The organism is Agrobacterium sp. CFBP2214 (assembly GCF_030209895.1).
Classification (GTDB): domain Bacteria; phylum Pseudomonadota; class Alphaproteobacteria; order Rhizobiales; family Rhizobiaceae; genus Agrobacterium; species Agrobacterium radiobacter.
This window is the reverse complement of sequence record NZ_JARVRC010000029.1, coordinates 1-51588: the sequence shown is the minus strand read 5'-3', so window position 1 is coordinate 51588 and position 51588 is coordinate 1. Positions and strand designations below refer to the sequence as shown.

41 protein-coding genes and 7 pseudogenes are annotated in these 51588 nt (G+C 57.5%); 24 read left to right on the top strand and 24 right to left on the bottom strand.

Features of this window, described 5'->3' with window-relative positions; translation table 11 throughout:
* Positions 1-268 precede the first annotated feature (268 nt).
* Positions 269-1168, bottom strand: a complete 900-nt coding sequence (locus QRN60_RS26365; RefSeq protein WP_111785190.1) for a LysR substrate-binding domain-containing protein — start codon at positions 1166-1168, stop codon at positions 269-271.
* 204 nt (positions 1169-1372) lie between these two features.
* Between QRN60_RS26365 and QRN60_RS26360 the strand changes: the two genes are divergently transcribed.
* The 6 genes from QRN60_RS26360 (at position 1373) to QRN60_RS26335 (ending at position 7857) form a co-directional block, all read left to right on the top strand.
* Complete coding sequence (locus tag QRN60_RS26360) at positions 1373-2218, top strand: transporter substrate-binding domain-containing protein (protein WP_111785191.1); 846 nt, start codon at positions 1373-1375, stop codon at positions 2216-2218.
* A gap of 100 nt (positions 2219-2318) precedes the next feature.
* Complete coding sequence (locus QRN60_RS26355) at positions 2319-3005, top strand: aspartate/glutamate racemase family protein (RefSeq protein ID WP_111785192.1); 687 nt, start codon at positions 2319-2321, stop codon at positions 3003-3005.
* A gap of 68 nt (positions 3006-3073) precedes the next feature.
* Positions 3074-3733: an amino acid ABC transporter permease gene (locus QRN60_RS26350; protein ID WP_111785193.1), complete on the top strand. Its 660-nt coding sequence runs from the start codon at positions 3074-3076 to the stop codon at positions 3731-3733.
* Positions 3734-3752: 19 nt separating this feature from the next.
* On the top strand, positions 3753-4529 hold the full coding sequence (locus tag QRN60_RS26345; protein ID WP_111793151.1) for an amino acid ABC transporter ATP-binding protein: 777 nt from the start codon (positions 3753-3755) through the stop codon (positions 4527-4529).
* A gap of 191 nt (positions 4530-4720) precedes the next feature.
* Positions 4721-5974, top strand: coding sequence for an NAD(P)/FAD-dependent oxidoreductase (locus tag QRN60_RS26340; RefSeq protein ID WP_111785194.1), 1254 nt, complete (start codon positions 4721-4723; stop codon positions 5972-5974).
* Between the two features lie 128 nt (positions 5975-6102).
* Entirely contained in the window at positions 6103-7857 is a 1755-nt protein-coding gene (locus tag QRN60_RS26335) for a thiamine pyrophosphate-binding protein (RefSeq protein WP_111785195.1), read from the top strand.
* 154 nt (positions 7858-8011) lie between these two features.
* Here the strand turns inward: QRN60_RS26335 and ydiJ are convergent, their stop codons facing one another.
* The 14 genes from ydiJ to QRN60_RS26265 form a co-directional block, all read right to left on the bottom strand.
* Positions 8012-11059, bottom strand: a complete 3048-nt coding sequence (gene ydiJ, locus QRN60_RS26330) for a D-2-hydroxyglutarate dehydrogenase YdiJ (protein WP_111791480.1) — start codon at positions 11057-11059, stop codon at positions 8012-8014.
* A 22-nt stretch (positions 11060-11081) separates the two neighbouring features.
* Complete coding sequence (locus tag QRN60_RS26325) at positions 11082-12317, bottom strand: pyridoxal phosphate-dependent aminotransferase (RefSeq protein WP_111785197.1); 1236 nt, start codon at positions 12315-12317, stop codon at positions 11082-11084.
* 9 nt (positions 12318-12326) lie between these two features.
* Entirely contained in the window at positions 12327-13859 is a 1533-nt protein-coding gene (gene amaB / locus QRN60_RS26320) for an L-piperidine-6-carboxylate dehydrogenase (RefSeq protein ID WP_111785198.1), read from the bottom strand.
* Positions 13860-13906: 47 nt separating this feature from the next.
* Positions 13907-15301, bottom strand: coding sequence for a 2-oxoadipate dioxygenase/decarboxylase HglS (gene hglS / locus QRN60_RS26315; RefSeq protein WP_111791479.1), 1395 nt, complete (start codon positions 15299-15301; stop codon positions 13907-13909).
* Between the two features lie 328 nt (positions 15302-15629).
* Positions 15630-16382 (bottom strand): IS6 family transposase, encoded by a 753-nt coding sequence (locus tag QRN60_RS26310; RefSeq protein ID WP_111785221.1) that lies wholly within the window; start codon positions 16380-16382, stop codon positions 15630-15632.
* 117 nt (positions 16383-16499) lie between these two features.
* Positions 16500-17303: an amino acid ABC transporter ATP-binding protein gene (locus tag QRN60_RS26305; protein ID WP_014857732.1), complete on the bottom strand. Its 804-nt coding sequence runs from the start codon at positions 17301-17303 to the stop codon at positions 16500-16502.
* Between the two features lie 10 nt (positions 17304-17313).
* On the bottom strand, positions 17314-17961 hold the full coding sequence (locus QRN60_RS26300; protein WP_111785200.1) for an amino acid ABC transporter permease: 648 nt from the start codon (positions 17959-17961) through the stop codon (positions 17314-17316).
* The gene (locus QRN60_RS26295; RefSeq protein WP_111785201.1) at positions 17961-18620 is read right to left on the bottom strand and encodes an amino acid ABC transporter permease; all 660 of its coding nucleotides are present in this window, start codon (positions 18618-18620) and stop codon (positions 17961-17963) included. The genes QRN60_RS26300 and QRN60_RS26295 overlap by 1 nt, the downstream gene beginning before the upstream one ends.
* A 36-nt stretch (positions 18621-18656) precedes the next feature.
* On the bottom strand, positions 18657-19505 hold the full coding sequence (locus tag QRN60_RS26290; protein WP_236760352.1) for a transporter substrate-binding domain-containing protein: 849 nt from the start codon (positions 19503-19505) through the stop codon (positions 18657-18659).
* Positions 19506-19541: 36 nt separating this feature from the next.
* Positions 19542-20552 (bottom strand): glutamate cyclase domain-containing protein, encoded by a 1011-nt coding sequence (locus QRN60_RS26285; protein WP_129567477.1) that lies wholly within the window; start codon positions 20550-20552, stop codon positions 19542-19544.
* A complete protein-coding gene (locus QRN60_RS26280; protein WP_111785204.1) occupies positions 20549-21850 on the bottom strand; it encodes a PLP-dependent aminotransferase family protein in 1302 nt (433 codons plus the stop codon). Before QRN60_RS26280 ends, QRN60_RS26285 begins: the two co-directional genes overlap by 4 nt.
* Complete coding sequence (locus QRN60_RS26275) at positions 21847-22980, bottom strand: glutamate cyclase domain-containing protein (RefSeq protein WP_111791807.1); 1134 nt, start codon at positions 22978-22980, stop codon at positions 21847-21849. Before QRN60_RS26275 ends, QRN60_RS26280 begins: the two co-directional genes overlap by 4 nt.
* 23 nt (positions 22981-23003) lie before the next feature.
* Entirely contained in the window at positions 23004-24509 is a 1506-nt protein-coding gene (locus QRN60_RS26270) for an aldehyde dehydrogenase family protein (protein WP_111785206.1), read from the bottom strand.
* Between the two features lie 28 nt (positions 24510-24537).
* A complete protein-coding gene (locus QRN60_RS26265; protein ID WP_111785207.1) occupies positions 24538-25431 on the bottom strand; it encodes an NAD(P)-dependent oxidoreductase in 894 nt (297 codons plus the stop codon).
* 200 nt (positions 25432-25631) lie between these two features.
* On the opposite strand from QRN60_RS26265, the gene QRN60_RS26260 reads away from it, so the two are divergent.
* A complete protein-coding gene (locus QRN60_RS26260) occupies positions 25632-26552 on the top strand; it encodes a LysR family transcriptional regulator (RefSeq protein ID WP_111785222.1) in 921 nt (306 codons plus the stop codon).
* 60 nt (positions 26553-26612) lie between these two features.
* Here the strand turns inward: QRN60_RS26260 and QRN60_RS26255 are convergent.
* Positions 26613-27161: pseudogene (locus QRN60_RS26255) on the bottom strand (IS3 family transposase); the annotation flags it as partial.
* 35 nt (positions 27162-27196) lie between these two features.
* On the opposite strand from QRN60_RS26255, the pseudogene QRN60_RS26250 reads away from it, so the two are divergent.
* A pseudogene (locus tag QRN60_RS26250) lies at positions 27197-27473 on the top strand (FCD domain-containing protein); the annotation flags it as partial.
* 36 nt (positions 27474-27509) lie between these two features.
* Here QRN60_RS26250 and QRN60_RS26245 read toward each other — a convergent pair.
* Positions 27510-28385, bottom strand: a complete 876-nt coding sequence (locus tag QRN60_RS26245; RefSeq protein ID WP_111785208.1) for a LysR substrate-binding domain-containing protein — start codon at positions 28383-28385, stop codon at positions 27510-27512.
* A 146-nt stretch (positions 28386-28531) separates the two neighbouring features.
* Here QRN60_RS26245 and QRN60_RS26240 point away from each other — a divergent pair, with 146 nt between their 5' ends.
* The 11 genes from QRN60_RS26240 to QRN60_RS26190 all read left to right on the top strand — a co-directional run bounded on the left by QRN60_RS26240 (position 28532) and on the right by QRN60_RS26190 (position 40034).
* The gene (locus QRN60_RS26240; RefSeq protein ID WP_111785209.1) at positions 28532-29293 is read left to right on the top strand and encodes an SDR family NAD(P)-dependent oxidoreductase; all 762 of its coding nucleotides are present in this window, start codon (positions 28532-28534) and stop codon (positions 29291-29293) included.
* 30 nt (positions 29294-29323) lie between these two features.
* A complete protein-coding gene (locus QRN60_RS26235; RefSeq protein ID WP_111785210.1) occupies positions 29324-30163 on the top strand; it encodes a transketolase in 840 nt (279 codons plus the stop codon).
* Complete coding sequence (locus tag QRN60_RS26230; protein ID WP_111785211.1) at positions 30160-31197, top strand: transketolase family protein; 1038 nt, start codon at positions 30160-30162, stop codon at positions 31195-31197. The genes QRN60_RS26235 and QRN60_RS26230 overlap by 4 nt, the downstream gene beginning before the upstream one ends.
* 71 nt (positions 31198-31268) lie before the next feature.
* Positions 31269-32273 (top strand): TRAP transporter substrate-binding protein, encoded by a 1005-nt coding sequence (locus tag QRN60_RS26225; RefSeq protein ID WP_111785212.1) that lies wholly within the window; start codon positions 31269-31271, stop codon positions 32271-32273.
* A 27-nt stretch (positions 32274-32300) separates the two neighbouring features.
* Positions 32301-32831 (top strand): TRAP transporter small permease, encoded by a 531-nt coding sequence (locus tag QRN60_RS26220; protein WP_111785213.1) that lies wholly within the window; start codon positions 32301-32303, stop codon positions 32829-32831.
* Entirely contained in the window at positions 32828-34087 is a 1260-nt protein-coding gene (locus QRN60_RS26215) for a TRAP transporter large permease subunit (protein ID WP_111785214.1), read from the top strand. Before QRN60_RS26220 ends, QRN60_RS26215 begins: the two co-directional genes overlap by 4 nt.
* Before the next feature lie 9 nt (positions 34088-34096).
* The gene (locus tag QRN60_RS26210) at positions 34097-35587 is read left to right on the top strand and encodes a sugar ABC transporter ATP-binding protein (protein ID WP_111785215.1); all 1491 of its coding nucleotides are present in this window, start codon (positions 34097-34099) and stop codon (positions 35585-35587) included.
* Positions 35584-36597 carry an ABC transporter permease gene (locus QRN60_RS26205; RefSeq protein ID WP_111791809.1) on the top strand — a complete coding sequence of 338 codons (1014 nt, stop codon included), beginning with the start codon at positions 35584-35586 and terminating at the stop codon, positions 36595-36597. The genes QRN60_RS26210 and QRN60_RS26205 overlap by 4 nt, the downstream gene beginning before the upstream one ends.
* A gap of 41 nt (positions 36598-36638) precedes the next feature.
* Entirely contained in the window at positions 36639-37616 is a 978-nt protein-coding gene (locus QRN60_RS26200; RefSeq protein WP_111785223.1) for a substrate-binding domain-containing protein, read from the top strand.
* Between the two features lie 72 nt (positions 37617-37688).
* Entirely contained in the window at positions 37689-38582 is an 894-nt protein-coding gene (locus tag QRN60_RS26195) for an amidohydrolase family protein (protein ID WP_111785217.1), read from the top strand.
* A gap of 420 nt (positions 38583-39002) precedes the next feature.
* A complete protein-coding gene (locus QRN60_RS26190; RefSeq protein ID WP_111785218.1) occupies positions 39003-40034 on the top strand; it encodes an IS110 family RNA-guided transposase in 1032 nt (343 codons plus the stop codon).
* Positions 40035-40300: 266 nt separating this feature from the next.
* Here the strand turns inward: QRN60_RS26190 and QRN60_RS26185 are convergent.
* A pseudogene (locus tag QRN60_RS26185) lies at positions 40301-40450 on the bottom strand (IS110 family transposase); the annotation flags it as partial.
* A gap of 203 nt (positions 40451-40653) precedes the next feature.
* Here QRN60_RS26185 and QRN60_RS26175 point away from each other — a divergent pair.
* Both QRN60_RS26175 and QRN60_RS26170 read left to right on the top strand, forming a co-directional pair.
* The gene (locus QRN60_RS26175; RefSeq protein ID WP_111785219.1) at positions 40654-41358 is read left to right on the top strand and encodes an IS6 family transposase; all 705 of its coding nucleotides are present in this window, start codon (positions 40654-40656) and stop codon (positions 41356-41358) included.
* Between the two features lie 52 nt (positions 41359-41410).
* Positions 41411-41638: pseudogene (locus tag QRN60_RS26170) on the top strand (DDE-type integrase/transposase/recombinase); the annotation flags it as partial.
* 352 nt (positions 41639-41990) lie between these two features.
* Here QRN60_RS26170 and QRN60_RS26165 read toward each other — a convergent pair.
* The 4 genes and pseudogenes from QRN60_RS26165 to QRN60_RS26150 all read right to left on the bottom strand — a co-directional run bounded on the left by QRN60_RS26165 (position 41991) and on the right by QRN60_RS26150 (position 46326).
* Positions 41991-42560 (bottom strand): invasion associated locus B family protein, encoded by a 570-nt coding sequence (locus tag QRN60_RS26165; protein ID WP_284767281.1) that lies wholly within the window; start codon positions 42558-42560, stop codon positions 41991-41993.
* 8 nt (positions 42561-42568) lie between these two features.
* The gene (locus QRN60_RS26160; RefSeq protein WP_236760350.1) at positions 42569-44341 is read right to left on the bottom strand and encodes a YadA-like family protein; all 1773 of its coding nucleotides are present in this window, start codon (positions 44339-44341) and stop codon (positions 42569-42571) included.
* A 502-nt stretch (positions 44342-44843) separates the two neighbouring features.
* Positions 44844-45098 (bottom strand): annotated as a pseudogene (locus tag QRN60_RS26155) (transposase); the annotation flags it as partial.
* Positions 45099-45159: 61 nt separating this feature from the next.
* Positions 45160-46326: pseudogene (locus tag QRN60_RS26150) on the bottom strand (IS3 family transposase).
* 137 nt (positions 46327-46463) lie between these two features.
* Here QRN60_RS26150 and QRN60_RS26145 point away from each other — a divergent pair.
* The 3 genes and pseudogenes from QRN60_RS26145 (at position 46464) to QRN60_RS26130 (ending at position 48824) form a co-directional block, all read left to right on the top strand.
* The gene (locus QRN60_RS26145) at positions 46464-46775 is read left to right on the top strand and encodes a toxin-antitoxin system TumE family protein (protein WP_306966859.1); all 312 of its coding nucleotides are present in this window, start codon (positions 46464-46466) and stop codon (positions 46773-46775) included.
* Complete coding sequence (locus QRN60_RS26140) at positions 46772-47143, top strand: HVO_A0114 family putative DNA-binding protein (RefSeq protein WP_111785469.1); 372 nt, start codon at positions 46772-46774, stop codon at positions 47141-47143. Before QRN60_RS26145 ends, QRN60_RS26140 begins: the two co-directional genes overlap by 4 nt.
* Positions 47144-48100: 957 nt before the next feature.
* Positions 48101-48824 (top strand): annotated as a pseudogene (locus tag QRN60_RS26130) (IS6 family transposase).
* A 348-nt stretch (positions 48825-49172) separates the two neighbouring features.
* On the opposite strand, the gene QRN60_RS26125 reads toward QRN60_RS26130, so the two are convergent.
* Together QRN60_RS26125 and QRN60_RS26120 are read right to left on the bottom strand one after the other, a co-directional pair.
* Positions 49173-50492, bottom strand: coding sequence for an aminotransferase-like domain-containing protein (locus tag QRN60_RS26125; protein ID WP_111785473.1), 1320 nt, complete (start codon positions 50490-50492; stop codon positions 49173-49175).
* 25 nt (positions 50493-50517) lie between these two features.
* The gene (locus QRN60_RS26120) at positions 50518-51420 is read right to left on the bottom strand and encodes a PhzF family phenazine biosynthesis protein (protein ID WP_111785474.1); all 903 of its coding nucleotides are present in this window, start codon (positions 51418-51420) and stop codon (positions 50518-50520) included.
* Positions 51421-51588 lie beyond the last annotated feature (168 nt).

The following is a 51588-nucleotide window of genomic DNA, read 5'->3' as shown; positions in this document are numbered from 1 at the left end:
TTCTTCCCACCAGGGATCATAAGTGGAAAATTCCAGTTCTAAATGGCCTAATTTAATGGGGGCACGTCAACTTTTACTGACAATTCCGCGCCTTCATCAACACAGCAACGATCCGCCGGACAACATCGCGACCGGCACCGCCGATCCGCTCTAGCGTACAATCCGATTTTGACCTGTTGATACAAACCGGTTGCATCTCCATACAAATCGCTCTGGCATTGAGATAATCTCAGTGTGGGGATATCATGATTTGTCTTGTGAAATCGTTCTATTGTTCCCCGTATCTACGAGATTGCCTGATCAACCAATCCCTGAACAACACAACATTCGGATTGTTCGCTTTTCTTTCAGGGTAAACGACATAATAGGAATCGTCGGAATGTGTAGCTTCTCCGAACGGCATATGTAGTTGCCCGTTTGCAATTTCATGTTCGATGTAAAACGTCGGCACGACTGCTATACCAAGCCCGCTGACTGCGGCATTTATGATCGTCTCATAGTGACTAAATCGTATTCCCTGAATACGACCGCTATAAGATAATCCGGCAAAACGCAGCCAGTTCAGCCAGAGGCTCGGCCTGCCGGCATTTTGTATCATAGGGAAATTCGCAAAATCGAGTGGATCGAGTTTCTCGCCCAATGGAATGAGGCTGGGTGCTGCAACGACAGCAAGTTTTTCAGGGAAAAGTTCAATCGCGCGGGCATGAAGCCACGTGCCAGCCCCCCTCAATACCGTTATGTCCAGACGTGTCGTTTCAAAATCTGTCGCAGGGGTCGCGAGTGTGAATTCGAGAGGTATGTCGGGAAATGCCGAGATGAACGTGGACAGCCTTTGCGGCAACCAGCGGGCCGCAAAAGTTGGATGCGTTCCCACCATCAGGGAGGAATCCACACTACGGCCCCGAACCGCATCGATCGAGATTTCCTCAAGCCGGTCCAGCGTGAACGCAAGGTCGCGATAATAGTTGGCCCCCACTTCCGTCAGCACCAAACGTGGGCCTGAACGGTGAAAAAGGGTAGTCCCCAGAAAATCCTCCAGATTACGGATCTGCCGACTGATACCGCTCTGCGTGAGACCGAGATCATCAGCGGCGCGCGTGAAGTTCATATATCGGGCAGCAGCTTCGAAGGCATGCAGCGCCGAAAGTGATGGAAGATACCGCCTCAATGCCCAACCCCTTCATCATGACTAAAGCTCATGCAAGGTGGAGTATTCGATGTTTTGTTTTAAATGCAAGATCGTCAAGACTGACTCATCCGGCGAACGTGCCTGTAACCCGAAGGGAAAAGGTAGCTGCCGAGACTGCCACGCGGATAACTGGGAACCCGCCGAAGCAGGAGTACCATCAAATAATGTAAAAAAGGGGATGACATGAACAGACGTGATTTTGGAAGCCTCCTTGGACTTGCCGGTGCGGGCGCGGTTGCAACCGCGCTTGCTGCACCTGCACTCGCACAGGCGCCCGCTGCTGGCTCAACATTTGAACGCATACGCAGCAGTAAGAAGCTGCGTGTCGCCGGGATCGTTGGAACCGAACCATATTATCATAAGGATATCGCGACTGGTGAGTGGTCTGGCTTTTGTATGAGCATGGCCCGCGATCTGGCAAAGTCGCTCGAGGCTGAAGTCGAAATCAGCGAGACCACCTGGGGCAACGCAGTTCTCGATCTTCAAGCCAACAAGATCGACATCATGTTCGGCCTTAGCCCCACACCGTCACGTGCACTGGTGGTCGAATTCACCCGTCCGATCATGCAGAATACCTTCACCATTATCGCCAAGCCTGGCCTTGAACCGAAGACCTGGGAAGAGCTGAACAAGCCGGAAATCCGCATTGCGGTCGATATCGGATCGACACATGATCTTTTTGCCCGTCGCGTTCTGCCAAAGGCGACACTCGTCGCGCTGAAGACCCCTGACGAGGCGACGCTCTCGGTTCAAACCGGTCGCGCTGACGCTGTCATCCAGGTCGCAATGCTGTCACTGGTAACTGTCAAGAAGAACGCGAATGTCGGCAAAATCGTTGTTCCCGGACCAATCGTGCGTCAGCCGACCTGTGCTGGCGTTCGTGCAGAGGACAGCTCACGATTCCGGACTTTTGTAGACAACTGGCTTGAATTCAATCGCTCTTCCGGCGTGGTGACGAGTTGGATTACCTCAAGTCTCGATCTGGTCGGCGTCCAGAAAGAGGATATTCCGGCCGATATTCAGTTCTGATGATCGGGTGTGGACAGGGTCACCCGTGATCCTGTCCCTGTTTCCAACAGGAGCTACCGTTGCGTCATGCACGGCGGCCATTGTATTTTCCGGTGAAATCATGGCCAACTCGCTTGGTATCATGATGCTCGACACAACGTTCGAGCGTCCTTTGGGTGATGTGGGCAACGCGGGAAGCTGGCCATTCCCTGTCGTCTACAAAACTGTCAAAGGCGCAAGCGCCAGAAAGATCGTCAATGGTGAAGACGATGCGGCGTTGCTCGATGCCTTTGTGGCCGCCGGTGAAGAGCTGGCGAGAGAAGGCGCCTGTGCATTGACGACATCATGCGGTTTCCTGGTGCTGCGACAAAGCGCGCTCGCAAGCCGCCTGACGCTTCCTGTCGCAACGTCCAGTCTGCTGCAAATTCCGCAAATCACCGCCTTTCTTCCCGCTGGAAAGAAGGTCGGAGTGATTACATATGATTTCAACTCTCTAACGGATCGTCATTTCCGGGAAGCAGGCGTCAAGGATATTCCTCCGGTTGCCGGACTGCCCAAAGGCGGCGCGTTTCACCAGTTGATCGAGGGCGGCAAGCCCTATGACCGCGAGGCCCTCAGCAACGAGTTATTGCAGACGGTTCAGGATCTCGTCGACAAGCAGCCTTCCATCGGCGCGCTCGTATTTGAATGTACAAACTTGCCGCCTTTTTCAGCGGAGATATCGAAGCGTTTTGGTCTTCCGGTGTTCGATATCCTCACACTTGGCCGGTGGCTTCATGCAGGAGCTTCGATACGTGAAGCGCGCTAGAGCATTTCCAGGAAAAGTGGACGCCGGTTTTCCGTCCGGAAATGCGTAAAACAAAAAGTGGGAACGATATGCAATATCAATGGGATTTCAATTTTCTCATACAGTACCAGAGCCTGATCTGGACGGGTGTCCTTTATACAATCGGGTTTACGATTGGCACTGCGGTTTCAGGCTTGATTGTCGGTTGTCTGGTTGCCCTGGCTCGCCTTGGGAACGTAAAAATCTTCGGCGCGCTTATCACGGGCTTCATCGAGATATTCCGTTGCACGCCGGTCCTGGTCCAGCTTGTGTGGTGCTATTATGCGCTGCCGATCCTGACCGGAATAGAGTTGTCTCCGGGTTCGGCAGCCTTCATCACGTTGACACTTTATGGCGCATCCTTCTTCGGCGAAATCATCCGTGGCGGTATCATTTCAGTCGATCTCGGCCAGTGGGATGCGGGACGCGCGCTTGGCATGCGGCGACATCAGCTCATGGCTCGGATCGTCCTGCCCCAGGCATTTCGCAGAATGATCCCGCCCTTGATGAACCAGACCGTTCTACAGTTGAAGAACACGTCGCTTCTGTCGGTTCTGGCCGTTCCTGATCTGCTTTATCAGGGCCAGTTGATCACATCGGCGAGCTATCGGCCGCTGGAAACCTACACGATGATCGCTGTCATCTATTTCATCCTCCTTTTCCCGCTGACACGCTTCGCCCACCGGCTTGAAGCGCGCGCAGGCCGCTGATCACGAAAGGCTTATCATTATGTCAGAACACACTATGATCGAGCTTGTCGGCGTGAAAAAGTCCTTCGGCGACTTCGAGGTACTGAAAGACATTACGCTGAACGTGAAGAAAGGAAGCGTTGTCGCCCTCATCGGCCCCAGCGGCTCAGGAAAGTCGACATTACTGCGAAGTGTCAATTTGCTGACGGTTCCGGAGCAGGGCTTCATTCGCGTGGGGGATCAAGCAATCGACTTCTCCAGCACGCGAAAGCTGCCCGGCGACAAAGCGCTTGCCGCCTTCCGTGCAAAGACAGGAATGGTTTTCCAGAGCTTCAATCTTTTCCCGCACATGAGCGTCGAGCAAAACGTGATGGAAGGTCCCATCACGGTTCTGCGAAAATCCAAGGCCGAAGCAAGGGAAATCGCCCGCGGGCTGCTCGAAAAAGTCGGGCTCGCCGACAAGTCCATGGCTCATCCGGACAGTTTGTCCGGTGGACAGAAGCAGCGAGTTGCGATTGCACGGGCATTGGCGATGAAGCCCGAAGTCATGTTGTTCGACGAGGCGACGTCGGCGCTCGATCCCGAACTCGTGGGAGAGGTGTTGTCCGTGATCCGCTCCCTTGCCGCCGAAGGTATGACGATGCTGCTGGTCACGCATGAAATGGCATTTGCCCGCGATGTGGCGGACCGTGTGGTTTTCATGCGTGACGGATGTGTCATCGAGGAAGGCGAAGCGCGCCAGGTTATCGACAATCCGGCTCAACCGGCGACGCGATCCTTCCTGAGCCATTTCCATAATGGTCTTGGTCCGAACTGATTTGCCGATTGGCCCACTCGCTGGTCCTGGTTGGCACGCAAACTGAAAAACAGGTCATCCCGGTTCTGCCCCGGGGTCCATTAAAGTGATCGAAAAGCGTTGAACCCAACTTCCGCTCACAGCAGGAGACAGATTTTTGCGCCCATCGATCAGCGATCGTCTAACCGCTGTAATGCTCGGGAATGATAGACATGCACGTAATCGTAATTGGCGCAGGCATAGTGGGTGCAAGTGCGGCGCTGGAATTAATCCGGGACGGCCATCAGGTTACAATTCTTGAAGCCGGTGAGCCGGGTGGGCGCCAGAGCGCCAGCTATGGACACGGCTGCTGGATCAGCCCTGCATCGGTCGTACCCATGTCGATGCCGGGTCTCTGGAAGCAGATTCCGAGTTATCTGTTCAATCCAAAAGGTCCGCTCGTCATCAGTTGGCGGCATATTCTCAAGCTCCTGCCTTGGCTGGTGAGGTTTCTCATTGCCGGCTCGACGGTCGCCCGGGTCGAGAAAACCGCGCGTGCGCTGTCAACCCTTCTTGGAGACAGCCCGCAACGCCACCTCAAACTGGCTGAAGAATTGGGCCTCGGCCATCTCATTCGACAGGAAGGCCTGCTCTACGCTTATCCCGGCAAACAGAATTTCGAAGCGGAAAAATTGTCATGGCATCTACGATCGATGACAGGTTTGCGCTGGAGGGAATTGAATGCCGAACAATTGCATGAGCGGGAGCCACACCTTTCCAGCCATTACACCTTCGGAGTTCTGGCGGAAGATGGCGCCCATTGCGTCGATCCCGGTACATACGTCGCCGCGATTGTTGCAAACGCAGTTGTACGGGGCGCGCGTCTTGTCAAAGCGCGGGCGAAGGATTTTGTTTTCGACGGCGACAAACTGGTAGCAGTTGAGACGGATAACGGTCGCCTCGAATGCGACAGGGCCGTGATCGCATCCGGTGTCTGGTCCAAAGTACTCGCACGCAAGGCTGGCGACCGGATTCCCCTCGAAGCAGAGAGGGGCTACCATGGCGTTCTTGTTTCCGAGGAGAACGGGCCTTCGCGCCCAGTCATGCCAAGCGATGGCAAGATGGCGAATACACCGACATCACAAGGTCTGCGCCTCTCCGGACAGGTCGAACTGGCATCGGTAGAAACACCACCCAACTGGAAGCGTGTCGATATTCTGATCGAGCACGCCCTTGCCACATACGATCACTTGACGCCACGCGCGGAGATGAAGCTCGACCGTTGGATGGGGCATCGCCCGTCTACACCGGACGGTCTGCCGGTCATTGGCGCCTCCTCCCGTTCGAACAATGTTTTCTATGCCTTTGGGCACGGGCATGTCGGGTTTGCGTCTGGTCCGATCACTGGCCGAATTGTAGCTGACATGGTGAGCGGCAAGGTACCCACCTCCGGTATCGAAGCGTTTTCGCCAAGGCGTTTCACCTGAGTGCGTCCGGGCCATGAAAGTTGGGAAAAAATCTCATCATGCCTCCCGCGGCATGGATCGGTCACTGTGATCATCCTCAAACCGCGTCAGGTTTTGACTGAATTTTAAAGTAGCGAAAGGAGACCGTCGTGCGCGGTGCAGATATTCTAGTGGACATGCTGATCGGATATGGGGTCGAAGTGATATTCGGCGTACCGGGGGACACCAACGTTCCTCTTTATGAGGCCTTGCAGGAACGCGAAGACAAGATTCGCCACGTCATGGCACGCGACGAACGCTCTGCCGGTTACATGGCCGATGCCTATGGACGCTTTACCAGCAAGCCCGGCGTCTTCGAGTGCCCATCGGGCGCAGGCGCCATGTATTCGCTGCCTCCGGTAGCTGAATCGAATTCCTCTTCGGTTCCGGTCATTCTGCTGACGATCGACATTCCCCTCCCCGGTGAAGGCCGTGGCGTCTTGACCGAACTGGATTGCGCTCGCCTGTTCGACCCGATCACCAAAATGTCGGTGCAGGTGAAATCAGCGGAGAAACTGCCGGAAATCATTCGTCGCGCATTCCGCGTTGCGTGCTCTGGCAAACCAGGTGCAGTCCACCTACAAATTCCGGAAGACATGCTGCTGGCCGAGGTAGACCCGGCGCGGATATCGCTTCACGTCGAGACGGAATGCAGACAGTTTCCCGCATATCCCACGCTTCCGCCGCAGGACAAGCTAGACGCGGTGATGTCGATGCTGACAAGCAGCAAGAAACCTCTGATCGTTTCGGGCGGCGGCGTCAACCGCTCCTGCGCCGGACCGGAGGTCACTGAGCTCGCTGAACGCCTGAATATTCCAGTTTGCACCACAATGACTGGCCAGGGCACCATGCCTGATGATCACCGGCTGGCTGTGGGCGTCATTGGCGACAACGGATTTCATCCGCATGCCAACTGGTCTCTGGAACACGCCGATTTTGTCCTATTCGTCGGATCAAGAATGGGTTCGGTCGTAACCATCGGTTGGACCTTCCCGAAGATCACGCTCAACAAGCGTGTCGCCCAGATCGATATCGATCCTGAGATCATGGCCAACAACTACGAAAATGTCGTATCGGTACAGGGTGATGCACGCCTTGTGCTCCAACACCTCATCGACATGGCCCCTATTGATAATGATGCGGCAAGGACGCAGGAATGGGTCGATGAACTGAACGGGTTGCGTGCCAACTTCTGGCAGAATGCCGAAGCGCTCTTGAGCTCCGAAGCCGCTCCGCTGCGCCCCGAACGCGCGGTGCGCTGCTTTAACGAGGCGCTCGAAGCCTACGGAAAACCGGCTCACATCTATTCCGACGCGGGCACGCCAACCCCGCACATGACACGCTTTCTCAAATTGAAAGACCGCAGGACCCGATTTGCCATACCGCGCGCGTTCGGCGGCCTGGGGTCTGCGCTGCCAGCCACAGTTGGAGCGTGGTTTGCGAACAAGGACCGGCGGCCGATCGGCATGTTCGGTGACGGCTCGTTCGGCATGACGGTAGGCGAGCTTGAAACCTTGGTGCGCCTTCAGGTTCCCGCCATTCTCCTGCTGTTCAACAACGGCACCTTCGGCTGGATCAAGGGGCTTCACCGCCTGAAGGGCCACAACCAGTGCTTCGGCGTGGATTTTATGCCGCCGCGCGGGCAGGCGATTGCGGAAGCATTTGACGTCAAGGCCTGGACAGCCACCAATTCGAAAGAACTCGACGAGGCACTGGCCGAAGCCTTTGCATATACATCCGGCCCATGCTTGATCGACATTCACGTCGAATCGATCGCTGATCGCGTTCCGCCCGTCTATTCGTGGCTAACCAAGCGCGGCAAAGACCCTCTGAGCATCAAAGCTGAGGAAGTTCGCTACTTCTGAGCCGCAGCACAAAACCAGAGCGCCGGTGCAGTTCACCGGCGCTTTTGTTGCAGGACAGGCGTCGAGGAAACGCTCGCATTGGTCGGCGCCCGGTCCTCCAATGGAATTCCTGGAACGTCCGACAAGATCATCCCGGGCCTCTTCTATGGTTTTTTTAAAATGGGTCTTTTGAGCCGATAAGCCGATCTATCACCTGCAACGGGTGCGGCAACGACTTCTCCTCAATCACCTTCACCTGCGAGCGGCAGGAATAGCCCGTGGCCATGACCACATTATTCCCGTTTACATTTGACACCGGCGCCGACCAGCTCATGCCGTAAAGCTTTTCGGATATCGCGCGGTTGCGCACCTCATGGCCGAAGGTTCCGGCCATACCGCAACAGCCGACATCGATGATATCGAGGCTTATTCCCAACCCTTCGAAAATCCGTTTCCACTGCCCTCCTGAGGCGGGAATATTGCTGCGTTCGGTACAGTGCAGCAACAGTCCGAAGCTGGAGCCCTCTTCCCGAGGCAGGGTTTCCGGAAGCCGCCCGGTTTGTGCAGCCAGCCACTCCTGTGGCAAAAGAACAGTGGCCTTTAATGCCGCACCCGGCAGCGATTTGTATTCGCTGCGAAACGCCAGCGTCATCGATGGATCAAGCCCGACAAGCGGCACCTTGAGATCGGCAATCGATTGGAGATAACGCGCCGTTTGCGCCGCCGCACGCTCGAAACGGCCGAGATAGCCATATACATGCAACGCCTTGCCATTGATCTGCGGCTCGGCAAGAAAGGGCAAAAGCCCCATCTTGCGGGCAAGCCTCACTGCCGCAAGCACGACATCCGGATCAAAAGAGGCCGTGAACACATCGGGCACGAACACCACCGCCCGGCACCGGTCCGCCGGGGTGAGCTTTTTGATCCGCTCGCGGGTGGCGGTGGGGACGCTGAGGCGACGAACCTGGTCTGAAAGCGAAACGGCCGGCAGCAACGGCAGCGATGTCAGCCCTGCCATATGTATGAACCGCCTGCCCGTTTCTGTCCCGGCAATAAGATTGTAAAGCAGCCGCGCCCGCATCATCAGGGGCAATGTGGTCTCGATAGCAGCAACCAACGGGTCTTTCAGGGGGCGCAGATAACGGCTGTAATAGAGTTCCAGAAACCTGGCGCGGAACGCAGGCACACTGACCTTTACAGGACATTGGCCTGCACAGGCCTTGCAGGCCAGGCAACTGTCCATGGCCTCACGCACTTCATGGGAGAAATCGCTTTTGTTGGCCGGATTAAGCGTGTTTGCCGCCCGACGAATAAATGCCGGCAAGGCCGCAATTCCGACGCGCAACGCCGCAGCCTCCTTTCGCGGATCGGTTCCCTTTTCGGCAAGCAATCGCAGCCATTCCCGCATCAGCATCGCCCGACCCTTCGGCGACAGGCGTCTGTCGCCCGTTGCCTTGTAGGACGGGCACATCGGGCTGGTCTCATCGAAGTCGAAACAGGCGCCATTGCCGTTGCAATAAGCGGCATTATCGAAAGCGGATCGGATTTCGTTGCCGATAATTCGATCGACGCTTCCTCTCAGCGGCACTTCGTCGATTTTCAACAGGGCTTGTGAAGCCGGTGTGGCGATCTTACCGGGATTAAGGCGATTATCGGGATCGAACGCCTGCTTGATGCGCTGCAAATCCGGGTAAAGGTCCTGAAAGAACTGCGGCACATATTCCGAACGCACGCCCTTGCCGTGCTCACCCCACAACACGCCGCCATATTTGCGGGTCAGCGCTACCACGGCATCGCTGATGTGGCGTACCATCGGCATATGGTCATCGCGGGTCAGGTCGAGCGCCGGGCGCACATGCAGAACGCCCGCATCCACATGGCCAAACATGCCGTAGGACACGCCGGCATCATCGAGCAGCGCCCGAAACTCCCGGATATAGGCCGCAAGGTTCTGCGGCGGCACGGCCGTATCTTCCACAAAGGCCACCGGCCTCACCGGCCCCTCGACATTGCCCAGCAGACCGACGGCGCGCTTGCGCATCGCCCAGATCGCTTCGGCATCATCATGACCACGGGCAATGGTATATCCCCGATGGTTGGCGTCAATGTCGAGCGCTGCAATGACCTGCGCCAGATGCCGCTCCAGCTCAGCCTCGTCATCGGCCAGCAGTTCGACAATATTGATTCCGTTGGCTGCACCGGCCGCATCATCGGGAAAGAAACGGGCTATGCCGTTCCAGACGATATCGCCCTTCGCGAGGCGGAGGACCTTCTCGTCAACAGTCTCGACAGACGCAACCTTCAGCGCAGTGAGTTTACGGCCATGTTCCAGCGCGGTATTGAAATCGCCATAGCGAATATTCACCAGCGCCACATGTGCCGGGATCGGCAGCAGATTGAGTTCGGCTTCGCCGATCATCGCCAACGTGCCTTCCGAGCCACACAGAATGGCGTTGAGATCGAAATCACCATTGTCGCGCCGCACATGGGCAAGGTCGTAACCCGTCATGTAGCGGTTGAGATCGGGGAAAATCTCGCGGATACGGGCGGCCTTTTCGCGGGTAATCTGCTCGACAGTGCGGTAAATTTCGCCTGTCCGGTCATCACGGGCCATCGTTTCAGCCAATGCGGCGCTATCCAGCGGGCGTGACCACAGGTCCGAGCCATCCATGAGCACCACGCGCAGGCCGCGAACATGGCCTGAGGTCTTGCCATAGAGGCATGATCCCTGGCCGCAGGCATCGGTGGAAATCATCCCGCCTATGGTTGCGCGGTTCGAAGTCGAGAGTTCCGGTGCAAAGAACAGGCCATAGGGTCTGAGTGCCCGGTTAAGCTGGTCCTTGACCACACCCGCCTCGACACGAGCCACCCGCGTCACAGGATCGATCTCAAGGATCCGACGCATGTGGCGGGAACAATCCACCACAACGCCTGATGTCAGCGACTGACCGTTGGTGCCGGTGCCACCGCCGCGCGGCGCAATGACCATGCTGCGAAAGGCAGGCTCTGAAAGTACCTTGGCAACAATTTTCAGGTCACCGGTATCTTCGGGAAAAAGCACCCCGGCAGGCTCCATCTGGTAGATGGAGTTATCGGTGGCAAGGACCGCGCGAGAGGAAGCCGATGTTTCTACATCCCCTCGGAACCCGGCTTCAATGATACGCTCAAAGAAACCGGCGGGAGCCTGCACTTCTTCGCAAGCGGACCGGAGATGTGGAATCATCGGCTTGCACGTTTCATTGCGTTCAGCCCTTCAGGGCTGCGCAGGCGCGGGCGATACGGTCAAGTGCCTCGACCAGCTCGGCTTCCGACGTCGCGTAGGAAATACGGAAGAAAGGCGAGAGGCCGAATGCCGAGCCGGGAACGACTGCCACATGGGCATCTTCCAGCAGATAATCGGTAAAATCATGATCCGCCTCAATCCGCTTTCCTTTCGGAGTGACCTTGCCGATGATGCCCGCACAGCTGGAAAACGTGTAGAACGCCCCCTCCGGTGTGCGGCACTCCAGCCCCTCGATGGCATTGAGACGCGCCACGACAAGATCGCGGCGATGGCGAAAACTCAGCTGCCGTTCCTTCAGAAAATCCTGAGGCCCGTTGAGCGCTTCGACGGAGGCTGCCTGGCTGATAGAGGAAGGACACGATGTCGCCTGACTCTGGATAACCGCCATTGCCTTTATCAGCGCCTTCGGGCCGCCAGCATAACCGATACGCCAGCCAGTCATGGCATAGGCTTTCGAAACGCCGTTAATGGTCAGCATTCGCTCTTTCAGGCGCGGCTCTATTGCCGCCGGCGTTACAAAGCGAAAATCGTCATAGACGATGTGCTCGTACATGTCGTCAACCATCAGCCAGACATGCGGGTGGCGCAAGAGCACATCGAGCAGCGGCCGGTAATCAGCCTCGCTATAGGCGGCACCGGAGGGATTGGAAGGTGAGTTGAGAAGCACCCAGCGGGTTTTCGGCGTGATCGCCTTCTCGAGCTGCTCTGCCTGCAGCCGGAACCCAGCGCTCGCATCGCTGGGGATCAGAACGGACACGCCTCCGCAAATCTCCACGATATCCGAATAGGACGTCCAGTACGGCGTGGGAATAATCACTTCATCGCCCGCATCGAGTGTCGCCATGAAGGCATTGAACAATATCTGCTTGGCGCCGGTCGCTACGGTGATTTCATCAGGCGTGTAGTCGATGTGATTTTCGCGGCTGAATTTGGCGACGATCGCCTTTTTCAACGCGGGGGTGCCGTCGAGTGCGGTATATTTCGTCTCGCCCGCATCGATGGCCGCTTTCGCGGCATGCTTGATGTTATCGGGCGTGTCGAAATCCGGCTCGCCCGCGCCGAGCACGATGACAGGAAGCCCCTCGCGTTTCATCGCCGCCGCACGCGCACCGATCTGGAGAATTTTCGATACCCCGACCGAGGCAATCCTTGAGGCAGGTCTGAAACCCGCCTCCACTATGGCGGTGGAAATTGTCATAATCACACCTCAGTCGATATCAAACGAAACGCCCTGCGCCAGCGGCAGCGATTTGGAATAGTTGATGGTGTTGGTGGCGCGGCGCATATAGGCCTTCCAGGCGTCGGAGCCGGATTCACGGCCCCCGCCGGTTTCCTTCTCGCCACCGAAGGCGCCGCCAATCTCCGCGCCCGATGTGCCGATATTGACATTGGCGATGCCGCAATCAGAACCATCGGCGGCCAGAAAACGCTCCGCCTCGCGCATATCGAGCGTGAAGATCGATGACGAAAGACCGGCGCCAACAGCATTATGGCATTCGATGACAGCCTCAAGATCGCTATATTTCATGACATAGAGGACAGGTGCGAAAGTCTCTTCCAGCACCGGGCCTTCATGCTTCGGCATCTCGACCAGCGCGGGCTTGACGTAAAATGCCTCCGCAGCAGCGCAATCGACGCGTTCGCCGCCATGAACCACGCCGCCATGCTGGCGCGCCTCAGCCAATGCTTTCTGCATGCTGTCAAATGCCAGCCGGTCGATCAGCGGGCCGATCAAGGCGGAGCCATCCAAGGGATTGCCCACGGAAACGCTGCCATAAGCTTTTTTCAGACGCGGCACGAGCCTGTCATAGACGCTTTCATGGACAAACAGGCGGCGAAGCGTGGTGCAGCGCTGACCCGCAGTGCCCATGGCTCCGAACGCGATGGCGCGCAGCGCCATATCGAGATCGGCGGAAGGGCAGACAATGCCGCCATTATTGCCGCCCAGTTCAAGGATGGCGCGGGCAAAACGTGCCGCGAGACGCGGCCCGACCGCACGGCCCATACGGGTGGAGCCCGTGGCGGAAACCAGCGGCACTTTCTGATGGTCCACGAGGACTTCACCGATTTCGCGATCGCCGATCAGCACCTGCGAAAGACCGTCCGGCGCATCGCCGAAGCGACTGATGGCCCGCGCAAGAACCGCATGCGCCGCAAGCGCCGTCAGCGGGGTCTTTTCCGAAGGTTTCCACACAACGCTATTCCCGCAGACGATGGCGAGCGCAGCATTCCAGGCCCAGACGGCGACCGGGAAATTGAAGGCGGAGATAACGCCGATAACACCGAGCGGATGCCAGGTCTCCATCATCCGGTGGCCCGGCCGCTCGGTGGCGATTGTCAGGCCGTAAAGCTGACGGGAAAGACCGACCGCGAAATCGCAGATGTCGATCATTTCCTGCACTTCACCAAGTCCTTCGGAGGGGATTTTCCCGGCTTCAATGGATACGAGACGTCCGAGATCAGCCTTGGCGGCACGCAGTTCTTCGCCGAGCAGGCGCACCAGTTCGCCGCGCCGCGGCGCAGGAACCAGACGCCACTGGCGGAATGCGTCATCGGCCTTATCGATGGCAGCGTTGGCCTGCTCCGGCGTTACGGTTTTCAGCTTCGCAATTTTCTCGCCGGTGACCGGCGAAAACGAACCCATATCACCTGCGGTATAAAGTGACTTTTCGACACCAAGGCGTTCGAGAATGGCGGCTGCTTCTTCTGCAACGGATGCGGATTTAACGGTGATGTTCATCGTTCAAAACTCCGGTTTGGGAATCGGGAAATTGCCGGTGCGGCAGATCAGCCGGCCAGGAGACGGCTGGAAAACGTTGCAAGGCAGGCCTCGATGGAGGCCTTTTCAATGGTGGCGTAATGGTCGAACTCGTTGAGCACACTCGCCCCAAGATCGGCCTCGAAACGCGTCTGGTTGGGGCTTGCAACAAACTCATGCTGCGCGCCGTCACCGAGATTGGACTGGAATATACCCGCCGCACTTACCGGCAGAAAGTCCTCGTAGACAACAGGATCGAATCGAACGAAGCCGTCTGCAATGAGTGTTTCAAGATCGGGAACAGAGGCGAATTCGGCGCCGGTTGCCTTCGGGGTCAGCGAGTAGCTGAAATATCCCAGACCTTCTGTGCGGATTTGCGCCCAATTATCGGGGAATGCCCCGAATGTGCCGTCCAGGGCAGCTTCGTATTCACGAGCATTGGAGCCATCGGCAGCCGGGCGAACCAGCTTTCGCGTTTGATCAAGCAGCCGGTCGTAGAGGCCACGCCCCTTCGGGGTCAACGCGATGCCCCGCTGCTCTATCTCCCCAAAACGCGCCGTGTGCGAGCCGGTTTTCCATCCCCCCTCGCCATCGGGGAATAAAACGGCTTCTTCAAGCGCCTTGAACGAGGTCTGACGCAAGAGAATCGGACATTCACGGGTCGGCGGCCCCTCGACAACGGCCTTGGGCGCTATATCAAAAGCGGACATCAGCGCCTGCACCTTGTCGATATCCAGCGTGCGTGGCGTGAGGTGATTGATATGCGGGCCACGGAAGGAAACCACATCCGCAATCAGGCGGTGCGCATCATGGAGGCGGTGATACATATTCACATCGACATTGGCCTTGTCATGCCAACGAAATGTTTCCAGCACCTCCTGTACAAAACAATCGGCATCCTCTTTCGACAGGCCGCCATCCCGCTCCGCCTTCTCTACAAGGACGATAGCTCCAGGCGTGAATATCCGGCGTTGCGCCAGAATACGGGCGGCCTCGGTGCGCAAAGCCTCGTCGGGGATCAGATCGAGCCGCAGCAACGATGTGAAGACACGGAAAGGATTGCGCTTCAGCGCCTCGTCACCGACCGGCCGGAAAGCTGTCGAATGGACCGGCACACCCGCCGTCGAAAGATCGTAATATCCTACCGGAGACATGCCCATCACGGCGAAGACGCGGCGCATGGTGGCCAGTTCCTCCGCAGTACCGAGGCGAATGGCCCCATGGCGCTCCTCGGAAATGCGGTCGAGATTGTCGGTTGCCGAAAGGCGCTCCTTGAGATCAGGCTTTTGAGCCAGCGTCTCGTCATTGACGCGTGCCACGAGTGCCATCAGCGTGCCGTAGGCAGGAACCTCCTCACGGTACATTTCTGACATGGCGCTGGAAAACGCTGCACGGATCTCGCTGGTGGAAACATAGTTGGACATGCGGGTGCGGCCCTCTGAAATATTGCGACTTCATTCTTAAAACGCACTATAACAGGTGAATATGAGCCATTGTTGTGAGGAATTATGCTAAGTTGATGCCAAATTGGAATAGATATCCCTGGAGGCATGGTCCCGGATATCGTTATCGAAAACCGGGGCGGAACTACAATGAGGTGCGACCTTACCGATCGCTCGGCGACAAGCCGCCGCCAGCCTTCTTGCAACTTCCCATCTTTTTATGGCCGGGACGGCAGGTTGGAGTTCGCGGGAACCGGGCCTGTCGCAAACGGTTCAGTAGAGTGAGACTACGCTTCGATTCTCAGCATTTTCATGCTTTGTTAACCTTTTGAAGTCCGAAGAGGTACGCGAGCAGATCATTCTGATCGTTGACGTTCCAACTGCCGGAAAAGCCAAAGCCTTTCCGCAACCAGAGCATTGCTTCGAAGCCGGCGATCGTCCGGCGTGCCGTGTTGAAAGATTGGAATCCACCGATCTCCGGCATGTTCTTCCTCACTCTGAAATGGTCGCTTTCGATGCCTTGCTGGAGATGTTTGGTAACGTAGTGCACAGGGTCGGGATGCAGCAGGCCGTCATCGACGGCCGCTTTGATCGTTAAAGGAAAGGTATTGGCGCCGTCGGTGCCTAACTTGCCCGGCGAGAGCAGGGGCTCGTCCTTCAGCATCTTGCGGAAGAACCGCTTGGCGGCATCGAGGTCACGTTTTGCGGTCAAAAGGAAATCCACCGGGTTTCCATGCTTATCGATGGCGCGGTACAGGTAGCGCCACTTGCCGCGGATCTTGACGTAGGTTTCGTCAATGCGGACCGAACCACAATGCAATCGGAGAAACTGGCGCAGCCGTTTCTCGATCATCGGCGCGTAGGCAAGAACCCATCGGTTGATCGTGCTGTGATCCACTTCGAAGCCGCGCTCTCGGAACATCTCCTCCAAATCGCGATAGCTCAGCGGATAACGCAGGTACCAGGCAACAGCCTGAACAATGAGCCATGCCTCGAAATGCCGCCCCTTGAAGTCGTCCTTCGATTGGCGCTTCAATTTCTCCGTAATGGCATTCAGAATCATCGGTACGCTCCATAATTCGGGAGCGCGAATTTCTCCGCTGATGGTCAACAGGCCGTTAACTACGAAAATTTGCGACAGGCCCTGATTCTGCTCGGTGTTGATCGTGGAGACAAGCATTCACCCTTCATGAGAGAGGTGACGTGACAGAAAACCACGGAACCGATCCGTTTGGGGATTGGTCATGATCTCTTCTGGCGGACCTTGCTCGACCACAACGCCACCATCCATAAAGACAACCCGATCGGCGACCCCCCTCGCAAATCCCATTTCGTGGGTAACAACAATCATTGTCATGCCTTCTTCGGCCAACTCGCGCATGACTTTGAGTACTTCCCCGACGAGTTCGGGATCGAGCGCCGACGTGACCTCGTCGAAGAGCATGACGGATGGTTCCATCGCAAGCGCCCGGGCGATAGCTACGCGCTGCTGTTGACCACCCGAAAGTCGCCCGGGATAGGCGTCGGCCTTGTGTTCCATTCCGACCTTGGCAAGGAGCTTCATGGCGATGTCACGCGCCTTGCTGTTGTCCATGCCCTTCACCTTGACCGGACCCATCATTACGTTCTGAAGAACGGTACGATGGGGGAAAAGATTGTAGCTCTGGAACACCATGCCGACGTGTTGGCGAAGGCTGGCGTTGTCAACTTCGCTTACCGGCCTGCGCGTGCCGTTCACCATCTTGTAGCCGACCGGGCGGCCCTCAACGGTAATGGTCCCCTGGTCGAAGTTCTCAAGGAAATTCACACAACGCAACATTGTGGATTTTCCCGACCCGCTCGGCCCAAGGATGACGACGACTTCACCGCGCTTGACGGATATGTCGATGCCCTTCAGGACTTCGAGTGTCGAGTAGGATTTGCGGAGACCTCTGATAGCAACAATATCGTCGCTCTGAGAAATCGGGGCAGCAGCTTGGTTCATGTTGGTCTCCTTAACTGTCAAAGGCCAAACGTTTGTCGAGCGCGCGTGCAGCGAGCGAAAGCGGGTAGCAGATGATGAAATAGATGAGCATAACGCCGAGAAAGATCTGGAATGCAGCAAGAGTGCGCTCCACCACTTCGCGGGCAGCGAAGGACAGCTCCCACGCTCCTACAATGGATGCATAGGATGTCTGCTTGATTGCCATAAGTGAGATATTGAGGACTGGCGCGATAACCAGGCGCATTGCCTGCGGAATGACAATCTCCCGCATCATTTTGCCTTTGCGCATTCCAAGGCTTTTAGCAGCCTCTGTCTGTCCCGTCGGCACGCCGGCAATCGCCCCGCGCGTCGCTTCGGCAACAAAAGCACCCACATAAACGATCATGGAAATGGCGACCGCCGTATATGCATCCAGCCGCAAACCCAAAGCGGGAAAGCTGTAGAAACCGAGAAACATGATCACCAGAACCGGCACGCCACGGAACAGGAAAATGTAGGCAGTGATGATGGAACGGAGGATTGCTCCGCCAACAGATGCCAGGACGCCAATCCCGACGCCGAGCGCCGTGCCGCAGGAGACGACGATTGCTGACAGTATGACGGTGTATACCGCGCCTTGTAGCAGGTAAGGCAAATTCGATTGAAGGACAGGAAACATCAGCCATACCTCCGGGCCGCACACACTTCGATGATACGAAGGACCAGGCCGAGCGTGCTTGTGAGAATGAGGTAGAAGAACGCGACTGCAATGAAGGCTTCAAAGGACGCGCCCGATCGTTCGATCGTCATCTTACCGGTCAAGGTCAGATCCATGACGCCGATGGCCGATACAAGTGAGGTGTCTTTGACGAGGACGATGAGTTGGTTACCGAGCGCCGGCAGCACCTTGATAAACGCCTGCGGCAGAATGACGAGACGGATGACCGCGAATCTGCGCATGCCAATCGCGCTACCGGCTTCCCATTGCCTCTGGCTTAGGGATTGAATTCCGGAACGCAGGATCTCGGAAAGAAATGCCCCGTGCTGCGAGGCGATTGCGATTACACCGCAGACGATGCTGCTCCAGAAGAGGCCGAGAAGAGGCAGCCCGAAATAAAGCAGGTACATTTGCACCAGAAGCGGCGAATTGCGCATAACCTCGACATAGGCATCAACCAATCTGCTGGCCCATGTCCAGTGGGCGAGCCGGGGTATAATCAATACAATGGCCCAAATCAGTGCCGCAGGGGCGGCGAGAGCCGCTACCCCCGCAGTAATCAGGAACCCATCGGCAAACGCCGGAAGATATCTGGTGAAGAAAATTACGAACGCGTCCAATGGTGTTCCCCTTGTTATTTTGAAGCCAAAGACCGACTACTTCTGTGGCTGATTGAGATACCATTTGACGTTCAAGGGCTTCGTACCAAACCACTTTTCATAAATCTTGCTGTAGTCGGCAAAGAGGTATCCACCGGTCATTTCGCTGACCGTGAGATCTAGATACTGCCACAGGCGGAAGTCGCCGGGTTTCATGAAGATGCCAGTATTTACGACATCTGTCAGCCGCTCCTCGATGACGCGCATGTCGGGGTTCTGTTTGACATACCAGGCGGCGACCGGGCCATCCAACTGTGCCCCTTGCGTACGACCAAGCTTCACGGCATTGAATTGGGCCGCAATGCCGTCGAAGGTGGCGATCTGTGCACTCGGGAAGAGGCGTTTGGCGCGTTCCTCCTGGGTCGGCGTCGTCAGATTGGCAATCGTGACGTCCGACTTGTTGAAGTCGGCGAGCTTCTGAAACGGCGCGTCCTTGCGAACGATCATCACGACACCACCGTCGATGTAACTACGGGTGAAAGCGACCTTCTGAGCGCGATCAGCATAAATGCTCGTAGTCTGCGCGCCGAAGTCGATTGTGCCGTTCTGAGCATTCGGCCAGCGTTGGGCTGCACTCTGACGTACAAACTCGACCTTGGTTTCGTCGCCGAATGTCGCCTTAGCAATCAGCTTGGCTATGTCGATATCGAAGCCGACCAGTTCGCCCTTCTCATCGACAAATCCGAACGGGGGAGATTCGCTCGACACGCCAACGATCAGTTTTCCGCGGGACAGAAGCTCATCAAGCCGCGATGTTTCTTGGGCATGGGCTGCTCCCGCAACGACCATGGTTGCCAACGCGCCGGCGAAGACCGAACGCAGCTTAGAAAGAAATCCATATTTCATTTTCATTCCCCTTTTGGTTATATTGCGCCTGCACAATCAGCGCAGCGCGGGTCGAACGATCCCCTCGATAATCTCGGAAATCGCAAGATGGGTGAAAAGTGGTATACCATCGACATTTGCGTCGATCAGTCCGTCGACAGAGTTGATCAGGCCGATATCGACACCACGCTTGAGAAGAGTGGCTTCCATTTCTGGCTTGTGAAGGAGCCGGATGTCCTTCAACCGAGCGGCGAGCGCGCCGACGATAGCGTAGCAACCCCAATTTGAGACCGCCGCCGTGACGAGAATATCGGAGCCGGTCATGGCGCCGATCCCGGCGCCACCTTCCGGTCGCGCGTCACCAAAACGGACGTGCTTATGAACTGCTTCCTTGATCGCACCCATTCCGATTTCATTGCCGCCGTCGCCGACTGCCACGGTCAAAACGCCGCGCTTGTTGGCTTCATCGAACACATAATCGATGCGCGCGCGGTCCATGCCGTAGTCCACACCACGCATGCTGCAATAGATGCCGTCGGCATTGCGACCGACGCGTTCCGTCGAAAACAGCAGGACCGGCTTTAATTCGTCCAGAATGCGGCAAGCTTCGGCGGGGGCGTCCTCATCCTTGGTCGTAAATGGCAGAAGCGATACGACGGCGAGGCTCTTGTCGCGGGCGGCAATCTTAGCCTGTTCGACTGGAACGACGGTCAGGCCCGCCGTCGTCATGAGTTTGCCGATTGGCTCGATCAAGGTCGCCTCCGCGAGAACGATACACAGCGCCTTGCGGGAAAGGCTGATTGCGCGCACCACCGCCGCCAGACCAGCCGGACCGTCATTCTCGCCGATCTCTGGGGAGATCCAGGCGCGCGAAACCGAACCCGTTGTAACCAGTACGACATCCTCGTGGTTCAGCGCGGCAAGTTTATCGGCCGCTGCTCCCACCGGCGATGCTCCAAGCAATAGACGGGCAGCCGCAGAAAGATGCTCGACGCCGCGGCCGCCCAGGTCGAGATTGACCAGCCGGTCGAGCCGATCGTCCATGGCGGCGAAATTCGAAGTGGTCATGCTAAATCTCCTAGGATCAGCGTCTTCATTGCGTTTTTATCCGTGACGATGGCTGCAACCTTGGCAATGCACTCATCGACTGCATCGACGACGGCGCTCACGCCACCGACACTTGCAAGAGCATCAAGAGTCGGTTTCAGACGCAGCGAAACGCGCGCACCGGGCTGGCCATGCGTATTGACCGTCAAAATGCCGTGGTCTGCCAGAAGGAGCATGCCGAGTGCTGCGGTCGCCTCGCAGGGCACGACGCTGAGCGCACCGGCCGAGATCGACGCACGTTCGAGAATGATAGCGAGCACGGCGTCTTCATTGATCATGGGTCCAAGGTCGCTGCGCATGACAACGCCCCCGCCCATCGCTGCCTCAAGTGCGGCGGCAAGTTCCTGACCGGCCGCCGCCTCCTGTTTCAGATGACGAGGATCGAATTTTTGAAGAGAGCGAAGCACGGCCGCCGCGATTGGAGCACGAGCTTCCATACCATACTCGGCAGCTTTGGCGGCTGCCGCCATGACGAGACCGGAGCGGCCGACCAGCACGCCAGCGCGCGGCCCCGAAAGTCCGGCCTTATCGCAATTGGTGATCGCGATATCCGCACCGAGTGCAAGAGCTTTCTGCCCTCCGTGCAGCACAGGGCGAAGGCGAGCGCCGTAGGCTTCATCGAGAAAGACAATAGCTCCAGCTCTGTGGGCTTCCTCGACCACGGCTATCGTAAGAGCGTCATCGAGCCGAGCCAGCGCACTCGTAACGGTGGTTACGATAACCAGATAGCAATCCGCAATGTGAATGCGCCAATCTTTGTCTGAGGTAACTTCCTTCAGCCCGACCCTGGCGAGTGCACATCCACGTACGACCGACGCGTGAGATCGATCGCCGGCAGGTACGACCGAAAGAACCGGCTTTCCGCCGGCGAGTGCGGCGATCGTCGCTACGATCCCGGCGCTGGTGCGATTGAAGACGGCACATCCGTCGTCACTTCGTCCGCCAAGATGTTCGATGGCGACCGTGCGGAGCTCCTCGGCATAAAGACCAGGGCCAATCCATTCCTCGCAATTCGTGTTGAGGTCTTCCGGACGAACTGGAAAATCGCGCTGGTTTCCTGTGAAAACGCCGATCGATCGCGGTCCAAGTGCCTGGACGCGCTTTGCCGCGACGGTCTGTCCATGGCGAAGGCGTTTAGCCTCCTCGATACTGGATTTGATGATCGAGCCACGTGCGAAACCGACGACCGGATCGATCTCATTCCCGAAGGTATCCCGGCGAGCAGTCTGACTTTCGCTCTTTTGCGTGGATAGGCTCATAGGTGATAACCTCCTTTGGCCTGGGCATCATTGAGCACCGAAAAAATCGGCAGGTCCGCCTCGCTGGATGCTGTGACCGCGTTTTTGAGTTCGAATTTCGAAGTTGCAGAAATTGCGATGCTGCGCATCAGCTCGGCGACGCCTGAGTGACCACGCCAGTCGATACCATCCACAGCGAGAGCGGGCCGCGACGTTGCCCCGTCAAGCGCGCCCGCTGCAATGCAAGCGACAATGAATGCATGTTCCCGATCGCCACTGTGCGCGAGGTTCTCATCGTCGAGCGCTATCGCGAGAGCCCCGGAGACCGCATAGGCTCCCCAATTGGATACGGATGCACTGACGAGAACGTCGGTTTCGGTGATGGTGACCACACCCGTCTCGTCAGGCTGCGAGCGACCGCCGCGTGGCAAGAGGGCGGCGACCGCTTCACGAATTTTTCCGAACCCGATTTCGTTACCGCCGTCGCCGATTCCGACCGTCAGCACGTTTCGCTGTCTCGCCTCGTAGGCCAGGCGATAGACATCTGCGACGGTTCCCGGCGGGCGGCGATCGCCGCGAATGCCATGATAGTGGCCAGCTTCGTTCGGACCATCGCGCTCTACGAAAATGACGGCCGTCGGTTTCAGACGATCAAAAATATCGGTGGCGGCGGCTAGACCTTCTGCCTCGCCTTTCGGAAAAATGGCTGTGGTGATCGAGCCCTGCGACTGCGCAACGTCCTCGATGACTCGAACGCAGGCATCGACAGCGGGCATGTGCTCGTCCTGGGCGACAAGCGTAACATTCGCGCCAAATCCGAGCGCCAGGCTGCGCGCCAGCGCCACAGCACCGGGCGGACCGTCGGTCTCCCCGAGAGGCAGCTTCGGCGCAACGCCTGCGCCGGTCGCGACAATGACATCTGATCCTGGGCGTATCGCTGCAAGCAGCTTTCTTGCCGCGAGTGTCGAGGAAGGCTCGCCTTGTACCGCGCGACAGGCCAGATACGTCGGGACGACGATTCCAGCCGGAAGCCCGCCCGTTAGCGGGCGGACCTCTAGTGTCATAAGTCGATCGAAACGCTCGCCAAATACGCATAGGCGCTCGATATCGGCCGTCGTCAGCTTGCTATTGATGGAAAGCGTTTTGGGCATCGACTTGGCTCTTATCCGTAACTTCAGAGGTTGACCGTGACGCTTTTGCGGGCCGTATAGGCCTCAAGAGCACCTTCGATGGAGTATTCGGATCCAATACCGCTCTGCTTGATGCCGCCATAGGACATGCCGGGGATCTGGCCGCCGGCGCGGTTGATCTGGAGCCAACCGGCGTCGATCCGGCTCGCCGCATTGAGAGCCGTGGTTAGGTCATTGGCAAAGATATAGGCGGCAAGGCCATAGTGGGTGTTGTTTGCCCACTCGATAACCTCGACTTCACTCGTCCATGGAATGGCAACGAGAACAGGGCCGAACACCTCTTCCTGCACGATGCGCCAGTCGTTGGTGAGGCCTTTGAGGACGGTCGGCTTCGGGAAGAATCCGACGTTCCTGCCAGCCGCGGGCGGGACTTCACCGGTTACCACTTCGGCGCCCGAGTTAACCGCCTCGGAGATGAACTCCCGAACAGCGCTGTAGCGCTCCTCGTTGATGATCGCGCCGATGTCGGTCTCTTCGTCAAGGGCGTCGCCGATCTTCATTACGGCAAGCTTCTCGACGACCTTCTTCAAGACAGGCTCGAATACGTCCTGATGGACATAAAGACGTGAACCGGCAGTGCAGGACTGCCCCTGACGAGCAAACCGCATCGCATTAATGATGTTCGCTGCAAGGCCATCGATCCTGTCGTCGGTCGCGGCGTCCGGATAGACGATGGTTGGGCTCTTGCCCCCAAGCTCCAATGTGGCGCGAGCAATACGGTCGGCGGCGGCATGGGCGACCAGTTTACCGACCTCGACCGAACCCGTGAAAGAGATCTTTGCAACGTCCGGATGGCCGGATAGGGCAGCACCTGCTACTTCACCTACGCCGGTCACGACGTTGAAGACGCCGTTCGGGAACAGATCGGCTGCAAGCTCTGCGACTCGGATGACCGCAAGCGGCGCGTCTTCGGCAGGCTTCAGGACGAGCGTATTGCCAGTGCCGAGAGCCATGCCTATCTTGACGGCGGCGAGAACCAGCGGTGAATTCCACGGTATGATCGCACCGACGACGCCAAGCGGCTCGCGCGTCGTGTAGCTGAACAGACCCGGGCCAAGCGGAAGCGTTTCGCCCTTTTGTTCGGCGACCGTTCCGCCATAGTAACGCAGCACTTCAATGGAACTCATGACTTCCGGACGGCTCTGCGTACGCAGCGCGTTTCCGGTTTCTGCAGCGAGAATGCGAGCGATCTCTTCCGAATGCGCTGAGACACGATTGGCAAGCTCCGTCAGGAGCGCGCCGCGCGTACGCGATGCCAGACGCCGCCACGAGGGAAACGCTGCCTTCGCCGCGGCAACTGCAGCATCGACATCTTCTCTGTCCGCCACGCCGATCGTCGTAATGACGCTGCTGCGGCAGGGATTGATGATGTCGAGCATCGCGCCAGATACGGGCTTGACCCATGCTCCATTGATCAGTTGACCGGAAAGGCCAGCGGTTGGCAAAATGACTTCCGCCGTGTCATTCCGGACTTTAGCTGTCTGAGACATTGTTCGTTCCTTGGTTGAATGCGGGTGATCAGGCGCTTGCGGGCAGGCGCAGTTCGACTTTCAGAAGATTTTCGAAAACTTCTGCTACGCTCGTGGAATCCTTGCCTCCAAGGCCTTCGGCGCGTGCCATATTGTAGATTTGGCGGACCATCTGACCGAGCGGCATGGGGTAAGCCGAGAACTCCTCGAGGCACAGGGAGATGTCCTTGTGCATCAGATCGAGTGCGAAGTTTGCAGGCCGCTCTTCGGTGAAAAGCGTTTTTGGGAGGTAGTCGAGCATCTTGCTGCCCGCGAGTCCGCCGGACAGGACTTCCGTCAGAACAGATAGGTTCGCGCCGGATTTGACGCTGGCGGCAAGCACTTCGCCTAGGGCAACGGTATTGATTGCCGTCAGGAGGTTATGGGCGAGTTTGGTCAGTTGGCCAGAACCGACAGGGCCGCAATGCACAATGTGGCCGGCGATCGGGCCGAGGACCGGGCGGGCTGCATCGAGAACGTCTTGGCTTCCGCCAGCCATAACCAGAAGAGTCCCGGCGCTGGCGCCGGCGACACCGCCGCTGACCGGCGCGTCCATGAAGTGAACGCCCTTCGCTTCGCACTGTGCTGCAATGGCCTTGGTTGTCGATGCATCGACTGTGCTGAAGTCGATAACCGTAGCGCCCGCGGCCACTTTCTTGAGGATACCATTCTCGCCGGTAATGGCGTCGCGAAGAGTGGCAGGACTCGGCAGGCTGCTGAGAACAAACATGGCTGGCGCGGCGGCGGCACTCGGCGATGCCTCAACGACAGCGCCTTTTACAGCAAGCTCAGCGGTAGCTGCCGTGTTGGGATCAAAAACGTGGACCACATGACCTGCATCGAGTAGGCGAAGCGCCATTCTCGAACCCATCCGACCAACACCAATAAAAGCAACCGTAGTCATCTTGTACCTTCCTCGTGATGAGCCAATAGACTCTGTCCAAAAAAGGGGAGGCCAAGAAAGACGATCCGACAGCACGCGCGGTCGAGCGATCACTCTCTAATTGTTCCCTTTTTTTACGTATTGATCGCAGAAAATGAGTGAAAGAAAAGGCGACGCTTGATAACACTACATGTAAGAGAAACTTACGGACTGCGTTTATCATGCTCAATCTCTCACGGCTGCAACTTCTTCATGAGCTCTCGGTCCTTGGCACGATTTCGGCGGTTGCAAGATCCCTGAACCTGACGCGGCCCGCTGTCTCGCAGCAACTCTCTCTCCTTGAGAAGGAGCTTGGCCTCGTTCTGTTCGAGCGCTCCGCGAGAGGTGTACGCTGGACATCGGCCGGCGAGCGTTTGTTGGCCGGCATTGGCGGAATACTTCAGGCCGTGAACGAAGTAGAAGCGGATCTCGCGCGAACTGCACAAACGGTGACCGGCGACTTGCGTATCGCTGCCTTCGGTTCAGCAGCTGCAACTATCATCCCACAAGCGATTACCCAGCTGGCAAAACAGCACCGCTCGCTGGAGATCTTTTTCAACGAAATGGAGCCGGGTGACGGCCTCAAAGCGACTGCGACGAAGCAGGTCGACATCGCAATCGTAGACGATCTAACTGGGACGGAAAACTTCGCGCACCAGCTGGACTTCCAGCCCCTTTACATCGACCCCTTTAAAGCCGTTGTTTCAGTCGATCACAGATTAGCGGGCACTGGACGAAAGTCGGTCGAACTATGGGAACTTGCCCAGGAAAAATGGGCCCTGAACCAATCAGCCATTGGCTATCAGACGTTCATCGTGAACGCGTGCCATGCGGAGGGATATACGCCACAAATCATGTCGAGCTGCCGCAACATTGCAGCGACATTGGAGTTTGTGCGAACCGGAAGCTTCGTTACCGTTCTTCCAGGTCTTGCGACGCACAATATACTGCTCGATCCCGATTTTCGGTGCCTGGACCTACGCCCTGTAACACAGCGGCGACTTTTTTCGGCATTCGCAAAGGGAAGCAAAGCTCGGCCCGCCATTTCTGCTGCATTGGAAGCGTTCGAACACGCATGTTCGATATTCATCGATCATCGATGATCGCCAACCAGACAGGAGAAGCTCGCACGGCTCGGTTTGTCTGAACAGTTTCGGGCGGGTGTGACCTGGCCCTGGTTTGGAGGCGTTAGGGCGACGGTATATTGTCTCGATGCCCACCTTGTTTATCAGTGTGGCGACGTGCCGCCGCCCAGTTTCCAGGCCTTCTCCTCTCAAGAGTCCTTGCAAGATACGACTTCCGGCAAAAGGGTAGTCGAGATGTAGTTCGTCGATCCCCGAGCGAATGCGACGCATTCGTCCGCCGCCGCCTCAGAGCCAGATCGCTGTGCCACACTGAACGTGGAGAATAGTAGACGGCTGCCACGGCTGAAGCCGAGAAGCTTCACCTGGCGCACGACGGATAGCCTATGATCGCGGTCGATCATTTGTTGTCCCGCATCAATCCGCCTTGCCCAGCGCACCGGATAAAAAATCGTTCTCCAGCGTCAGTGCGCCGATTTTGGCGTGCAGCGTTTTCACATCGACGGTTGGACGCGCCGGTTCCGCCTTCGCTTCATCACCGAATACGCCTGTCGCCCCCTCAAGGAGCGGTCGTCTTGTATGGTCTCTCCTGTTCCCGGCATCTAAGCCGAAGTCAGGCAGAAATTCTACCTATCCTAGCTGTGCAGATTTCCCGAGCCAGCTCTTACTACGACAACGAGGAATTCCATAAGGCGATCTATGCGGCCAGCCGAAGCGAGTTTCTCGAGGAACAATGCCTGTAACTGCACCGGCGCCTGCGCGCCCTACCGCCGCCTGCAATTGCGCATGCGCAATCGGTTGTCGACGTCTTTCTCGGAACATTGCGCCATCGTTGATGCGATCTTTGCTGGAAACGGAGAGGACGCCCGCCGCCTGCTGCGGGGACATGTCGGCATTCAGGGCGAGCGGTTCAGCGATCTCGTTGCAAGCATGGCGGCCAGACCATCCCGGCAACGCCGAACGCACGGGTATTGTCGCTTAGCAACGCTGGTCGGTCAGCCAGTCGGCAAAAATGCGTGCCAGTCGCCTCTGGCTGCCCGATTTCGGATAGGCGATATAATGCCCGATATATCGGTTGTCCCGGAATTTCCCGGCAAACGCTTTGACCAACCTGCCGCTCTCGAGCTCTCTCCGGGCGAGAACATTGGATTCCAGCGTTATCCCAAGGCCGTTGGCTGCCGCGTCTATCGCCAGGAAACTTCTGTCGAAACTAATCGACGGAGCGGGGGGAGGGCCAAGGTCATTGATTTCGAACCAGTCGATCCACTGAATCCGTTTTAGATCGCTCCGGATGAGAGGCAGGCGGAAGAGGTCCCTCGGGGATTTAATCTGTACCGCCATCTCCGGCGAGCAAAGCGGGGCTATGATTTCCTCAGACAGTGGAATGACGATGAGGTCTTCGCGGTTGAGGGGCTCTCCGTAAACGACATCGGCATCGAACAGACCGTCGACAAAACGGGCATAACTTGTGCTGGCCGCCACTCTGACCTCCACGCCCGGGTTCTCCTTCAGAAACTGCGGCAATCGCGGCGAAAGAACCTGCGCAGCAAAGCTTGGGGCACAATGGAGACGCAGCAACTGCGCTTTATTCGATGAAATTTTCTCAACACCTCTGCGCAGTTCCTCGAAGGCATTCGAGGCATGCGTCAAGAGCGTCTGGCCGGCAAATGTCAGCTTGACACTGCGCGTGCTGCGTTCGAACAGCGCGACACCCATGTCTCTCTCCAGCCTGAAAATCGCGTGACTTATGGCACTTGGCGACAGATTCAGCTCCTCGGCAGCGGACCGGAATGTTCCGAGCCGTGCGGCGGATTCGAAAATACGCATGGCGGATAGTGATGTCATGTGCAGCATCGGATTAGTGAATCACAGTCACCTACCGATGTAAACTTGGCGTTTGTCGAACATGCCCCTTTCAGCCACAAATTCCAGCAGCAGCCTTGATCCGCTGCCGGAACATCAACCAGATGCTTTGAGAAAGGCATTGGGAGGAGACATAGATGCTACTGAAGGGGAAGACCGCGGTCATTTCGGGCGCGGCGAGCAAACGCGGCATTGGCCGTGCGACTGCAGAACTGTTTGCAGAACATGGAGCGCGTCTCGCCATACTGGATCTTGATGGTGAATCCGCGAAGGAAGCGGCCCAGACTTTGCCGGTGAATGGCCAGGGTAGCCACATCGGCCTTCGCTGCGACGTTTCGAACAAGGCTGAATGCGATTCGGCCGCCCAAGCTGTAGTATCGGCATTCGGCAAGGTTGACGTGCTGATCAACAATGCGGGCATCACCCAGCCCGTCAAGACGCTCGACATCACAGAGGCCGACTGGCATCGCATTGTTGACGTCAACATGACTGGCATCCTGTTTCTCAGCCAAGCCTTCATTCCCAATATGCGCGACAATGGCGGCGGTTCCATCGCCTGCATTTCGTCCGTTTCCGCACAACGTGGCGGCGGCATCTTTGGTGGGGCCCATTATTCCGCAGCCAAGGCAGGCGTGCTCGGGCTCGCAAAAGCCATGGCGCGCGAGTTCGGGCCGGTCGGCATCCGCGTGAACTCCGTCACACCCGGCCTGATCCAGACCGACATCACCGGCGGAAAGCTGACGGACGAAATGCGCGCCGACATCATCAAGGGCATTCCCTTGAGCCGGCTCGGCGACGCACGCGACGTCGCGAATATCTACCTGTTTCTCGCATCCGATCTCTCGGCCTATGTCACGGGCGCGGTGATCGACGTCAATGGCGGCATGCTGATCCACTGATCCGGCTCAGGCTCGCCACAGGAGAATTCAATGACCCAGATCGGTCACAATGTAAGCCTGCCGGAGCGGGCAAGACGCATCCGGCACCACGCCTTGCGGATGGGCGAAGTTCAGGGCCAGGGTTATATCGCCCAGGCGCTCGGGATCGCGGATGTTCTGGCTGTATCCTATTTCCATGCGACGAATTACCGCCCGGACGATCCCGAATGGGAAGAACGAGACCGCTTTCTGCTGTCGATCGGCCACTATGCGATCGCTCTGTACGCTGCTCTGATCGAGGCAAAAATCGTGCCCGAGGACGAACTGGAAACCTATGGCACAGATGATAGCCGGCTGCCCATGTCTGGAATGGCGGCCTATACGCCAGGCATGGAAATCACCGGCGGTTCGCTTGGCCATGGGCTCGGAATTGCTGTCGGCATGTGCCTTGGCCTGAAGCGCAAGAATTCCAGATCCTTCGTCTACAACCTGTTCTCCGACGGTGAACTCGATGAGGGATCGACTTGGGAAGCAGCGATGTCGGCCGGCTCGTACAAACTGGACAACCTGATCGCAATCGTCGATGTCAACCAGATGCAGGCCGATGGCCCTTCCCTTGGCGTCATGAACTTCGAGCCGCTCGGTGCAAAGTTCGAGGCGTTCGGCTGGTTCACGCAGCGGGTCGATGGCAACGACATCGAAGCCGTGGTCCGTGCATTCGATGCCGCGCGCAACCATGTCGAGGCACAGCCCCGCATGATCATCTGCGATACCAGGATGGCGAAGGGCGTGCCGTTCCTCGAAGCAAGGGAACGCAACCATTTCTTGCGAGTGGAACCGGAGGAATGGGTCGAAGCCCTCAGGATCATTGATGCGGGAGTGACAGCATGAGGCGCTCGAAGTACATTCGTCCGGATTTCCTGACTCTGGGCGAAAATCGCCCCCGGTTGACGACGTCGGCGATGATCGCGTCGATTGCCGGGGCCGACCAGTCGACTAGACCTGCTCCGTTTGGCCACACGCTGGCGACACTGGCGGAGAAGAACGAGCGCATCGTCGGCATGTCCGCGGATCTTGCGAAATACACGGATCTGCACGTCTTCAGGGCCGCCCATCCGGATCGCTTCTATCAGATGGGCATGGCCGAACAGTTACTGATGATGGCGGCAGCGGGAATGGCACGCGAAGGTTTCCAGCCTTGGGTGACTACCTATGCCGTCTTCGCGTCACGCCGGGCTTACGATTTTATATGCCTGGCGATCGCCGAGGAAATGCTTGACGTCAAGATCGTCTGTGCATTGCCGGGCCTGACAACGGGCTATGGCCCAAGCCATCAGGCAACCGAAGACTTGGCCATGTTCCGCGGCATGCCGAACCTGACGATTATCGATCCCTGCGACGCCCTGGAAATCGAGCAGGCGGTGCCTGCGATCGCCGCCCACAAGGGGCCCGTTTACATGCGCCTTCTGCGCGGCAACGTGCCGTTGGTCCTCGACGAATATGGCTACACGTTCGAACTGGGCAAGGCAAAACTCCTTCGCGGCGGTCGTGACACACTCGTGATTTCGACTGGTCTCATGACGATGCGTGCGCTGGAGGCCGCAAAAGAGCTTCAAAAGGACGGGGTCGACGTGGCCGTCCTGCATGTCCCTACAATCAAGCCGCTCGACGAGCAGACCATTCTTGCCGAATGCCGCAAGCAAAACCGGCTCGTCGTGGTCGCGGAGAATCACACGGTCATCGGCGGGCTTGGCGAAGCCGTCGCGGCAGCCCTGATGCGCTCGGACGTTCGGCCTACCGGCTTCCGGCAAATCGGTCTGCCTGACGAATTTCTCGACGCCGGTGCCCTGCCGACGCTTCATCACCGTTACGGCCTTTCCACAAATAGCATTGCAACGTCGATCCGGCGATGGCTGGGCACATGACAAACATATCCGGTCCTGAAGGGAGGAGCCGTCAGGGCCGGGTTTCATGAAAGTAAATTCGGGAGGAGACTATGAACTTGCCTATTGATAGACGCGCATTCCTGGCAACTGCGGCAATAGCAATTGCCGCACCGGCAATCCTTGCAACCGTGCGACCCGCGAGGGCAGCCACGACACTCACCCTCGGTCACGGAGCAGCGCCGGGGAACCCCCGAACGGTTGCCGCCGCGAAGTTCGCCGAACTTGTCTCCGAAAAGACATCCGGCCGGGTGACAATCAACGTCGCAGGTGCGGAAACGCTCGGCAGCGATGCCGCCATGCTGACCAGCCTGCGGACAGGTGCCCTCGACTTTACGGCAAACAGTCAAGGCGCGACATCCGCCCTTGTGCCCGAATTGGCTGCCCTCGGATTGCCCTTTCTGTTCGAAAATGCAGAAAAGGCCATTGCACTGCTCTCAGGGCCCGTCGGGTCGGAGTTCAATGCGCGTTTTGACGCCGTCGGCGTTGTGCCGCTTGATTGGTGGGACAATGGCGTCCGCCATCTGACCAATTCCAAGCGCAAGGTGGCAATCCCGGAAGACGTTGCCGGCCTGAAGATTAGAACGCCCGCCGACCCGATGACGATCGATATCTTCCAGGCTCTGAGTGCGAGCACCGAGCAGATTGCGTTTGGAGAGCTTTATATCGCCCTTCAACAAGGCGTGGTCGATGGCCAGGAAAATCCGCTCGCCAATGTCGAGAGTTCAAAGCTCTACGAGGTGAACAAGTACATCAGCCTCACTGCGCACAAATGGGAATCGACACCCTTCCTGATGTCGAAAATCGCCCAAGGGCGCGTCGGCAGCGATATGGAGGCTATCCAAACGGCAGCCAGGGAGGCGGGCGAACTCCAGCGTCGCCTGTCGACGCAGAAAGCCGCCGAGGTGCTTGCAAGCTTCAAGGGCAATGCTGCGATCGAGGTGAGCGATGTTGATCGCGCCGCCTTCATTAAGGCCACTGCGCCGGTCTATGACCTTTGGAAGGCCAAGCCATTCGGAGACTTCGTCAGCCAGATCGAAGCTGCAGCGAGGGCTTAAGGCTCTCGCACTCACCCGGAGGCTATCATGGACATGCTGCAAAACCTCGTAGAGGCAGTAGCGCGGCTCGTCGTGCAGGGTTCACGTGTTGTTACAATCGTCACTGGTATCGCCCTGACGCTGGTGACAACGGCAAACGTCGTCGCGCGCTACACGCTGAAAAGTGGCGGTTTCTCGTTCGCGCAGGAACTGCCAATGCTGATCTTTCCGTGGTTCATCCTCGCGGGAATCGTGCTGGCGGCCCATGCCGGAGGCCATATGGCGGTCGAATGGCTGTACGACAAACTGGAGGGACGATCTCGTTTCATAGCCTTCAGCGTCGTCAATGTTATCAGCGTAGCGACGTTTCTGGTGCTGGCCTACCAGGCGGGTGTCGTCGCCGAGATTGCAGGGATCGAGCGCAGCTCGGTTCTGCAGCTGCCCAACAGCATCGGCTACTACTCCCTGGCCATAGGAGCCCTCTTCGTCTCCATCGTTACGGTCGCGGCGACTCTTCGCGTCCTGCGCCTGGGCTGGGATCGTCGGGTCCAAATGAGTGCTGAGGAGGTGTCGCTATGACCCTGATCATGATCGTTTCGTTCTGTATTCTAATGGTGATGGCCGTGCCAGTCGGTTACGCCCTGATCATCGCGGCCGGTGCTGCCGTCCTCTTCAATGGTTACGTGCCACTGTCAGTCGTCGCCCAGCAGGTTTATGATCAAACCCAGTCCTTCCCGATGCTCGCCTTGCCGTTCTTCATGCTCGCAGGCACGCTCATGCTTGGCGGCGAACTCGGACGGCAACTGCTGGAACTCGCCTCAAGAGCGATGCAACGCTGGCGCGGCGGACCTTTGTCGACAACCGTCGTCTCTTCGGTGGTCTTCGGAGGCGTCTCCGGCTCGGCGGTGGCGAATGCCAGTGCGCTCGGTTCCGTCCTCATTCCATGGCAGAAAAAGCACGGCTATCCACCGGCACTCTGTGCTGCAAACAACGCGACGTCCTCTGTCATCGATGTGCTCATTCCGCCATCGATCCCGATGATCCTCTTTTCACTAGTGAGCGGAGTGAGTGTCGGCAATCTCTTCATAGCAGGGATTCTGCCTGGTCTGCTGATGGCTGTTGGCTTCATCTTCGTCTGCTGGTTCATTGCGGTGCGCCGCGGCTACGAGACCAGCGCCGAAGCCATACGTAAACGCGATCTGGGATTGTTGTTTCTCACAAGTTTCCCGGCCATTCTTCTTCCGATCCTGATTATTCTCTTCCTGCGGTTCGGACTGGCGACGCCTACCGAGGTTGCAGTGCTGTCGGTGGTCTACTCCTTGCTGCTGAGCCTGCTATTTTACCGGGACCTGACCTGGAAACGCTTCTGCGACAACGTCGTCGAGGCGGGCACGGGCACGGGAATCGTCATGCTGGTCATCATGGGCAGTGCTGCTGTCGGCTGGGTGCTGACATTCGACCAAGCTCCGCAACAGATGGCGGCTTGGGTGTCCAGCAACATTTCGAACCCCATCATGATCATCCTGATGATGAACCTGATCATGTTGGTGGTCGGCATGCCTCTCGATATGCCGCCGGCAATCCTTCTTCTCGGCCCGATCTTCGTGCCACTGGCGGATTCCATCGGTCTCGATCGCGTGCAACTGGGCCTGATGATGGTGGTCAACCTCGGCATCGGCCTCTACACGCCGCCGATCGGGACAACCTTGTTTATCTCGTCGTCGATCGCAAAGGCCCCGTTGGGCGAAACAACCCGTGAGCTCTGGCCCTTTTTCACCATGGCCATGCTCGTGCTGTTCTGCGTGAGCTTCATCCCAGCACTGACCATCTATTGAGGGCAAGACATGGGCGCGACACGTCAAATCGTCCTTTCAGTCAGCGGACTAACTAAGGCCTATGGCGCAACATCTGTCCTGAAGGGGGTGGATTTCTCCGTCGATCGCGGTGAGGTGCATGCCCTGCTGGGGGGCAATGGCGCGGGCAAATCGACGATGATCCGGATCATCACCGGGTCAGCTGCAAAAGATGCCGGCGACATCGTGTTTCGTGGCCCCTCGGGAGAGCTTCGAACAGAAACCGAAGGCCGAAGGAAGATTGCCGTCGTGCATCAGGAGCTGGCCCTTTTGCCGCATCTGAGCGTCGCCGAAAACATCGCCCTTCCCTACTTCGTCCATGGCGCCGCCCTGTTCAACAGAAAGCGTGCGGCCCGGCAGGCCTACGATGCCCTCGCGATGATCGACCGTGAGTTTGCGGGAACGTCTCTCCAGCGGCTCGTCGGCGATCTGAGCCTGCACGAGGGACAGATGGTCGAGATTGCCCGCGCGCTCGCCTCGGGCGCCGAGCTTATCCTGCTGGACGAGCCGACGGCCAATCTGACCGCCCAGGAAACGGAACGGCTTTTCATGGTGGTGCGACGGCTTACCCGGGAGGGCGGGCTGTCGGTCGTCTTCGTCTCCCACCGCATGAAGGAAATCCGCGAGATAGCCAATGTCTGCACCATCATCCGTGATGGACGCACCGTCGTCGATCGCGCCGCGACCACCAGCCTGACGGATGCGGATATAATCGAGAAGATGGGTCAGGCGGCGACCTCCCATACGCCGGAGCGCAAGGCCCCGACGCGACGCGCCTTTAACGGCGACGCATTGACCATACGGGAAAGCGATTTCAGTCTCGATCTCAAGCCGGGGACCATTCTCGGTGTCGCCGGTGCGCCGACAGGCCCTTCGACGCTCATCGCAACGCTGGTCGGGGCGGCGCGGTCCAGACGCTGGACGGTATCCCATGCGTCCTGGCCGGGCAGTTTCAGTTCTCCGCGTCAGGCCGCCAGGCTCGGCTCCGGCTTCATCACCGGCGATCGTTCCCACAAGGGAATCCTGCACAGCCTGCCCATTGTCGACAATGTCCTTGCGTCCCGGCGTGTCGTCCGCGGCAGCATGCTGACCGGTGCGCATGAACGGACGGAATGTCTCGACCTGATGCAGGCACTCAAGGTGAAAGCCGCCTCGATCTGGAATCTCCCCAGCACGCTTAGCGGTGGCACGCAGCAGAAGCTGCTGCTTGCCCGCTGGCTGGGACTGCCCTCCAGGCTGCTCGTCCTGGAAGAGCCCACCCGCGGCGTCGATATCGGTACCAAGCGGGAAATCTATCAGCTTATCCGGCAGATGGCGGCGAGCGGGACCGTCATCGTCTGGTGGTCGACCGAGAATGCCGAACTGCTCGAGGTCTGCGACCGCGTCATGGCATTCGATTCGCAAGGCCGCTGCGCCGGGGTGATCGAGAATGAAGACCTGAGCGAGGACAGGCTCGCGGAACTCACGGGAATGGCAGCATGACAGAGAATACGACCCAGGCGTCGGCGGACCCAAAACAGACGGCATTTCAGATTCGACACAGGGAAAGCATCATCGGATCCTACCGGACCGAGATCGCAATCGCGATTGCCATCATCGTTCTGGCGCTCGCCGTTGGATCGCAGGTTCCCCAGGCTTTGAGCTGGGGCAATTTTGCCAATATCACCCAGGCGGGCGCGCCGCTGATCATCATGTCGCTCGGGGTTCTCCTCGTGGTTATCACCGGCGGCATCGACCTTTCGGTCGGGTCGGTCTTCTCGTTGACGGGCATGGTCACAGCCCAGGCGATGGCCTACGGTTTCGACGGCTTGGAGGCAAGTTTAATCGGACTGTCCGTTGGGCTTGTGTTCGGTTCGATCAACGGATTTCTCGTCACCATCGCCGGGCTTGCCCCCTTCGTCGTCACGCTCATCACCTTCGCTGTCGCGGGCTCCCTCGCCTTCATCGTCACCAATGGCCGCTCCATGCCCATCGGCGATCCCGACTTCTGGCTTCTGAACAGCGGCAGCCTCGTTCCCGGCATGCCCAACTACATTATGTTCTGCATCGTGCTACTGGTGGTGATCGAGCTTTTTCTGAAGAAGATCGTGGCCGGACGCTGGTTCTATGCCGTTGGTAGTAGTGCGGCGGCGGCCCATCTGCTCGGCATCCCCGTGAAGCGCACGACATTCTTTGCCTACGTCGCCTCGTCGCTTCTCGCCTCGTTTTCCGGGCTACTGACGATTTCCTACATTCTGAACGCAGAATCGACAGCAGGCTCCAGCCTTATGCTGCAGGGGATCGCCGCGGTCGTGATCGGCGGGGCAAGTCTTCTCGGTGGAACAGGCACGGCGGTCGGCGCGGTGCTTGGCGCCCTGATGATCACGGTCATTCAGAACGGCGTCAATCTGATCGGCATCAACAGCTTCTGGCAGGGCTCGGTCACCGGCGTGGCGATCCTGATCGCCGTCCTGATCGATCGTTTCAGCAAATCCCGGCGGGGAGCCGGATGAAGAAAGGCCGGTACAGTGCTGGCATCGTGGAGGAGGAAGAAATGAAAAACAGTCTGCATAGACATGCCACGCTGGCGACGGTTGTTGTCGCGATGGCACTTGGCGCGGGCGTGGCGCACGCGCAGGAGAAAAAGACGGTCGCCTATCTCGCGCCGTCGCTCGACATCTCCTACTGGCAGTGGGTTGGCTACGGCGTCAAGCAGAAGGCAGAGGAACTCGGCATGGACTATGTCGAGCTCACGTCCGAAAACTCGCCGGCCAAGCAGATGGACAATGCCCGCACGGCCGTGACGAAAGGTGTCGATGCGATCGTGATCGGGCCGGTCAGCTCGACCAGCACGCCACCGCTGCTGGCATACCTGAAATCTCAGAATATCCCGATCGCCTTTGCCGGCATCGGTCCGCAGCCGGGACAGACCGACTACACATCTTCGGTTACCGCCAACAATTACGAGACGGGCAAGGCGCAAGGCAGCTTCGTCTGCAAGCTCGCAAAGGAGCGCGGCGGCAACCAGGTGGGCATGCTATCCCTGCCCCAGGATCGTGAGAACGCCCAGAAATACCTCAAGGGAGCCGAGGAAGCCTTCAAGGCGGATGGCTGCGATCTCGCGCAGATGCTGGAGACACGCGGCCTGACGATCAACGAGGCGGTCACCCAGGCAAACGACATGCTGACCGCCCATCCCGATATTAAGGCCATTTATGGCATGTATGACGAGGCGGGTACCGGGGCGGCCAAGGTTCTGGAGACGCGCGGGCTGACCGGTAAGGTGGGCATCGCCGTCGCCGACGGCAGCCCGACCACCATCGGATTGCTGAAAGCAAACGCCATCCAGGGCATTTTCTTCCAGGAAGCCGTCGGCCAGGGTATCGACGGAACGCAACAGGTCTACAATGCGCTGACGGGTGCAGCCGTCGAGAAGGATCTGGCACTGGTCATGCCGCTGGTCACCGCCGACAAGGTTGATTCACCGGAGGCCAAGGCCGTCATCGCGCGCGTTTTCCCGCCAGCCAACTGATAGTCGACGGGGGTGTCCGTGCTGAAACGGGCACCCCGATTGTCCACCCGATCACGATCACTGGAAGCCACCATGGAAGATTTTCCCATCATCGACCCGCATTTCCATCTCTGGGACCTCGAGAACGGCTACTATCCCTGGCTGTCCAACGGTGTGAAGCCGTCGGCATTCGGCGATTATACCGCCATCAACAAGACCTACCTGATCGATGATTTCCTGGCCGATGCCAGCGGACAGAACCTGGTCAAAGCCGTGCATCTCGACGTCGGATATGATCCGGCGGATCCGGCGGGTGAAACCCGCTGGCTGCAGAGCATCGCGGACCGGCATGGATTTCCGCACGGCATCGTCGGTTATGCCGACCTGCGCAAGCCGGATGTCGGAAGACTGCTCGATGAGCACGGGCAATACGCCAACTTCCGCGGTATCCGCCAATCCATGAACTTTCATAAGGACCCCGCTAAGACCTATCTGACGGAAACCGAAGTCAGCCGCACGCCGGAATGGCGACGCGGTTTCCGGGAGCTTGCCCGACGGGGCCTGAGCTTCGACCTGCAGCTCTACTACTGGCAGATGGAAGAGTTTCTCGAACTCGCCCGCGATTTCCCAGACGTCCAAATCATTCTCAACCATACCGGCATGCAGGTCGACGGCCCCGCGCATTTCGACGGCTGGAGCAAAGCCATGAAGACGCTTGCGCAGGCGCCAAACGTCGCCTGCAAGATCTCGGGCCTCGGCATGGGTGACTGGACCTGGACCACTGAAAGTATTCGCCCCTATGTCGAGGAGGCAATCGCCGCCTTCGGGGTCGAGAGGGCGATGTTCGCCTCAAATTTCCCTGTCGACAAGCTGTTCTCGAGCTATGACGCGATATGGAACGCTTTCAAGGATATCACAGCGGGCTATTCGGCATCGGAACGCTCGGCACTTTTCCACGACAACGCCGAGCGACTATATCGATTGTAACAGAGTCGCCTGTAAGATCAGCAGGTGGGCTATTGGTCACGGCGCAACCAATGGGTCCCACGAAATGGTGCGGCGATGTATACCGGACCTCGCTGCGATGCCTTAAGCAGAACTCCCTTGCCGACCGGTATCAATAAAAGGTCCGATACCGTTACAATCGGCTCGGGCCTCAAGAGGGGCGCATACCGTTGTCCGCGCGGAAGTCAGACGTTTCCGAGTTATCGCTGTCGCCCCGCCACCAGAGTTCGCCATAACCCCATTTTGACGTTCACCACGATGACGCAACTACTGAAATCCGCACTCAATTTGGGCTCTGCCATTGTGGCGAAATGAATAGATGGCGTGGTTGCCGCTCTACCCACCCGGCACGTTCTGTCAGAGGATGGTCGGGTTAAATCCAACGGGTGGAAGGATGGCAGCATGACATACGACACGATGATTGGGATCGATCTGGCGAAGAACGTTTTTCAGGTTCACGGAGCTTTGCTTTGCGGAGAGGTGAAGTTCCGGCGGAAGCTATCCCGGCAGCATTTTCGCAGATTTATGGCCGGGCAAGGCGCTTCGATCGTCGTGATGGAGGCGTGCGGGAGTGCTCATTACTGGTCACGCGAGATGACGAAACTCGGTCATGAAGTACGGCTGATAGCGCCACAGTACGTTCGTCCGTTCGTGAAGCGTCAGAAGAACGATGCCGCGGATGCCGAAGCGATTGTCACAGCCGCACAGCGACCTGGGATGCGCTTCGTTACGCCGAAGCTCGAGGAGCAGCAGGCACAGGCGCTTCTTTTTCGTGGGAGAGAACGACTTGTACGTCAGCGTACTGAGTTGGTAAACGCATTGCGATCAGCCCTCTACGAGTTCGGGCATCCAATTCCTCCGGGCATTGGGCAGCTTACGCGGATTGAGGCGATGGTTGAGGCTGAGAACAGCGATCTGCCAGAACTGGTTCGCGACGAATGCCGCGATCTTCTGCTGCAGATCGCCGAGAAGACGCAACGGATCGAGGTGAAGACAAAACAGATCGGCGCTCTGGCATCACTGACTGACACAGCACGCCGTTTGCAAACAATGCCGGGCATTGGACCAATGAGCGCGTTGGCCGTTGAAGCGTTTGCTCCACCCATGGAAAGCTTTCGGCGTGGGCGAGACTTCGCGGCTTGGTTAGGCCTGGTGCCACGGCAGCATTCGTCAGGAGGAAAGGAGCGGCTCGGACGAATATCAAAGGCCGGACAAGCCGATATACGCCGGCTTTTGATCATGGGAGCGATGTCGCGCTTGAACTGGCTCGGGCGGAGAACGATCCTGGAAAGGTCTTGGCTATCTGGAATGCTGGCCAGGAAACCGAGAATGCTTGTGGCTATCGCGCTCGCGAACAAAATGGCCAGAGCGATCTGGGCCATGCTGACAACAGGCAAGGATTATCAGAACCCGGCACAGACTGCTGCTGCGTGACAGAGGTGTGGCACAAGGTAGTTTAGAGCCGGTGACGGAGGTGTGAGAAAGTCGACGACCCATATGGGCAAAATGATCGAACAGATCTGGATCAGGAAAACCAGTTCGGGGCATAGAGCCAATCAGCTCGCTGAATAGATTTGGACCTGATCCGCTGATCACCATATCGGCCAGCGGCTTCTAAAGTGCCGCATTTAAAGGCCTGACAGAAGACCGCACTCGATCACACCCAATGGTTCAGAAACTTCTTGCATTACGGGCGGCAACCACAGAAGGACTGCAATCTTCCGCGCCGTCGCTGTCACTGCCTTCTGCTTGCCGATGCGCCCTGCCAACCGTCGGTAAAACGCACCAAGCGCGGTGTCACTTCGCCCGATCGTGGTGGCAGCCAACCGCAACAGCGCCGCTGCGCGGCTAGAGCAGAGAGCTGGCTCGGGAAATTTGAACAGCGGGGATAAGTGGAATTTCTGCCTGACTTCGGCTTAGATGCCGGGAACAGGAGATACCATGACGAGACGACCGCGCCGGAACCACAGCCCGGCTTTCAAGGCGAAGGTGGCACTTGCCGCGGTGATGTCAGGTTAAACTGCCGGTGAGATTTTGCGACTATCCCGCCGTCATGAGCCAGAGTCCTGTCAGCTACAAGCGCCACCGTTTCCCGCGTTCTGTGATCGCCTATGCAGTCTGGCTGTATTTCCGATTTCCGCTGAGCCTGCGCCTGGTCGAAGAGATGCTGCTGGAACGCGGCATCGTCGTTTCCTATGAGACGATCCGCTGTTGGGCGAAGAAATTCGGCCCAGAATATGCCGGTCGCTTGCGTCGCAAACCGCCAAGCCCGCGCGACATCTGGCATCTGGACGAGGTGGTCGTGACGATCGGCGGGCGGAAACATTGGCTCTGGCGGGCTGTCGACCAGGATGGCTATGTACTCGACGAAATCGTCCAGGCTCGTCGCAACACCAAGGCTGCCAAGCGCCTGCTGGTCCGGCTGATGAAGAAGCAGGGATGCCCCCCGAAGCGTATCGTCACCGACAAGCTTCGCTCTTACGGCGCTGCACGGCGTCAAATCATGCCCACGGTCGAGCATCGATCACACAAGGGGTTGAACAACCGGGCCGAAAACTCGCATCTGCCGCTGCGAAAACGAGAGCGGGTGATGCAGCGGTTCCGCTCGCCGGGCGCGTTGCAACTTTTCGTCACCGTCTTCTCCGCGGTCCGAAACTTGTTCGCCCCAACCGGTTCGAAACATACAGCCATCGACGTCCACCTGCATCGCCTCAGGGCGATCGCACACTGGAAGGGCGTGGCCGGGACAGCCGCATGATCACTCCGACCCTGCCGGATGCGCACTCGTCCCGATTAACCTGACATCACCCACCAAACACCTCCAGCAAGGCATCGAAAGTGACCATTTCCGGGTAAAGAAGAACATGCCAAAGATCGGTGGCTTCCAATCCTTCAACACGGCGCGGCGAACCATCGCGGGTTTCGAGGCGATGCTGTGGTTGAGGAAAGGCTTTGGCTTTTCCGGCGGCTGGACTGTCAACGACCAGAACGATTGGCTTGCGCGCCTCTTCGGGCTGCAAAAAGTTAATAAAGCATGAAAATGAAGATGCGGAGGGGGTAATCGCGCCCTCCGAAAATGTTTGCGACAGGCCCGATTGCAGACTGTAGCGAGGGGAAAAAAAGAAGCGACGAATTCGTCGTGGACCACCTGAGCCGACCTTACCGGCTGTGCGGCGAGCGGTCATCGACGCCCTTGCCCTACCGACAGCAAACATCCGATGTCCGCACTGCGAACGTCTCTTTAAAACCGGAAATCCAATTCTGCCAAAGTAGTGCTAAGTCGCCTTACAAATTCCATTTTCCCCTCTCAGCCAATCCACGAACCGCATGATCAACCCATAGCTAGTCGTCGGCACGTAGCCTACATTTCGACCAAGTGCTGCATCTAACTCACCGAATTGCCTCAAGTGCAGACTTCAGGCCTTGTAAAGGCGCGGAAACCGTGACCTGACGCCCGACGTCCAGAGCATAAATGAAGGACAAATCCGATGACCGTCCGATATGCTCCCGGGCTATAGCCCCAACGGCCATTATGGCAATACAAACAAGCTCATCGCATCCCCTGTAGTCTACCAGGACTGGCTTTTCGCGACCGGGGAATATCACCCGAAGCGGAACCCGAGTATTTGTCCCTGAGGGGGCTCTCAGGATCATCATTGGAGCGCCGTCTCTGGTCGCTGCCAATGACCAGCTGAAAACTTGCTTGTTGAACCGATCGATGATCGTCTGACTAATGTTGCAAACCTTCTCTTTTTTTTTCAGGTCTTCATCGCAGATCAGCGTCCAATTCTCGAACGGCTGCACAATTCTCCTATACTGCCCCCAGTCCAAGCCCCTCGGAACTTGGACATCGGACGGTTTGACGAAGAACTGCGCGACGCGGTTCTGCTCAGTTGCACTAAGGCCTTGCGGTGTTGTTGAGGCAGCTAGCATCAACAGGAGCCCTGCAGTTTTTTTCACCGCGACCATCAGTTCAATGTGATGCTGACGCCGGCACTAACCCCCCAGTCTCCCCCCGCCGTCGATCCCGCCAGGTTAGTTCGGAATTTCCCGTCTTCGCTGGTGTAACCTGCACCAAATGCGAGAGCGCCCTCTCCCCGCCAGAAACCGCCGCCGGCGGCCAGACTTAACTTGCCCGGTCGATCGTCATAACGAAGAGACGCCGCTGCAAGGCCGACCGCCGCCGCCTGACGAGCTTCGCCTCGCGCCTCATGAATGGATGAATTAAGTTCACTGAATTTCTGGTCAGTGTAGGCGTTCGCCGCTTGGATGGAATTGTTCATACGGTCATCGGTGTACTTGTAGGAATTATTAAGTGTCATCGCTATTCCCTCATTCAACTGGGATACATTCACCGCGTCGCTATTCGCCTTGCCTGCGGCTACATTAGAAAGGACAACCGGTTGGTTTGGATCGCCGCCAGTGAGTGTCACAGTGTTTGACTTGGTGCCGTCATCTTTCTTGTCGTACTTAACGGCAAATTCATCCAACTGACCGATCGTCCCTTCAACCGCTTCGAGGGCTTCATTAGTTGCAGATAACTGGGACCCGTTAATCGCATCCGTGGATGTCGCCGAGATACGACCAGCCGCGACATTGGTGATGGTTCGCTCTCCCCCCACTGACCCGACTGACACCGTTCCTGATGGCTGCGTACCCGCGAACACATAGTCTCTTCCGCGAATGGTAACCCCCGCCGTGCCGATCGCCGCTTCAGCGACAGAATCAGCACCGAGCGCTACGCTTTTCGCGCCAGAGACTCGCGCGCCACGACCCACAGCGACTGCATCGACACCCGTAGCAATTGAACCGGATCCCACCGCGATAGCACCATTAGCGCCACCATAGGCTTCAGATCCTATCGACACAGATCTGTCAGCCACAATATCCGAACCCGCCAACCAGCCTAAAGCGACATTCATATTTCCTTTGACTGCGGTCCCCGACAAAGGACCTATGGCCAAGTTTCCGCTACCCTCGACGTCGACCCCAGCCTGGTTACCCAGTGCGGTATTATAGTCACCCTGGATCCGTTGACCCGAATTTCCTCCTGCGGCAAAATTTGCGTTGCCTATGACCCCCATACCTGACGCGAAACCCAGCGCAACGTTATCTGCACCAGTGACGCTCACGCCAGCCTGCGCACCAACAGCAATATTGATCTGCCCGTTGACCAAGCGACCGGCTTGATCACCAATCGCAATATTCCCCCAGTTTCCCGGGCTGGCAGATGAGCCCGCCAGATAACCGGCGGAGATACCCGCGTCCGTAGCGGACGCACCCATTCCCAAGCTCAGGGCACCGGCACCTGCTCGTGAGTTGGTGTCTCCAGCGACAATCGATCCCTGGCCCAGGTTATTGGCGATCCAGCTGTTTAGCTGTACCAAATCGACATCACTGGATGTCGACCCCTCGCGAATTCCAGTAATCGTTGCCATGCCATGCCCCCCAACACCTGGGGCCGCCGGTACCTGGCAGGTCCAGGTTCCGGAGGTTCCGGGACGCGAACAGGTTATGCCGCCGGGAACTATCGTTGTTTCTGCATATACCGGCGATGCCAATCCCATGCTGACCGCCAACGTAGTGACGCGGAACGATCCCTGGACGAAACGATATCGACGTTCTCTTTTCGCCGTCGTAAGTGCTTTCTGCGAAAAAGCGACAAACCCAGCACCTGATTGCAGCGGACTAGACACAGATGGAGCGGAAATCTCTCCTTTATCGCGCAAACGTTCAGTCATCCCGTTATCTCCCATAATCACCCTTGAAACAATGACTGCTCCAAGAGGCTTAAGGCGGTGATGTTCCCTTTCAAGGAACGGTGGCTACCAATATTTGCCGTACAAAATGACCCGACCACCCGCCATTGCGGAAGGACGTTAACCGCCAAATTCAGTCATATTTCCGGACACTCAAGCGCGATTCATCGCCTGACGGCGTTGAGCGCCCCTATGTTGCGGCTACCGAAAACGCAGCAAGAAGCGTTTCCATAGGCCGATTATCATTTAGAAGCCCTGCAGCGACTAGCGATAGCACCATTTCATTCCATCAAGGGTCGATCAAATCGTCGGCCTCAAACATGCACACTATCTGGGGGATAATGATAATTTGGCCTCCCTCATTTTCCTATCAGGATCGCGTTCTGCTAATAATCGCGTGGCGGTTGAGGCTCGATCTCATGCCAAAACGCGAGCATGCTGGGACGCATCATGACCTCACATGGAGCACTAGAGCAGATCCTGTTCAATCCGGGTCATAGCCTGCAGCCCTGAAGTAGTTTGCGCATTCCTCCGATGTGAATCGGGGGATCAATGTGCCGACGGCATCCCATAGGGCGTCGATTTTCCGCTCCGCCCGAGCCCGTAGCATAGCTTTCAATTTCGAGAATGCGTTTTCGATGGGATTAAAGTCGGGACTATAGGGTGGCAGGAACATGAGTTTGGCGCCCGCGCGCTCGATGGCGTCGCGCACCCCGGCTGCCTTGTGGGCCGGCAGGTTAGAGGTGGCTCGGTTTGTCTGAACAGTTTCGGGCGTTTTGTTAAGTGGATTTCCGCCTCGATTATGCTGCCACCATCATTGGTGCCAGCGCGTTGAAGTAGGCCTGATCCGGCGTCTGCCGGTCAAGGGATGAATGTGGGCGTCGGCTATTGTAAAAAGTCAGATATCGGCCAATGCCGATGCGGGCCTCCGACACGGTCTTGTAGGCGTGGAGGTAGACCTCCTCATATTTGATCGACCGCCAGAGGCGTTCAACGAAGACATTGTCCCGCCAAGCGCCCTTGCCATCCATCGAGATGGCGATTTCCGCCTTCTTCAGCAGCGCCGTGAAGTCCATCGAGGTGAACTGCGAGCCCTGATCCGTGTTGAAGATGTCGGGCTTGCCATAGCGGGCGAGCGCTTCCTCGACCGCTTCGATGCAGAAGGCCGCTTCCATCGTGATCGACAGCCGCCATGACAGGACCTTCCGGCTGAACCAGTCGACGACGGCACAGAGATAGACGAAGCCCCGCGCCATGGGAATGTAGGTCAGGTCCATCGCCCAGACCTGGTTGGGTCGGGTGACCGCCAGCTTTCGCAGGAGGTAGGGATAGATTTTGTGCCCGGGTGCCGGTTTCGATGTGTTCGGGCGACGATAGATCGCCTCGATGCCCATCTTCTTCATCAGCGTGGCGACGTGCAGCCGCCCAGCCTCCAGCCCTTCTCCTCTCAAGAGCCCTTGCAACATCCGACTTCCCGCGAACGGGTAGTCGAGGTGCAGTTCGTCGATCCCCGAGCGAATGCGACGCATTCGTCCGCCGCCGCATCAAGGCCAGATCGCCGTCGGACACTGGACGAGGCAGATAATAGACGCTTCCACGGCTGAAGCCGAGAAGCTTCGCCTGACGCAAGACGGATAGCTTGTGCTCGCGGTCGATCATTTCTTTCCGCCCAGCAATCCCGCCTTGCCGAGCGCACCGGATAAAAAATCGTTCTCCAGTGTCAGCTCGCCGATCTTGGCATGCAGCGTTTTGACATCGACGGTTGGACCCGCCGGCTCCGTCTTGGTTTCATCGCCGAAAACGCCTGTCGCCCCCTCAAGGAGCTGGTCTTTCCATTGCTTGATCTGGTTGGCGTGCACATCGAACTGCTGGGACAACTCCACCAGCGTCTGCTCACCTCGGATAGCGGCAAGTGCCACCTTCGCCTTGAAAGCCGGGCTGTGGTTCCGGCGCGGTCGTCTCGTCATGGTATCTCCTGTTCCCGGCATCTAAGCCGAAGTCAGGCAGAAATTCCACTTATCCCCGCTGTTCAAATTTCCCGAGCCAGCTCTGTCTCCAGCCGCGACCGGCAACCCACAACAAAGTGTTGGCGGACTTGACAACAATGGAGGACGTTGGCATTGTGGACAACATGAAAGCGCAGAAGATCACCGAACACAAGAGCGTCGAGGCGGACGGAAGCATTGTCCAGTTCGTCGTCTGGAAAGTGCCAACGCCTGTGCCTCCAACCGATCATGGGTTCAAGTACCGCATGGTTTACATTCAAAACGGTGTGCGGGTTGTCGGGTTCGACAATGAGCGGGGGAAAGGTGATCACATGCATCTGGACGGGAAGGAATTCCCGTACCGGTTTACCACAATCGACCAGCTTATCGAAGACTTCGTGTCCGAAGTCGAAAAGAGGAGGCAGTCATGAGAACATTGACCATCACGACAAATCCAGACTGGAAATCAGCATTGCGTGCAGCCGGAAAGCGGGCTGTGATTGGCATCCAGAGCGGCGAATATCAGGGTGAAACGCTTAATTTTGAGACCCCAGGCGCTTTTTTCTCGCGATTGACGGAGCGTCGCTGGGAGCTGCTGGACGTTCTTCTGGGAAGCGGTACGGTCGGTGTGCGGGAACTCGCGCGTAGATTGGGCCGGGACGTCAAGCGTGTTCATGAAGACGCTGCGGCATTGGTCGAATTGGGACTGATCGAGAAGGACGAGCGCGGCGCGCTGAACTGCCCGTTCTCGAATATCCATGTGGATATGGTCATGGCTCCCACACGAAGGGTAGCGTGAGGCAAGCCACGCCTGATTTGAGCGGGTCGGCCCGAACGAGGTTGCCAAAGGGGCGAGAGGAACCCCCTTCGGCCCTTCCCCTCGCGCTCCCCTGCCCGCCCGGTTTAACGCCCCCCTCACGGCAGCGATGATGCTCCCGGCTTCCCGAGGTGGCGAAGACGCAGTTCAGTGCTGACAATGGAAACCGCGGCATGTCGTCTGCAGGCGAACCTTGATGTTGTGTTTGTGGTCCCGTGGCCGAATGTTGCCGATGAGACGCGGGCGGTGTCCGGGCATGCTGTTCGTCCAGATGGTTCCCATTGGACATGGCGTTCACCAGACGGTTCGTCAGCGAGCGAATAGTGTCGCGCCTGACATCGATGGTGCACTCAAAACCGGCATGTTGATCAACGGTCACGATGGAAACCAGCCGCGCCGTCGGCATGCTGTCTGCATTGAAGCGGATATGACGAAACCGGAACCCCGCCAAAGTCTCTCCCTGGATTGCGTTGCCTCACTCGATGGGTCACTGCGGCCGGCCAGTCGAACAGCAACCGCCGGCACGCACGAATTTCCCCTGACTGACGTCATTCCTCGCGAAACAAATTCCTGCCTGTCAGCAGCGCTTCGCTGACGCTACGCCCCTACGGGTGCAGTTCCCGCAACAAATTGGCTTTGCATTTGCGCTGACTGTCTTCCGGCCGCTCGATCGTGACCATCGGCAACGCAAACCAAGGAGATACCTCCATGACCGATCTCGTCAACTTCATCCGCTTCAACGCAGACAACACGCTCACCGGCAACATCGCATCCGTCGCCTACGACCTCGACATCTTCGGCGAGGAGTTCGACAGCACCAACACCAAGGCGCCGGTCTACCGCCTCTTCGCAAAGACCCCGCGCGACCGCCGCGTCGAAATCGGCGGCATCTGGAAGAAGCAGAACCGGGTGTTGTCACAAAAACGCGGCGTCAGTGAATTGGGCATAAGACAGTGGGATGAAGAGTCCTGCCGTTAGCTACAAGCGCCACCGTTTCCCGCGACAGATCATCTCGAATGCGGTCTGGCTGTATTTCAGGTTTCCGCTCAGCCTACGCCTTGTCGAGGAAATGCTGCTGGAGCGCGGAGTTGTCGTCTCGTATGAAACGATCCGGCGATGGGGTCGGAAATTCGGACCGGCCTACGCAAAACAACTTCGTCGCAGGCGACCTTCGCGCCAGGATGTCTGGCATCTGGATGAGGTGGTGATTTCCATCGCCGGCAGAAAGCACTGGCTTTGGCGTGCCCTTGATCAAGATGGCTATGTTCTCGACGAGATTGTTCAGAGCCGACGCGATACGAAGGCTGCCAAGCGACTGCTCATCAGTTTACTGAAGAAAGCAGGCATGCCGCCCAAGCGGATCATCACCGACAAGCTCCGCTCGTATGGCGCAGCCAAGCGTAAGGTTATGCCGGCTGTCGAGCACCGATCCCACAAGGGTCTCAACAATCGAGCGGAAAATTCCCATCTGCCACTGCGAAAACGAGAACGAACGATGCAAGGGTTCCGATCGCCGGGAAGTCTGCAGCGCTTCATCTCGATCTTCTCCGCGCTTCGAAATCTCTTCGTCACCCCACGTCACAAACGATCCGCACTGGCCACCCACATTCATCGCATCCGCGCAATGGCGCACTGGAAGGCCGTCACCGGAGCGGCTGCTTGATAGCAGGCTGCCTGCGACAAAGACCACTCCACGCTCGATAACGTGACAACTCCCGCTCTCGAGTTACCTGCGGTCCCCACCGGACGGATACTCAACAGGACTGCCGTCGGCGAGTGCTTGGGTCCGATTCGGCGTGTTGGATAACCTACCTTTCGCTTGGCGAAGTAGTAGCGATACGCAAATGGTGGAATACCCGGCAGACTTCACGACGCCAAAAGCAATGTCTGCTTGTGGGAAGCGCCCGGTTCACTTCGAAGGGCCGAAATGACGGCGCGTTCCAGACCAAGATGAACGAAGGGGTTTATGCCGAGCCAGATCATTTACTATGCGCCGTTCAGTTGAGTCTGCTCACACGGTGAAATCCCAACGTGCAGCGGAACTAGAGAGAGCTTTTTTGATCCTTGTGAAAACTTCTAAGTCAGCAGAAAGGGCGCCCACCGCCAGTCGCACTCCCCAGCAAGAAGGACTAAAGCCCGCAGAAAATGTCTGAGTAGAGGGTACTTCAATCCCTTCTGCTGCCAACGCAAACATTGCTGCTGTGGCTTCCTCCTGGTTTTGGAGGGGCACCCATAGATGGTATGCCTTTGTGTTAGGCGCAGCGCCAAACACGGCTTGATAAGCGTGTGCCAAACGCTCGATCTCGATCCTATGCGCTGTGCAAGTTTCCTTGTGCAAATCCCGTTTGAACCAACGTGCGGTTAAGCTGAGGCTGATCGGCGATATCGAATACCTCTGCGCGGCAGCTAAAGATGCCAGGGAATCTCGCCTGGGACCTTTAGCGCACACATAGCCCAAGCGTAAACCTGGAGCCAGCACTTTGGAGAGGCTGCCTATGTAGATCGTGTCGAACGGGGCAAAATTGAACAATGGTTCCAGAGGACTAGTGAGTAATCCTCTATAGACGTCGTCCTCAATAATCGTCACGTTAGAGTCTTTTGCTATTTGTACTACTTTTAATCTTGTCTCTGCATCAAGCGTGTAACCGAGCGGGTTCTGAAGACTAGGCATCAAGAAAGCTGCTTTTACGTCAGCGCGCGAAGCGGCTCTGCCGAACTCCTCGAGATCTGGGCCCGCAGCACTAGTGGCAATAGGCACTAGGACCAGGTTCAGCGACCGGGCAACAGCAAATAAGCCTGGGTAGGTGACGTCTTCGCAAATCACAGCGTCGCCCGCCCGACATATGGATTGCAAGGCCAAGAACAATCCGTTCTGCGCCCCCTCGCACAAGATCATATCATCTGCCTGGACTTTAACGTCCATCTCTTGCAACCAGTTTGTGATCTTTCCCACGACATCCGCTTGGTCGGAAGGCGAGCTGTAGCTCGCTAGCTGTTCGAGGCCCTTTTCACTGGCGAAGCTTTCTAGATCTTGAGCCAAAACCCGTCGGATGACTGCCGCCGAAGGGGCGTTCAATGACAGATCGATCCGGACAGCCTTGGCGGGATCGAGGGGTCTCTTAGCGAAAGATCCCCGTCCCACTGCGGTTTCTATTATGCCCAAACGCTTTGCCTCAGCGAAACCGCGAGCAACAGTTGGAAGCGACAAGCCCAGCGTCTTCGAAATGCTACGTTGTGTCGGCAGCCTATGATTACCCTCGACAACCCCTTCGCCAATTTGCGTCTTCAGATAAGAGACGACACGATCGTACTGCTGCAAAGACGAGACCATCTGTTCACAAACGCCTTAATTCATTTCAACCCGTTAGAAACGTTCCAGACATGACTGGCACGGCGTGACCAGCCACAGTCACCTCTTGAACATCTCCGGCATTGCTTAACGTCAGGCGCGAGACAATAACGCTTTTCCTTCCCATTTCAACACCTTGTTCTGCATTTACGACGATGGTAGGCTGTCCACTAACTAACTGCTTGTGCTGCACAAGATAGCATGCAGTCGCTCCGTTTGTTGTTCCGGACGCGGCCTCTTCGTTGTTACCAATTCCAGGACAAAAATCCCGTACGCGTACGGTGACATCATCGGCCAAGCCGTCCATAGCGATAACTGGAACTGTGTCAGCTCCTAACCTTTGGCTTAACTCGCCTAACGTTCCAAACTGCGGTCGAAGCTTACTGAGAACCGAAACGTCTCTCACCGGAATGATTAGATGGGTTAGGCCAGTCGATACAAGTTCAATTGGCAAATGGGGGTGCATGTCGTCAAGGCGAATCCCCAAAAATTGACATATGTCATACTTCTGAACCGTTACGGACCGGAAAGTTGGTCGGCGCTGCGTCATCTCGATCAAAGGCCTGCCTTCTACGGGGCGCGACACCGCAACGGGCAGATCGCCTGCGGGGGTTACAGCCTTAACACTATAGTTTCCGGCTGGTATTACTCCCAAATCGGAGAGAGTTGAAAACACTCCGATCAGAACATGCCCGCACATGTCGATTTCTGTAGAAGGCGTGAAAAATCGGATTGACCAAGTGTTGTCGGCAAGTGCCTGAACAAAGCCGGTGGTGGGAGCATTCAACTCAGCGGCAATCTGCGCCATCGATGCATGATCTATGCCTGAGTGCAGTACCACTCCCGCAGTATTCCCGCCGAAACGCGCTTCAGTGAAGGCGTCATAAAGAAAAGCTTGTACGCTAGCCATATCAATCTCCTCATAGGCATTTACCAATTTAATATTGACATATGTTATTGGTGAACTCAACTTGAGCCGTCGAAAAACTTATCGCGAGGGGATGCATGATGATGAAGAGAAGGGGGCCTGTCGCAAATTTTCGGGCTTAACGGTATATTGACCATAGGCATGAAATTT

Coding starts and splice junctions, on each gene's coding strand:
- QRN60_RS26360 (WP_111785191.1), top strand. CDS start 1,373: ATGAACAGACGTGATTTTGGAAGCCTCCTTGGACTTGCCGGTGCGGGC.
- QRN60_RS26355 (WP_111785192.1), top strand. CDS start 2,319: ATGGCCAACTCGCTTGGTATCATGATGCTCGACACAACGTTCGAGCGT.
- QRN60_RS26350 (WP_111785193.1), top strand. CDS start 3,074: ATGCAATATCAATGGGATTTCAATTTTCTCATACAGTACCAGAGCCTG.
- QRN60_RS26345 (WP_111793151.1), top strand. CDS start 3,753: ATGTCAGAACACACTATGATCGAGCTTGTCGGCGTGAAAAAGTCCTTC.
- QRN60_RS26340 (WP_111785194.1), top strand. CDS start 4,721: ATGCACGTAATCGTAATTGGCGCAGGCATAGTGGGTGCAAGTGCGGCG.
- ydiJ (WP_111791480.1), bottom strand. CDS start 11,059: ATGATTCCACATCTCCGGTCCGCTTGCGAAGAAGTGCAGGCTCCCGCC.
- QRN60_RS26325 (WP_111785197.1), bottom strand. CDS start 12,317: ATGACAATTTCCACCGCCATAGTGGAGGCGGGTTTCAGACCTGCCTCA.
- amaB (WP_111785198.1), bottom strand. CDS start 13,859: ATGAACATCACCGTTAAATCCGCATCCGTTGCAGAAGAAGCAGCCGCC.
- hglS (WP_111791479.1), bottom strand. CDS start 15,301: ATGTCCAACTATGTTTCCACCAGCGAGATCCGTGCAGCGTTTTCCAGC.
- QRN60_RS26310 (WP_111785221.1), bottom strand. CDS start 16,382: ATGATTCTGAATGCCATTACGGAGAAATTGAAGCGCCAATCGAAGGAC.
- QRN60_RS26305 (WP_014857732.1), bottom strand. CDS start 17,303: ATGAACCAAGCTGCTGCCCCGATTTCTCAGAGCGACGATATTGTTGCT.
- QRN60_RS26300 (WP_111785200.1), bottom strand. CDS start 17,961: ATGTTTCCTGTCCTTCAATCGAATTTGCCTTACCTGCTACAAGGCGCG.
- QRN60_RS26290 (WP_236760352.1), bottom strand. CDS start 19,505: ATGAAATATGGATTTCTTTCTAAGCTGCGTTCGGTCTTCGCCGGCGCG.
- QRN60_RS26285 (WP_129567477.1), bottom strand. CDS start 20,552: ATGACCACTTCGAATTTCGCCGCCATGGACGATCGGCTCGACCGGCTG.
- QRN60_RS26280 (WP_111785204.1), bottom strand. CDS start 21,850: ATGAGCCTATCCACGCAAAAGAGCGAAAGTCAGACTGCTCGCCGGGAT.
- QRN60_RS26275 (WP_111791807.1), bottom strand. CDS start 22,980: ATGCCCAAAACGCTTTCCATCAATAGCAAGCTGACGACGGCCGATATC.
- QRN60_RS26270 (WP_111785206.1), bottom strand. CDS start 24,509: ATGTCTCAGACAGCTAAAGTCCGGAATGACACGGCGGAAGTCATTTTG.
- QRN60_RS26265 (WP_111785207.1), bottom strand. CDS start 25,431: ATGACTACGGTTGCTTTTATTGGTGTTGGTCGGATGGGTTCGAGAATG.
- QRN60_RS26260 (WP_111785222.1), top strand. CDS start 25,632: ATGCTCAATCTCTCACGGCTGCAACTTCTTCATGAGCTCTCGGTCCTT.
- QRN60_RS26245 (WP_111785208.1), bottom strand. CDS start 28,385: ATGCTGCACATGACATCACTATCCGCCATGCGTATTTTCGAATCCGCC.
- QRN60_RS26240 (WP_111785209.1), top strand. CDS start 28,532: ATGCTACTGAAGGGGAAGACCGCGGTCATTTCGGGCGCGGCGAGCAAA.
- QRN60_RS26235 (WP_111785210.1), top strand. CDS start 29,324: ATGACCCAGATCGGTCACAATGTAAGCCTGCCGGAGCGGGCAAGACGC.
- QRN60_RS26230 (WP_111785211.1), top strand. CDS start 30,160: ATGAGGCGCTCGAAGTACATTCGTCCGGATTTCCTGACTCTGGGCGAA.
- QRN60_RS26225 (WP_111785212.1), top strand. CDS start 31,269: ATGAACTTGCCTATTGATAGACGCGCATTCCTGGCAACTGCGGCAATA.
- QRN60_RS26220 (WP_111785213.1), top strand. CDS start 32,301: ATGGACATGCTGCAAAACCTCGTAGAGGCAGTAGCGCGGCTCGTCGTG.
- QRN60_RS26215 (WP_111785214.1), top strand. CDS start 32,828: ATGACCCTGATCATGATCGTTTCGTTCTGTATTCTAATGGTGATGGCC.
- QRN60_RS26210 (WP_111785215.1), top strand. CDS start 34,097: ATGGGCGCGACACGTCAAATCGTCCTTTCAGTCAGCGGACTAACTAAG.
- QRN60_RS26205 (WP_111791809.1), top strand. CDS start 35,584: ATGACAGAGAATACGACCCAGGCGTCGGCGGACCCAAAACAGACGGCA.
- QRN60_RS26200 (WP_111785223.1), top strand. CDS start 36,639: ATGAAAAACAGTCTGCATAGACATGCCACGCTGGCGACGGTTGTTGTC.
- QRN60_RS26195 (WP_111785217.1), top strand. CDS start 37,689: ATGGAAGATTTTCCCATCATCGACCCGCATTTCCATCTCTGGGACCTC.
- QRN60_RS26190 (WP_111785218.1), top strand. CDS start 39,003: ATGACATACGACACGATGATTGGGATCGATCTGGCGAAGAACGTTTTT.
- QRN60_RS26175 (WP_111785219.1), top strand. CDS start 40,654: ATGAGCCAGAGTCCTGTCAGCTACAAGCGCCACCGTTTCCCGCGTTCT.
- QRN60_RS26160 (WP_236760350.1), bottom strand. CDS start 44,341: ATGACTGAACGTTTGCGCGATAAAGGAGAGATTTCCGCTCCATCTGTG.
- QRN60_RS26145 (WP_306966859.1), top strand. CDS start 46,464: ATGGAGGACGTTGGCATTGTGGACAACATGAAAGCGCAGAAGATCACC.
- QRN60_RS26140 (WP_111785469.1), top strand. CDS start 46,772: ATGAGAACATTGACCATCACGACAAATCCAGACTGGAAATCAGCATTG.
- QRN60_RS26125 (WP_111785473.1), bottom strand. CDS start 50,492: ATGGTCTCGTCTTTGCAGCAGTACGATCGTGTCGTCTCTTATCTGAAG.
- QRN60_RS26120 (WP_111785474.1), bottom strand. CDS start 51,420: ATGGCTAGCGTACAAGCTTTTCTTTATGACGCCTTCACTGAAGCGCGT.